The sequence below is a fragment of the Pseudoalteromonas sp. P1-8 genome (assembly GCF_001399985.1).
GTDB lineage: Bacteria > Pseudomonadota > Gammaproteobacteria > Enterobacterales > Alteromonadaceae > Pseudoalteromonas.
Genome location: NZ_LJSO01000009.1, coordinates 1 through 57,671 on the forward strand (window position 1 = coordinate 1; position 57,671 = coordinate 57,671).

Sequence of the window (57,671 nt, forward strand, 5' to 3'; positions counted from 1 at the left end):
TTAGGGCTAAAGGGCGGCTCTGGGTCAGTAAGTACTGTTCGGTTAGCCAAATATCAACAATTTTTGCCTTATGAAAACAGACGTTGATAATATTCCAATAGATGGCTGATGATAGTCTACTAAATGTTAAGTTGAGCAAAACTGAGCAAGTCGTTAGCAGCCCAGTCTTAATTTTCTTATTAAGTAAACATTATATATACCAAGCTAGAACTACTCTCTTAGAGGCCAATTATAGTCATAGTCCCTCTCATGGAAATGTATCTATTTACTTTGATCATTAACTCTAATTTAAAGAGATTTTCAAAATTTAAGATTGTTTCAGTCAAATTGCCCATAGTTCAAGTATTATGAATTAAGGCTCTACAAGCTCTTGAGTAATAAGTTTGGTTATTCTATTACTTCAAATGTATGTAATTGATCTTTTTTAAAGTAATGAACACCAAACAATAAAGCACCTGCTGTTCCTGCGACACTAGGGTCTCCACTATGTCTAAATATGACATAATCTTTGCCTTCTTCAATCAACTGTCCATCAGAAAGGTGCATTACGGATGGAGTAATTAAACCTCCTAAATTACTGCCATAAATATAGTAGCTACCAAAGTCGACGTTTTTCTCAGTAGAGTTAAGCTGCCCCTTTATATCTCGTTCTATTAATCTTGTTAGCTTAGACATGCCTGCTTTCAATTCTGAACTAAGCGTTTCAACTTTTTTAACATCACTGACAGGGATATGAGTTGGGATATGATATAAATATCTGCCCACCCAATTCTCTGAGTCAACTTCTATCGCTAGAGATATTCTGAACACATCATCGAAGCACTCCTGAACATACGCAACAGGAAACAACTTAGTAGCTTGTGGCTCTTCACTATAATATTCACTTCCACTAAAAGCCTCTTCAGCAAATTTTAAAATATCAATACCAACATAGTGCTCTTTATAAGACTCACTTTTACTTGAGTTTATTGCCCCTGTAACAGCCTCACCAACAAAAGGAACTGGAACAAGTAACGTTGCAGCGCTGTCAGCAAATATCACAGAAAAATGAGTGTCTGGGATTAGCCGTGAACCTGAGGGTAAGGTTGGAAATTGCTTACTTATTGAGAATTTTGTTATCGTATTTTTAGGTGGAGGATTGCTTTCCTGCATTGCCACGCAACCTGTTAATAACGCCATAACTAGAACAAAACACAAACGCATATATATTCCTTTTTCCTAATTAATATAAAACTAACAGCTTAAAGCATTCACTGCGGGCGATTAAATTTAAGGAATGAAAAAGCATGTTAATCTTTTCCGAAATGACTCTTACTTCTGCCCAATTAATTATTTAGTTTGATACCTTTGAAGAGCCTCTATTTGCTTCTTATATATGTTTATTGAGCAAGTTAGCTTCGCGCCAATTTCTTTCCAGCACTCATTTCGATTTTTCATCCACGCTATTTGTTTTTGCTTTAAATCTTTAACTGCATCTTCTGGGCCTTTAGTCATTGCTTTGGCCTTTGAAATTGCACCTTGGTAAACAGACCATAACTGATTATCTAATAGAATAAGTTCAGTATTACCACAGATTAATATCTCAATTTCATGGGGGTGGGCCGTATAACAGTTAAAAGAAGGGGTTTCTGATATGCGGTTGCCTTCTGATAAATACTTACTAAGTACCCAACCAGTTTTGCCTTGCACACCTACATTACACCATGCATTATTTTTAGATGCCTCTCTTTCTTGCTCTGTCATTTTTTGCCATGCTTGTAATGTAGCCCCCCCAGTACAACCTAAATTTTTTATGCCATTAGTATCTGGAGGTACTAGTAATACTAATTTACTGTTGGTTTGCATTTTTTCGAACATTTGAATTGAGTTTTCACTCGATACGCGGAAAAAATCAGGTCCATCAGCATTCGCTATTGATACAGACGTATAGAAAGACAAACCTAACAGAAGTAACACTTTTCCCATCACCATTCCTTTTTAATAATAGCTGTGGAGTTAAAACAGTGGTTTTGCGTTAGGGTCAACTTTTTCACACTCACCAGAAAATTCATTTAGCCCGCTTGCAAAAACAATTGTTCCTGTTGTCCGGTCAATCCGAAGGTTTGGTTTATTTAAAAAGTTTATTTTGACCTCACCGGTTACCTCTGTATTAGTAATTTTATAGTCATGAATAGGAAACCAATCTGAGGCTTCATCTTTTTGAAAAGGAGGCAGCATACCAACAGGTATTTTAACTTGGCCTTTATCTGAGTGAATCTCAACAAGCATAACCCCTTCAAAAGGTCGTTTTATCATGGCTTGCTCAGTACCAAACTCTTTCGAATGTTCACTTTTATTGCGACTATTCTTGAATGTTGTCTCCGTATCACTCACCGTGCCAGAGCCTTTACACTTTAAACTTAAGTTTAACTCTTCAGCTTGTGAAGTAGTTGAAAGACAAAGAAGCGATAAACAAAAAAGGAGGGATTCGATTGGTTTTATTGAAGAACGACTATTCATATTAACATCCTAACTGTTAAATAAAATCAGGTAAAATAGTAGCATAGTATNCAGAGCCTTTACACTTTAAACTTAAGTTTAACTCTTCAGCTTGTGAAGAAGTTGAAAGACAAAGAAGCGATAAACAAAAAAGGAGGGATTCGATTGGTTTTATTGAAAAACGACTATTCATAATAACATCCTAACTGTTAAATAAAATCAGGTAAAATAGTAGCATAGTATGATTTTTAATCTAGTTAGGTTTCACAATAAACACTAAAAACCCCACTAGTAAAGGTTCTTTATTGCAAGTATAACTATGATGAAGCAACGCAAATCACTACATATAAATCGGCTCAGGAAAGACTTAATAGAGACACTAACTGTACTGTAAGGTATGCCTTGAAAAACGTAATGGGGCAGAAACGAGTTAATGCTTAAGGCTGACTTTGGTACCGAGCCGCCTTTGACTCCAACTCATTTGATCCAATAATGTGTTGCTAATAAGAACTCAATACACAACAAAAAAGCGCCTAAGGCGCTTTTTCAAATCAACTAAGTTAATTTAGTGTGGGCTGCACATCTAAGCCATAGCCAAACATTACAGCTAATACTAATATAACCGATGCTGCGACCATTAGTTTGATCAGTAGTGGTAAACAGAATCTAAACCAATGGCCGTAAGGCACACCTGCCATCCCTAAAATACCCATAAGTACGGCGTTGGTTGGAATGATCATATTTGAAAAGCCATCACCAAATTGATAAGCAAGCACAGCGACTTGTCTTGGTACACCCACTAAATCACCTAGTGGTGCCATTAGTGGCATAGTGACATAAGCCTGCCCAGAACCTGAAGGGATAAAGGTATTGAGTAGGGTTTGAATAACCAACATGCCAATTGCAGATATTTCAGCTGATACATAAGAAAGCGGTAACGACATGCCATGTACAAGGCTATGCAGGATTTGACCGTCTTCTAAAATAAGGGCAATACCCCGTGCAACACCAATTAACACTGCGGTGGTAACAAGATCAGATACGCCTTCTATAAATTTGTTTGCAGCTTCGTCAGCAGAAAGTTTGCCTAAAATGGCGACAACTACACCCCAAGCAATAAAAACACCGCCTAGCTCGTATAAGTACCAGCCCTTCGTTGCGATGCCCCATACTGCAATTGCAAGGGTAATAATAAAGCTGCCTAAAACTAGTTTATGGCGCAGGGCAAGTGCTGGGTAACTTGTTGCTGTTTGATTTTCAAGTGGGCAAGGCACCCCAATCATCATTGATTTAGACGGATCGTTAGCTACTTTTTTGGTGTATTGCCAAACATGATGAAAACCAATGAGCACAAATGGAATGAATATAGCTAAACGTAACCATAGGCCAGAGTAAACTGGGATACCTGCAATTTGCTGTGCGATTAATACCGTAAATGGGTTAAATGCCGATACCCCATAACCAATACCATAACCAGCGACTATCATACCTACGGCGGTCATTGCGTCTAATCGCATTGCCTTACAAAGCGCGACGAGAATAATAACAAAAGGAATATATTCGCCGGCGGTACCAATACTGCTTGATGCTAAGGCAAAGCAAAACACCACCATAAAGATTAATCGTTGTGGCTTTTTACCATGTCGTTCTAAAAGCCTACCAATGAGAGCATCAACAGTGCCTGTGGCACGTGCAACAGCTAATACGCCGCCAACAATTAACACAAAGAAAATAACATCTTGAGCAGCAGCAAATGCGCGAGGTATGGCTTGTAATAAATCCCATGGGGTTAAGTAATGGCGCTCAGCAACTGTTTGATAGGTGCCCGCAACAACCATTTCACGGCCTGATTCACTTAATGTAGTAGTGAAAAAACCTTGTGGTACTAACCAAGTAGCAATAAGCGCAACAACCATCATGGCCAGCAGCAGTATCAGGGTATGTGGAACTTTAAAACGTAAACCCATTTATTCTCCGTAATTATGTTAGGTTAAATTCTTGAAATCATAACATGATAAAAGCGGATAGGTTGTCTCTAAAATATCCACACTGTTAATGATTGTAATAATTCAGATACAAAAAAGGCCAGAAAACTGGCCTTATAAAGTTTATTTGAATTTTATTTAGCTAAACCAAATGGGTCATCAATGCTATGAGCAGGCTCGGTAAACCAGCGCGGACCTTCGTCTGTCATATAAAAATGATCTTCTAAGCGAATACCAAACTCATCCGGTATTACTAACATGGGTTCGTTACTAAAACACATACCTGTTGCAAGTGGAGTAGGGTTACCACCAACTAGGTATGGCCATTCATGAATATCTAAACCAATGCCATGGCCGGTTCTGTGTGGGCAGCCTGGTGTTTGATACTCTGGTCCCATGCCATTTTCGGCAAGATACTGTCTTGCAGCATCGTCTACTTTGCCACATGCCACACCATTTTTTGCGGCAGCAAAAGCAGCAAGTTGGGCATTTTTCTCGTGCTGCCAAAACATGCGTTGGCGATCGGTTGCTTCACCAAATACATAGGTACGGGTAATGTCAGAGAGGTAATCATGTACTTTACAACCAGTATCAATCAGTACCACATCACCTTTTTTAAGGGTTTGCGGATCTTTAACACCATGTGGGAAAGAAGACGCAACACCAAATAACACAATACAAAAATAGTTACCCGGCGCGCCGACTTTTTGGTGCGCTTTTTTAATAAAGGCTTCAACCTCAGTGGTGGTGATACCTTCATAAAGCATACTTGCCGTTGCTTTGTGTACTTCTAAAGTCATGTCCATAGCACGTTGCATTAAGGCAAGTTCACTGGCTGATTTATGCATGCGGCAGTGAGCTGTTACGCACTGTGCGTTAACAATGTTGTAATTGCCGTTCGCTTTATTAATACCGTCGTAGATAAAAAACTGTGCGCTTTCATCAATACCAAGGGTGCCATTTTTGCTAATGCCCATTTCTGTAAGAACATCTACACACAATTGATAAGGGTTTTCGTGCTCTTGCCAGCCACGAATTGGGCCATCAATCACCATAAAATCGTTTAAGCTGCCGATTTCAAAAAACGGTGCTATGTATTGCACATCACCTTTTGCAGGTAAAATAGCGCCAACTAAACGCTCGCTTGCGTACCAACGCATACCCGTAAAGTAGGCTAGGTTAGTGCCTGCATTTAAGTATATTGCGTCAATATTGTTTGCTTGCATATACGCTTGTGCTTTTGCGATACGCGCATGAAATTCGTCATTTTGAATAGGGGTTAAATCTGTTGTCATATCTGACAAAGAGTCAAGCGCCTGCTCTGGCGTTTGTGTGCCAATACCGTATGTTGTCATTGTGTACTCCTTGGTTTTTTCAGCATTGTGGCTTGAGTAAACAGTTGATGCAAACTCACTGCGACTAATCGCATAATATTCGTATTTATGGACATAACTGTTAGCATGCGCAAAAAATAAGGAGCGACAATGCAAGTTAATTACTTAAAAAGACAAGCTGAATTTAAAGCCTTGCTAGAGCAGCAAGGTTACAGCGCGATGTTAGTACTTGGTCATGAAAATATTCGTTACTTAAGTGGTTTTAGCGGTAATGCTGCTTATGCATTAATTACTCAAAATGCGTGTGTGTTGATCACTGATTACCGATACCATCAACGTGCAATTGCTGAAACAACAGGGTTTGAAGTTGTTTGTCGAGACAGAGACAACGAAACTCTCGGCCATTGTATAAATAGGCACCTTAACCCAAACAGCAATGTCGCATTTGATGCAAGCTATGTCACGGTAGCAATTTGGCAAGGTGTGGCAGATGAGCTAAGCGGCCACACTCTAACAGCGGTAAACGGTTTAATTGAAAAACTAAGACGCGTTAAAGATAGCTGGGAAGTGGCGCAAATAAAGGCTGCCGCAGCCATCGCTGATGAAGCATTAGCACAAACGCTACCTCATTTTAAACCGGGTGTAACTGAGCGAGACCTTGCCTTAGAGCTTGAATTTAGAATGCAAAAGCTTGGTTCAGAAGGAATGTCGTTTGCAACCATTATGCTGTTTGCAGAGCGCTCTGCCTTGCCGCATGGTAATCCATCAGATCAGGTTTTAAAGCAAGGTGACTTTGTAACCCTTGATTTTGGTGCTGTTGTAAATGGCTATCGCTCTGATATGACTCGTAGTTACATTATTGGCGAAGCATCAGAAAAACAAACCCGTATTTATAATACCGTACTCGATGCACAAAATGCGGCACTAGAAATGGTCAAACCGGGTGTTAATTGTTTAGATTTAAATGCTATATCAAACAAGGTAATTGCTGAGGCGGGCTTTGGCGAATACGCGGGTAAAGGCCTTGGCCATGGTTTAGGGCTGTTTTTACATGAAGTGCCATTTATTAACACATTGACAGACTACAATCTTGAAGTTGGTAATGTGATCACCATTGAGCCCGGCATTTATATACCAGGCTATGGTGGTGTGCGCCTAGAAGATGACATAGTTGTCACAGAATCTGGTTTTGAGGTGTTAACCCATGCGCCTAAGCCATATATAATCTAGTGCTTAAATCAAAAGTTACTTTTTAGCATATGCTAAGCGGGCTAAACGTTCAGTTACATGGTAACTATCTAGCCCGCTCACCGCGACTGTACCAATGGCTTCAATATCGACAAAGCCATCTTCTTGCAAACACCCCTCATCTAAGTAGATATCGGTTATTTCACCTATGATCAGCTCAGTGCCATTGATGGCAAGGTGGTGGTGTTCTCTCAGCTCAAGCGCATATTTAAGCTTACTTTCTTTAACAAAAGGCGCTGTAAAGTCATTTAGGTATTCAGTGTTGAGCCCTGTTGCATCAAATTCAGACTCGTCTTTGTCGTAGCGTGCCGATGTTTGATGTGCTTTGTTATAAATGTCTTTGTTTACGTGGTTAATCGTGTACTGCTTAGTGGCTAATAAGTTTTCTAGGGTATGGCGAGGCACTGAATGGGGCCTAATTATCATACCCACTAAAGGGGGATGTGCCCCAAGGTGAAATACTGAACTTACAATCGCTAAATTAGTTTGGCCATTATTATCTTGTGTGCCGACTAAGTTGGCACTTTTAAACCCCGACAAACTATTAATTAAATGAGCGCGGTAGCGGTTTTCTAAATCAGCAATGGCTTGTTTTGTTAAATGCATAAATTTCCTGTTACCAGTCTATGGGTTTTCCTTGCCAGTCAAAGTAGGCAGGGTTGTGTGATTGTTGTAAATAGTCAGCATCACTTATCAATGAATACAATTGCTCGGCTACAAACTCAGGGGTAAATAGCTTTCCTTCGGGCACATTTGCCTGAAAGGGTTTTGATAACGGCGTATCAGTAGTACCTGGGTGAAATAACACGCAGTGGCATTTTTTATAGCGTCTGCTAAGTTCAATAGCTGCAGATTTAAATAACATATTTAATGCCGCCTTCGATGCCCGATAGCTATACCAACCGCCTAACTTGTTGTCACTGATGCTACCAACACGTGCACTAAGGGCACACACCACAGTTGCTACTTGAGGCTTCAAAAGCGTTGAGAATAAAGACACAAAGCGAATTGGTAGTAGAGCATTTGTCATCATGCTATTTATAAAGTGCTGCTCAGATATTTGTTCAAGTTTACGTTCAGGCGCATTATCTGGATCATGCAATAGGCCGTTAAATATCATCAACTGTGCCAAATCATAGTGGCCACTGGCTAGTTCTTTAGCAATGCCACTCAAGCTTTGCTCTGAGTAGTCAGTAGTAAAATGCTGGTGGCTTATCTCATTGCTTGATGACTTATTAAAACTTTCCTTAAATTCACCTCGACTGATGGTTACGATATGACCCCTGTTTATTTGTTTATTTAGAGTGGTGAAATAGGCATTTGCAATTTCACTGCTTGCACCGCACAAAATATAGAGTTGCATTTTTGACCTGTTCTAAAAATATTTGAAAATTTTTTCGCTCAAACTCTCACCAACTAATAAAATGATAGTAGCTCTGTTTGTCTTGATCTAACCCTATAAACACATAAAAAAGGCTGGTAAAAATTTGACCATGCAAACTTTAAGGATGCCTTAAATTACGGGGATTTTACCTTTTAAATTGGTAAGTCCATTTTACCAATTGAGCTAGCTTTAACGCTTTGTAGCTGACTAAGCTGCGTATTTATTACACTTTTATGTTTATAGATTGGTTATTCTTTTTTACGAGTATGTTAGAAAATTCGATCTATTAAATTAACGCTGACAATGATATTAATAAAAGGGATCAGTATTTAGCTGCGTTCGTGCTTGGCTAAATACTGTGCAGTAAGTACTTTCAACTTAGTTAAAGAAAGGAGTATGAGAATGAGTGAACAATACGCTGCACTTCGCGGTAATGTTAGTATGCTTGGACAAATGCTGGGTCAAACCATTAAAGATGCACAAGGACAAGCCATTTTAGATAAGGTAGAAGAGATTCGCGCTTTATCTAAATCGTCACGTAGTGGTAACGAAGCCGACAGACAAGCGCTTATCGAAGTACTACACGCTCTCACAGATGAAGAACTATTACCGGTTGCACGCTCATTTAATCATTTTTTGAATCTTGCTAATGTTGCTGAACAATTCCATACCGTATCGCGCTTTAATGATGTTGGTTTTTGCCAACTAAACCCTCTCACTCAAACATTAAAAGCGCTAGCAACAGCATCAAAGCAAGGTCAAGTTGATCCTAATCACTTGGCGCAAACACTCTCAAAACTCCACATCAATTTAGTTCTGACGGCTCACCCAACTGAGGTGACACGCCGTACAATGATCAATAAACACGTAGAATTAAGTGATTGCCTTGCCTCTTTAGAGCGTAAAGACAACTTACCTAGTGAACGTGCAGATTTATTAAACCGCATTGCCCAGCTTATTAGCCAAGCGTGGCATACTGACGATATCCGTCGCTCACGCCCAACGCCAATTGATGAAGCTAAATGGGGTTTTGCGGTTATTGAAAATAGCTTATGGCACGCTGTTCCGCGTTTTTTACGTGAGTTTGGCGAAGACGTAAAAGCAGAGCTTGATTTAGAGCTACCTATTGATTTCAGTCCAATTGAATTTACTTCTTGGATGGGCGGCGACCGCGATGGTAACCCGTTTGTAACTGCTGAAGTCACACAGCAAGTACTTGATCATGGCCGCTGGATGGCGCTTGATTTGTATTCTCGTGATATCGAAACGCTAAGCAATGAGTTATCTATGTCGGATGCAAGCGATGAGCTTATTGAGCTTGCAGGTCAAGACTTTGAACCTTACCGTGCGGTACTTAAAAAGTTAAAGAATCAGATTGCTGAAACTGTGACGCATTTGGGCGCTAAAATTAAGAAAAAGCGCACTGATTCTGAAGATTTAATTACTGATATCGCGCAAATTAAACACCCAATCGAAGTGTGTTATCGCTCGCTTATTAAAACCAACATGAAAGTAGTTGCCGATGGCTTGCTGCTTGATGTTCTGCGCCGTATTAATAGCTTTGGTCTGCGCCTTGCAAAACTTGATGTACGTCAGGATTCATCGCGTCATGGTGATGTTTTCTCTGAGTTAACACGTTATTTAGGTTTAGGTGATTACCATCAATGGCAAGAAGAAGACAAACAAGCGTTTTTACTTGCTGAGCTAAATTCTCGTCGTCCGTTAATTCCAAAACATTGGCAACCAAGCCCAGAAGTACAAGAGGTGCTAGATACATTCGATGTAATCGCAGCGCAAGATGCACAAACATTTGGTTTGTATATTATTTCGATGGCACGTACTGCATCTGATGTGCTGGCAGTACAGTTACTGCTTAAAGAAAGTGGTTGTAAGTTTAACTTACCAGTTGCGCCATTATTTGAAACGTTAGACGACTTAAATAATGGTAAAGAGGTGATCGAATGTTTACTTGATAACACTTGGTACCGTGGTCACATTCAAAACCAACAAAATGTCATGATCGGCTACTCAGACTCAGCAAAAGATGCAGGCATGATGGCTGCTGGTTGGGCACAATATGAAGCTATGGATAAGCTGGTACAATTAGCCGAAAATCGCGGTATTGAGCTTATTTTATTCCACGGCCGTGGTGGTACGGTTGGTCGCGGTGGCGCGCCAGCTGCCCAAGCACTGCGCTCACAGCCTCCAGGTTCATTAAAAGGTGGCCTACGTGTAACAGAACAAGGTGAAATGATCCGCTTTAAGTTTGGTTTACCTGCTGTTGCTCTGCAAAGCTTAAATATTTATGCCGGTGCAGTTCTAGAAAGTAACTTGTTGCCGCCACCAGAGCCAAAGAGCGAATGGCGTGATGTTATGGAGCTTATTAGTGCAGATTCGTGTGAGCATTACCGTCAAGTTGTGCGCCATGATGAAAACTTTGTTCCTTACTTTAGAATGGCAACGCCAGAACAAGAGCTTTCTAAACTGCCACTTGGTTCTCGACCTGCGAAGCGTAACCCGAACGGTGGGGTAGAAAGCCTTCGTGCTATTCCATGGATCTTTGCATGGAGCCAAAACCGTTTAATGCTGCCAGCTTGGTTAGGTGCATTAACAGGCCTTAAAGCTGCGTTAGATAAGTATGGCATCGAGACACTTCATGAAATGAGCTTAAAATGGCCATTCTTCCGTGCTCGTTTAGAGATGCTAGAGATGGTATTTAGTAAAGCTGATACATGGTTAAGTGCGCATTACGATGATGCACTAGTAACTGAACAATATAAGCCATTAGGCGTGAAGTTACGTCAAGAATTGAGCGAGGCGATTGAGCTTGTTCAGTCGCTTAGCCCACAAAAGAGCCTGCTTGCAGACCAACCTTGGATCAAAGAGTCAATCGCGCTACGTAACCCGTACACAGATCCACTTAACTTATTACAAGTTGAGTTACTGCGTCGTTCACGCGAAGCAGATGAAAGCTCTGCAGGCGATATTGATAATGCCTTGATGATCACTATGACAGGTATTGCTGCAGGTATGCGTAATACCGGTTAATAGCTGGTGTCATCAACCAATCGAGCATCGATTGGTAGGCTAATAACAAATCGTGCGCCGTGTTTACATGACTCGGCGCTTATTTTCCCTCTAAGATTATATTTTACCGCATTAAATACTACGTTTAAGCCAAGCCCTAGATGGTTTCCACCTAGATTTGTTGTATAAAAAGGCGTAAATATTTCATGTAGGATCTCATCATTGATACCGACACCGTTATCTTGGTAGGTAATTTCAACCACATGTGTATAGGCTTTAACTGTTACCTCGACAACACCTTTGTCAGTATTAACAAAGCCATGCTCGCAGGAATTAATAACCAAGGTTTTTAATACATCACTTAAGATAGTTGGATATGACGTAATAACTGCTTCATCGCCATGAATTTTAAACTCAATTTGTTTACCAAGGTGTTTACTCAAAGGGTATAAACGATGACTAATAAAGCTTGGCAGCTGTATTTTGCTCATTGGTTTATCAAGGTGAATAGACACATTGAGCGCTTTGAATTCTTCGACGATGCCGGCAAGTCGATTAATGCTACTGATCACTAGCTCTTTAGCGCTATTGGTATCGGTAATAAACTTATGAAAATGTTTGCTAGAGAGCTCTCGGGCTTTAAATTTTTCTTCTAAACCTTCCATGTAATCATCTATTAATGAACTTGCTGTCACTATAGTGCCAATAGGGGTATTAAGTTGATGCGCCATACCAGATACCAGTGCTGTTAAAGAGGCTATTTTTTCGATTTCAATCAGATGATCTTGTGTATCTTTTAACTGCTCTAATGCTTTAGTTAATTTTTGTTTTTGTTTGTCAATGCTGTTAATGGCGATAAGTGAGCCAAATAAAATAACAACTAAACAGATGCTTACTACAATCGTGAGATCTTTAAATGCATTGGCTTTAGTGGCTTTTATTTGCTCAGCACGAGTTAGGTTAGAAATTCTTACTTCTTTTGCGGCAACATCGGCTTCTGCAAGCGCTTTTGCTAAATTCACTTTGGCTTGTCTGGTTAAAATAGCGGCGTTAATGAACGAATATTGTTTATAAGCGCTAAGTGCATTTACATAATTTTTTTGTTGCTCGTAAAGCTCTGCAGTTAATTTGGCAATCGATAACAGGGCTTCAAAATTAGTATGGCTAACAGTGTGAGTATCAACGGATGCAAGCGTTTTGAGTGCTTTATCAGTATGTCCCTGTGCTTCATACGTTTCTGCTAAACATAAAATAATATTAAGTTGCTCATTCTCAAGCTGTTTATTTTCAATAAGCGTCGAAGCTTCGTTGAGTACCTTTTCTGAGTCTTCTAAAAAACCCTGAAAACGTAATACTTTGGCTTTTAGAACCAGGCTTGAAGCAAGATGAGTGGTGTAGTTGTGTTGGCTTTGCAACCCGATAGCTTCATTGATAATCTTGAGTGCTTCTGGATACTGTTTTAACCCAATTAAAGCTAGCGCTAAATTATTACTTGCAAATGATTCGTTGAGAGTTTGATTTTTACTGTGGGCATAATCTCGATAATATGTGAACGAGTCGGCAGCTTCTTTATAACGGTTTAAACGTAGCTTTACCAAAGCGATATTATTTTCGGTTTGATAAACTAAACGCTCATCTCGAGATTGTGCAAATGGCATGGCATCACGATAGTACGCTAAGGCTTCTTCATATAGACCTAAGCGTGCATAAATCCCACCAGAAATATTGAAATAGCCATACATGAGGTCTTTTTCATCAGATTGAGAAACCATATTCATGTACTTAACAATGGTTTCCATGGCTTGTTCAAGCCTGTCAGTCTCAAGCAAAAACCAAGCTTTATAATTAGTGACTATAATCTTTTGTTCTAGTGTCAGTTCGGTAGTTTCAATCAGCGCATTGACAAACTCAAGCCCTTCTTGAGGTGAACTGGCGTAGCTTTGCCTTATTGAGGTTCTAAGCTTTTCAAACTCTTTAATCGGCATCGCTTTAGGTGTTGTTGAAATTAATAAAATCAACAAGGTAAAGCCAAATAATATAACCAATCGCGCTTTCATGACACACCAATCCATTTAAAAATGAGCATAAAAAACGCTCACCCATTTTGCTGTCTAAATAACGCTAAATATTATAAATTTTAATTAAATATAGGTTTATCTGAAAAAGCTGATTCTATGAAAGGAAAACTCATACTTGTGTCTAAAGTAAATAAGATATGAATTTGCATAACAACTCTTTAAAGTAGATCTAATCCTAAAATCTGAATTTTATGACTGGTCATACCTATTTTATTGCTAGGTATTGACTAGAGAGGCGATATTAATAAAATAGCCCAGCTTTTTGATTCAGCTACCGTTAAGCCAAATTAACCCCCACGCTTTTTTTAGAGTAACTTATGCCAAACGTGTCTACTTGCATCACTTATGATGCATCGACGTCACTCGTGATGATGACGTTAAGAGGGACTGCTAGTGCACAGGATGTGATAAATTTTTACCAAATCGCCCAGCAATACTCAGTATTATATGGGTCAGATAAAATACTCGTTGATGTGTCTGAGTTGACGCACAATTTCGCACCTGCTGATTTATTCACCATTATGCCGGCAGTAGCAAACTCTTTGAAAGAAGCTGTTGTAGCAATTGTCGTAAGTTTTGATGGTTTTATGCATGACTTATTTATGCAAAAAGCAAAGCGCTATAACTTACAAGCTGAAAACTTTGAATGTTTTAACAAAGCAAAAAATTGGCTGGTTCGTCAATAATTGGTCGAGCTAGTCATCGCTATTTTGTTGTGTATATTTGGGCTTACAAATACCGCTAATTTTTAGCTTTTATTGTGCGATTTACCTTGATGTTTACCGCCAAAACCTAGCAATTCATTACGTAACCTTTTAAACTGTTTAGCCAATTAATAATTATAATTTGTTATGACAGCAACTAGGATAGATGCAAGCAAACTAGCTCAAAATTCAGAGCCGTTTAGCTTCAATGATCAACAAAAAAATTCTCTTTTTGCCCAGCTTAAACAGCAACGTGGCATCTTATCTCAATCTGATATTTCTTCTCTTTGTCAGCAGTTTCAAGTTAGCCAACTTGAGTTACTAAAAGCCTGTGTACCCGTCGCAAGTTTATTTTCTGTCGCGCCTATTTCTAAATTCTATGTGGGCGCCATTGCAGTTGGGTTAAACAAGCAAGGCGAAACAAATTTCTATTTTGGCGCAAATGTTGAGTTTTCTCATCAAGCATTGAGTTTGGTCGTTCATGCTGAGCAATCAGCCATTAATAATGCATGGCTTAATGGCGCGCAAGCAGTGTTAAAAATTGCTATTAGCGATGCACCTTGCGGTTACTGCCGTCAATTTATGAATGAATTGAGCACCGCAGACTCACTTGAGATTTTATTGCCAGAACGTGACTTTAATTTACATGAGTTATTACCTTATTCATTTGGCCCGAAAGACCTAGGCAATGAAGCGTGCTTATTTTCTAATAAGCAAAGCGATAAACAGTTTACTGAGCTTTCGATTGATGATGCTAAACTTATTCAATTGGCACTCAATGCATACGTGCCTTACACAGGTAACTTTAGTGCGGTTAAATTAACGACTTTTGATGAAGGTGACTTTTACGGAAGTTATGCTGAAAATGCTGCCTATAGTCCAAGCCTTTCGCCATTACAAAGTGCATTGAGTCAGTTTTATCTTGCGGGCTTAACCTTTGATGATAAAACAGTTAAGTCAATCACCTTGTTAGAAACACAAGGGGCAGAAAATCAATATGAGGTGGCTAAAAGTGTGCTGGCAAGCTTTGCAAACCCACCAGCATTTGAGCACTGTGTTGCTAAACTAGTTGAAGGTTAGTCTAGCAATAGTTTTGCAGCTTCAATGACGACGGCGACTGATTTTTTCTCAATCTCGCCGTGGTCAAAATTCGGAATTTCTTGTTTAGTCCGATTTACTAATACCCCTGCAACACAGGCTGCGCGTAAGCCAAGGGCAGCACACATAGTAAATAGTGTTGCTGATTCCATTTCATAATTCATCACGCCTAGTTTTTGCCACTCTTCACAGCTGCCTTGGAATGAGCGAGGAACATAGCCAGAATAAGTATCGTAACGTTCTTGACCCGGGTAGAACGTATCACTCGATGCAGTTATACCAATGTGGAAATTAATTCCTAGCTTATCACATGCATTTACCATCGCTTGTGTTGCAAAGAAGTCAGACACAGCAGGGTAGCTTAGTGGTGCGAAATGCTGGCTAGCACCATCTAAACGTACTGAGGCTTGGCTAATTAAAATATCGCCTTCGTTAATGTGTGGCTGAATTGCACCGGTTGTGCCGATGCGCAAAAAGGTATCAATACCTAGCTGAGCAAGCTCTTCAACAGCAATTGATGTTGATGGGCCGCCAATACCGGTTGAACAAACTACAACGCTGTGGCCGTTTAGCTCACCTCGGTATACATGAAATTCACGGGTCTTCGCTAAGCATTCTGGGTTATTGAGAAGAGTTGAAATGCGTGCTGAGCGGTCAGGGTCGCCTGGGACAATCGCAAGGGTTGCGCCGTTTAAGTCCTGACGAGTAAGCCCTAAGTGAAATACCTTTTCCATTATTAAACCTTATTTTTGTCTAAAGCGTAATACTTTAATCATATGTGTTTAAAGTACAGGACAGATGTCCTATTAGATCACCAATGTTGCAAGAATTGCACAGATAACCTAAACCTAAAGAAGTAACGATAAAAGAGGATATATTATGCCTGCTTCATCTTCTATGAGTAAACACCATGAGTTTGCACGCTGTTTAGAAAGCTCGAAAATTTCAATTGGTGCGCCTTTTCATTGGTTAGCACTTGCATTTAAAGATATCGCGAATGCGCCCATACTGAGTCTAGTCTACGGATTAGTATTTACCTTGATACCTGCCACTATCATGTATTTTGTTTATCAGTTTGATACACACTTAGTTATATTACCTGCTGTAGTGGGCTTTGCATTAATTGGCCCTGCCTTTGCTGCAGGACTTTACGATGTTGCTTGGGAGCTTGAAAAAGGCCACAAACCCACCTTGATGCACAGCCTTAAATCGATGTTTAGAAACCCAGCAGGTGAATGGGGCTTTGCAGTGTTATTAATGGTAATTATGATCGTTTGGATGCGCTTAGCTGCGCTTATTCATGCATTGTACCCGAACGTTGTAAACCCGAGTTTCGAGCAGTTATCTGCGTTTTTAACTCTCGGTAGTATTGTCGGTGGTATCTTACTGGTCACTGTATTTGCTATCTCAGCGTTTACTCCACAAATTATGATGGAACGCCGTGTTGATATTATGACTGCGGTAATATCTTCAATGAACGCGGTTAAAACAAATTTTGGTGCCATGGTTGTCTGGGCTGGTTTGATACTATGTTTGGTATTTGTCGGCTTTATTACAGGCACTGCTGGGTTTATTGTCATTATGCCTTTATTGAGCTACGCCAGCTGGCATGCATACATTGCCGTTATCAAAACTAAGAAGCCAAGAGGCTACGAATAATGAGTATTCACTTCGTTTGAATATAAATCTATAGCGGCAATCACCTAGGTTGCCGCAAAATTTGACTTTCTTTTCGCGCATGTTATACCTGCCAAAATACAGCGCTCTTATTTGACTAGAGCAGTTTAAATTCATCTGCATTAAAATTATAACCATTTAATATCAGTGAGTTATAGGTTTGGTTGAGCAAGTGATTGTTGAGTCTCAAAAATCCAGACTATACACAAACCTGATTGCGTAAGTTTTTTAATTACGCATGAATATGCAGATAAAGATCAGCGGAGTAGAGATGAGTAACACACAAAAAGCCTTCCACGAAAAACTAAGTCAGTGTCTTTGTCCTCCTGGCGATGGCGTATTTACAGTTAATACAGCAAAAGAACGTAAAGATGCGCTGCGCACTAAATTATACGGCCAAACAGATAATGTTGATGTGCTTTGGAAAGAGTCACTTGAAACATTGGCAGAGTCTGAGCACAAAGCGGTAATTTTAGGTATTAGCTCTGATTGTGGCGGTGGTATTTTACGTGGTGCTAACTGGGGTCCACTATTTTTACGCTCTACCTTGATTGATCAACAACCACAAGCGCGCGCCTTTGATTTAGGTGATGTTCGTGTGATCCCGCATTTATTGCATGATAAATACCTTAACGATGCAACCATTACAAACTGTCAAAAAGCGTTATATGCTGATGAAAACAGTGAATATCATGTATCGCCTTTGTCTATCACTGAAGATGTCTGTGATGGCTTTTATGCAAATTACCCAGATAAGGGTATTTTTGGTATCGGTGGTGACCACTCAATTAGCTACCCGCTGACTAAAGCTTACTTAAAAGCAAAACGTGACGCAGGAAAACGCACTGCAATCATTCACTTTGATGCTCATACAGACTTATTAGTTGAACGTTTAGGTATCGATTTATGCTTTGGTTCGTGGTGTACACATATTCTTGAGTACTTACCAGCTCCACGTAACTTAATTCAATTTGGTATTCGCTCTAGTGGTAAGCCTAAACAACACTGGGAAGACACGTTTGGCGTTAAACAACATTGGGCACACGAAATCATCGAACGTGGCGCTAAAGCTGTTGCTGAAGAAGTTATTGCGCAGCTAAAAGCAGATAATGTTGATGAGCTTTATGTGAGCTTTGATATTGATGCACTTGATGAAAGCTTTGCTTCAGCGACAGGAACACCAGAAGCCGGTGGTTTAACACCTCAGCATGCATTAGACATTCTAGTTGAATTGGCTGACGAGTTCCCAATTACTGGTGCTGACATGATGGAAATTGCACCATTCACAGATAGCTCATTAATCGGTCAGACAAGTTCTGAAACAACTCTAAGAGAAGGCGCTAAAATCTCAGCATTTTTAATAAATGCAATGAATAAGTAATTGACTCTAGAGCGGAAACACCCTGTTTCCGCTCATTCCTTTTTACTAAAAAATATTTCAATATCTGCAACTCCGAGCTATATTATTATAAAAAATAATTATAATTTATTTGGTATCGCTCATTATGCGCTCAATTATCACCTTGTCATTGCTGCTTTTTCTGCAACCTTGTTTTGCAGCAATTACTGTGGTGACCGAAAATTTCCCAAATTTCCAATACCTAGATGAAAATGGCGAATTAACTGGCACTGTAGTTGATAAAGTTAAATCAGGTTTAGATAAAAGTGGCGTGGATTATGAGCTATCAGTAAATTCTTGGTCAATTTCGTATAATGCAGCATTGCGTGATAGCAATACCTGCATCTTTTCTATGGCAAGGCTTCCGGCACGCGAAGATAAGTTTACTTGGGTAGCGAAAATTGGTGGCTTTTCAGCGTCATTCTATTCGTTTAAATCTGAGCAAGTAAAAATAGCGAGCATAGACGAAGCTAAGAAATACCGAATTGCTGTATTAAAAAATAACTATTCACATATTTACTTAAAAGAAAACGGCTTTGATGAACGTAATCAGCTGATCTTACTTGATAGTTTTGACAACATTTATGATGTACTGAAAAGCAGACGCTCAAGTATCGATTTAGTCATCCTTAGTGATGAGCAGTTTAAACATGAACGTAATAATGATAGCACCCTTGAAGATTTAAAACCGATATTTAAACTGCCCGTTGGCACACCTCAGTTATACTTTGCCTGCAATAAAAATATCAACCCTGTGACTCTTGAAAAATTAAATAAAGGCTTTGCTATTAACGATTAAAAATAGCACTTGTTGATTGCTACAAAGTGGCTATAATCAGCTGCTTTTTGTCCATTCTCGCCTAACTCTATGTAGCCTAAACGAGCAAAAAGTTGTTTGCATTCAACACTCTGAATGCGCTTAATTATTAGGAGCTACAATGAGTGATTTACTCATTATCATGATTTTAATTTTGATCAGTGCATTGTTTGCAATGAGCGAAATTGCGATTGCGGCATCTCGTAAGATCAAATTACGAGTGATGGTGGACGAAGGCAACAAAAAAGCCCAAGCAGTGCTTAGCTTGCAAGAGCAACCTGGGGCATTTTTTGCCATGATACAAATTGCCCTGAACGCAATTGCCATTTTAGGTGGTATTGTTGGTGAGCAAGCATTATCTCCTTACATAGAACAAATCTTAGGCATGATTTATCAAGGCCCGTTATTGAGTCAAATCAGCTTTTTGATTTCGTTTTTGAGTATTACCTCTTTGTTTATTTTATTTGCTGACCTATTACCTAAACGGTTAGCCATGATTATGCCAGAGGCGGTTGCGGTAAACGTGGTGTCCATTATGCGCTGGGTGACCTTTGCGCTCACTCCTTTTGTTGTTTTCTTTAATGGTATAACTAATTTGGTTTTACGCGCGTTTAAAGTACCTGCTGAGCGAGAAGATATTGTCACCACAGAAGACATCGTTGCGATGATGGATGCAGGGGCAGAGTACGGCAGCTTACAGCAACAAGAATATGAGCTAATTGGCAATGTATTTGATTTAGAAGCACGTTTTTTATCGAGTGTGATGACTCCTCGCGATCAAATTGTGTATTTTGATGTAAAAGCTGATGCTCAAGAAGTCGCAACCAAAATTATTGAGCACCCTCATAATCACTTTTTAGTGTGTGATGGTAGTTTAGATAAATTAATTGGCTCGGTTGAATCAAAAGATATCCTACGCAAGGTGCTAAAAGGGCAAACCGCTGAAATCGATAATGAATTAATAAGCCAAGATATTTTTTATCTGCCAGAAACATTGAGTCTTTCAGAGGCGCTAAATACTTTCAAAAAAGCGGCAGAGCCGTTTGCCGTAGTGGTTAATGAGTACGCGCTAATGGTAGGTATTGTTACGGTTAAAGATTTAATGAAAGGATTTATGGGCGACTTAATTAGCCACCAGGGTGAAGAGTTAATTATTCAACGTGATAACTCATCTTGGCTGGTCGATGGTTTAACACCTGTGGTTGAGCTTGCAAAGGTCCTTGAAATTGAAGAGTTCCCTGAACAGTCTCATTACGAAACTGTCGCAGGGTTTTTGATCTACACCATGAAACGCCTGCCTAAACGCGCCGAGTTTATAAACTATGCTGGCTATAAGTTTGAGGTTGTTGATGTTGAAGGGGTGAAAGTCGAGCAACTACTCGTTACTCGCATTTCGGAACATGTTTAGCATAGTGTTTAAGGCCGCCGATTGCGGCCTTATTCAAAGGCGCCTTTAACAAGTGCTTTGCCTTTGCTTAGCATATGAACACCCTTTGACCAGCATTCTGTTGGCGCAAGCGTTGTTTTATTAAGTAACACAAGATCGGCATCTGCATTTTGCTTAATTACACCTTTATTGATACCCAGTATCTGTGCAGGGTTTGATGTAATCGCCATTAAAGCGTGTTCAATCGAAACATTGTATTTTTGCACTGCTTCTACAAACGAGCCATGCAATGTGGACTCTTTGCCTACTTCAAGGCCAAGCAGGTTAAAGCTTTTGTCAAAAATAGGAAGGCTTGCATGGCCATCTGAGCTCATGGTTAGTTTTGTTGGGTCGACTTTATTCTCTAGGCAGTAAGCTAGTGCGTGTGCGGCAGAGTATTCACCATGAGCAAGGTCATACTCGGTTGTACTTGTTGTAAAGTCGATAGTGCCACCGGCTTTACAAAACTCTACCCCAGCATTAAGTAAGTCAATATTGCGATTCATGTGAGTTGGGTAAAATTGTGCTAGCGAAATATCGGTTAGCTTATCAACCTCATGCAATAACGATAAATGTGTATCAACAGGGCCAACATGAATGCTGACAGTGCCTTTTTTACCACTTAACATGCCGGCCACTTTTGACTCAGCGGCAAGCTCTGCCAGCTGTTGCACTGTGGGTTGGCTGCTACGATGATCCGATATAGCAACTTCTCCTACGCCAATAAACTCATCTATGTACATTAAATCGCTGGTGATAGAGCCTGTCAGTGTTTTCGCAGGTAAATGATATGAGCCCGAATGACAAAAAACGTTGAGCCCAAGCTCTTTCAGCTCTTTTGCTTTAGCAATCAAATTACTATGAGTTCGGCTACTTGAGTCAGTGCCAAGAGCTGCAATAACGGTTGTTGTACCATGCAGTGTTGCATCAGTAAGGTTCATTTCTGGTGTTCTACTTGCAAAGCCAGCTTCGCCGCCTCCGCCAGTTATATGAACGAGTGAATCTACAAACCCCGGGGCCAAAATACAATGAGTGCCATCAATTGTGGTAATCCCCTGATAAGTATCGATGGTGATTTCAGGCTGTATATCAACTATTTTTGTGCCAGCAATAAGAACATCTTGAATGCCTAAAGGTGAGGGGGCGAAAACGTCTGCGCCTTTGATAAGTGTTAACATAATTAAATCTTTTACTGATAGTTAATAAAGTGTGCGAGAAAAATAAAACCACTGGCAAGGCCGAACAAAGCTAAAGTGAAGCGCCAAATAAAACGTGCCCATTCACTCCAATCTAATTTAACAATACCTAAACAGCCAATAAGGCTAGCAGAAGTCGGAATAAAAATATTCGTTAAACCATCACCTAACTGAAATGCCAACACCACAATTTGACGTGAGATATTTAACAAATCACCAAGCGGCGACATTAGCGGCATTGTTATGGCTGCTTGTCCTGAACCTGACGAAACAAAGAAGTTAAATACACTTTGAAATAATAGCATGCCCCAAGCAGCAATATAATCGGGCACAACTGAGATGCTGGTGGCACTATAGTACAGCAGGGTATTAAGGGTTGAAGGCGACGTTAAATCGCTACCGCCAAGTATTAAAATAACGCCTTTTGCCAGAGCTACTAAAAGCGCTGCTGGTAGGAGCTCTTGGGCACCTTCTTTAAATGCATTTGCGCTTTCATTGGCAGTTTGTTTTTTGAATAGGCTGGCGATTACAGCACAAGCAATACCAAGACAAAAGAATTGCGCTGCTAATTCAGGAATATAATACTGCCGAGCCATCACGCCCCAAATAACCCAAACAATGCCAGCAATAAAAGTAAGTAAGATTAGTTTATCTGCGTTATCTAAATTTATTGCACTGTCTTTGTGTTGGTTAGATTGTTGTTTAGTTGCTCTGATAGAATTGGCATAGCGAATGGTGAATACAAGGCCAAATGAAGTAAAAACAAGCCAAGCAACCATTCTGAACCCTGCGCCAGAAAAAACGGGAATTTCAGCTATAGACTGAGCTATGGCAATGCTAAATGGGTTCATCCATGAGGTGGCAAAGCCAATTTGTGTAGCAACATAGGTTGTTAATACGGTAACTTTTGCGTCATAACCAAGTTGCTTCATAATCGGGAATAACACAATACAAAAGGCGATGGCTTCTTCACCCATGCCGAAAACCGCACCCCCTAAAGAGAAAAGCACAAACAAGAGAGGAATGAATACCCACTCAATATGTTGTGTTTTATTAATGAGTGCCATTATGCCGTTATTTATCGCACCGGTTTTTAAGATAATCCCAAACGCACCGCCAGTGATTAAAATAAACGCCATCACACCAATCGCTGCGCCATACTTATCACCTGACACTAACCCTTCAAATAAAACATTAGCGAGGCCAATTTCACCACCTTCTGCAAAAAATGCTGGCGGGGTATGATCTGAGGCTATTTGATATTGTGATAATTCAACGCTATGGCTATCTTTTTCGGCATTAAACACACCAGGGGTTATAAATAGGCTGGCAAAATAGGCGATAACGGCGACGCACAACAAAATGATGCTCGCATCTGGCATCGCAAACTGTTTGTTTTTCATAAAGTCACTTAAAGGTCATTCGACGTTTATAAGATAAGCAAGGTATTGTAGCCCTTGCTAAGAAAGAATAATACTGAGAGTCGTTAGTTTAAGATAACGTAAGCTCAAAAGTGTGGGCGACTATTAAGTCGCCCATACCTTGCTAAAAGCGATAACTCAAACTTAACGTATAGCGACTACCATAAGCATTATGATTTATAGAATCAAAACCTCGGCTTGAACCATATAGTTTAGGCGGTTCTTTATCGAAGATATTATCGATACGAGCACGGATTGATAATGCATCATTGATAAAATACCCGGCAGATAAATCCCATACTAGCCAGTCATCAACATCGCGTTTTAACTCATCATTAAGCTCGCCAAGTTCTTCTAACTCATCTATTTCACGGCCACGTAGCCCTTCAATATCATCCTCATAACTACTGGTATAATTGGCACCTAGATTTATGTAATAACTCTCGGCATCCCAATCGATAGAGAATCTGCCTACATTTTCAGGGTAGCGATAAGTGCCGATTAACTTTTCGATTGCATCTGAACCGGGTTTGTTTCGCTCAAACTCTAAATAGTGTGTACCATCGAAAGCGAGTGTTAAGTTGCCTGTTGCAAAAAGAAAACGATGATCGAACTTAAAGTCGATACCCGCTAAGGTTTGTGTGCCGGTATTTTCCAGTGGAATAACATGGTCTCTAAATAGCGGCAGGAATAGCTCATCTTCTCGCGGATTAAACTCACTAATATAGTTTGTTAGGATCTCTGAAAGATTAGCGCCATCACTTTCTATATTAAGGCCTGCATTATCGGTTACTTCACACAACTGCTCTTCGTACGAAATACCTTGTTGGCCTTGTGGTACTAAGCCACAGTGACGAAGAGAAGCATCCGTGATTGCTCTATCTAGCACGGCAGTCATATTGGTATCGATGACTTGCTCATGATCAAAATGCCAATAATCGACAGTGAGATTGGTATTTACAGATGGGCTCCATGCAAAGCCAATACTGAGCGCTTCAGACTCTTCGGCTTTGAGTGCTTGATTACCTAGTTCTAGGCTGTTAACACTGACTTCTGTACCATCGCCCATACAGTATAAATCTGCAACAGCCTGATTTGCGCCACAATCAAAGCTTGATTGTGTGGTACGTAATTTTACGCCAGCTTGAGTTAATGAAGGTGCCCTAAAAGACGTTGACCAAGAGCTTCTAATAATTAGAGAATCTGAAGGGCGGTAGCTTAAACCTACTTTAGGGTTAAACGTTCCACCAAAGTCATCGTAATGATCGTAACGCCCAGCAACTTGCAGTTCTAGCTGCTCAGTAACTGGCATATTCAACTCTACAAATGCAGCGTACTGCGTACGGTCTGCTTCTGATAAGCTCGAGCCAAAACCAAAAACATCGACTAAATAACCATTTTCAGCACGCGCTTGTGAGTCTAAAGACGGAATATCTTTTAACTCTTCTCGGCGAGCCTCAATACCAAATGCAGCATAAATGGGTAACTCATTAAATGTAAATAAATCGCCATTAAAGTTTAAGTCCCATCCGTAGACTGTACTCTCACCATTTCTACTTGGGTTTGCTTTTGCAAGCTCAAGCACCGCATCATTATTAGCATCACCCTGTAAAAAAGGGTTGTAGAATGGCATTAACTGACCTTGCGCACAATTGAGCTGTGTTCCATCGTATGTAGCAGTTGAACCGTCGGAGCATAATTCACCAGTGATTGCAGCATGAAATTGGTAGCGGTTGTAAATACCATCAATCGCTTCTTGCTCTGACTTAGAACGAGAAAATGTTATACCTGACTCCCAACTCCAATCACCAATGTAACCAGCTAGGCTACTGACTAAGCGAAAGTTTTTAGTTTCAACTTCAACAGTTCGTGGTGAATTAAAACGTGCATCAAATGCAAAACCATACACATCTCGACCTGCTTGAGTGGTAAATGGATCAATATAAAGTTGGTCCATTAGGTCGTTACTGCCATCAGCGTTATCATAAATGAATAACGCATCTTCTAAGATATACGGACCATCATCGTCATTTATTTGATTGATTGGTGCAGGTGATGAATAGGCTTTTGATTTAGTTTGGCTATAGAAGAAATCGGTATGCCAATCTAAATCACCTAAGGTGCTGTTAAACATAAAGCCAGTTGAAAGGCTTTCAAATGGGGTTTCTAGGTAATCATCTTGGTTTGCATAGTAAGCACAAATTTGCTCACCATACTCAGTCGTGACAAGCTCTGTTTTACAGTTTGGCGCTGGTAGTTCATTGCCATCTCGGCTGCTGTAATAATAAATGTTTGGTGAGTTCTCAAGTTTCGGTAAATATGAGTAACCATTTACTAAATTAGGTGTTGCGGTATAACTTCTGTCTGTCGCTTTAAAGGCATTGCGGTCGTAAATATCAGCAAATACAGTTAAGTTACTTTCACCGATATTGGTCCCGTAGACTAAGTTAAGTTGTTTCTTAGCTTCGTCATGACTGTCAAAACTATTGGTGTAAGAAGTGTTTACTTCAGCTCCTTGATAGTCATCTTTGAGAATATAGTTAATAACACCAGCGACAGCATCAGCCCCATAAATTGCTGATGCGCCAGTGGCTAAAATATCAATGCGCTCGATTGCAGCAAGTGGAATTGAGTTCACATCGACAAAGTTTTCAGTGCCTGCTGCGAACGAGCTTGGTGCAACACGGCGGCCATTAATCAGCGTTAATGTTGCAGAAGGACCCATACCTCTTAAGCTTGCAGCGGATTGACCCGCTGGCGTTGAGGTTGATGTACCACCACTTTCAGATGTTGAAAAGGTACCGGATCCGCCTTTAAAAACGGATAAATCTTTTAATAATTCATGAATAGTGTTCGCTCCTGAGCGCTTGATTGCATCTTGGTCAAGCACTGTAAGCGGGATGGTTCCTTCTAAATCAACCCCTTTAATTCGTGATCCTGTTACTTCTACTCGTTCAATTTTTTCTGATTGTTGGTCGTTTTGAGCATACACAGCTTGTACTGGGCACAGCACAGCACTGATTGCTACAGCAATTGATAACTGACGAAACATATTGATTTACCTTTGTCTTAAAAAACACACGGCAAAACCGTGACGTTTTGAATAATTGTTATAATTTTTTAGACAGGGCAGTGGGTTATAGACACAACTAGCCCCTCACAGGAAGTGAGGTGTGGCTACTCGTCAAACCACTCCGAAAGGTAGTGTGGAGAGTAGAAATATGTGCAAAGCGATAATGCGTTTTTCAACATAATTCCAATCCGTAAGGTCTTTTGACAAAGCTAGCGATACAGTGCTAGCTTACTCGCGTTTTTAAATGTTCCTTTTTTTTATAGCAAGCAACAAAAAGCTGCGCAAGCAATTTTCTAATATTTTTTTACAAGAGTGTAACAATATGAACATCCTTAAGGAGCAAAAGACTAAATATCAAACTTCAGCTTTTTCTTTGGTATTTGGTTTGTTTTTCGCATCATTTGGCAGCAAAGTCTATGCAAATGATCAACAGCAAACGCTGGTCTTAGTCGGCGGATCTTTGACCACCTGCTCAAGTATGAGCCCTAAAAACTGTCTTTCGAGTAAACAGATTAGTGGTAAACAGAATAATCAATTTCGATTAAATAATGATGCTTTATCTGCAATAAAGACAAATTGGCCAACCAGGAATAAAAAAAATCGTCAGCAAACGCTTAAGGTATTAGCACAGATTGCACGTGAAAAGTCAGGTGTGATCACTAAAAGTGATATTTTATGGGCATGGCGTGATTTAGATAACAAGTTACTAAACGAACTCACAGATTCCGAATACAACTTTGTCATAGACTCACTTGAAGTTGCTGTAATAAATACAGATTCTACCCGTCAAAAAGAGCAGGTTAGTACAAGCGATAATAACGAACGTGCAGCCAATGATATTTTAGACTTTGTTGCTGCCTCATTAAAAACAACCACCGAATCACCAACAATTTTAGCGGTTACGGCTTCAAGCAGAGATCCATATGAATCAGCTGACTTTTATGAAGGGCTATTAAACTTTAAGGGTGTAGAATCAAGCTGGTTACCTTTAACACCCGCTTTAGCAAAAGCGATTACCAGTAAGCAATGTGAGAGTTTGGATTCTTTACGTACTGACTCTATGGGCGTTTTTAATCGTGAGACAATTTACCCTGATCGAATTAAGGCCGAAAAAGCGCTTTGTGATAAAGGGGTAGATCATTTAGTTAAACTGATTGAAAACGCGACGGGTATTATGTTTAACGGCGGCGATCAGAGTTTAACCAGAAAAGTACTGTTTGATGATAACGGTAAGCAATATCCTTGGACTCACGCAATTTTACAAAGACCATTACTTGTTGGCACAAGCGCAGGTACAGCGGTGCAAAGTGGTGGTAAAAATGCCTACGGCATAGTGCCGATGATTTCCAATGGTACAAGTTTAGCGGCAATGAGAGAAGGCTCGTTTGCGGTGTCTGCGCCGAGTGAGCGCTGTGAAAATGAATGCGGTGATAAGATTTCGGCTGACAGTCTTACCTATGAAAAACAAGGTGGGCTTGGCAGTTTTACTTATGGTGTCCTTGATACACACTTTAGCGAGCGCAACAGAACAATGCGTTTGGCAAGATTACTGGCAGATACCGGGCAACAGCATGGCTTTGGCATTGATGAGACCACCGCCCTTGTATCAATTCGTGCTGGTGAAACCGCACTAATGACGGTGATTGGTAAAAGCGGTGTCGTGCATGTTAAATCTGACGCTAAAAACAACGGAGCAATCAGTTATTGGCCTGCTGGTGCAGTTATTGATGTAACAAAGGATGGTTTTACTCTAGCTAAACGAACTGTTGATAATGCACTCCCTAGTATTAAAATTCCGCCACTGCCGATGCAGCGTTTTGGCACTATATTTTCAGATGCTAAATTACGTTCGCTTGTACAAGCTATGTGCTTAACACAAGAGCAACAAGCAGTCGCTCAACATGATGAGTTTTTATTGGATTTAAATGCCACTGACAATACTCATTATTACCGTGTAAATACGAGTAGTACAGGCTGTGCGGTAGAAAACCTAGCCTTTAAAGTTAAGACATTTTAACGATGTAAGGTACTGAAAAAGTAGTGGATGATTTGTTCGTTATTAGTTAGCGTAAGGCTAATAATGAACAAACCATGGAATGGGGTTATGAAATATAACGTACTACTTTTATTTATCTTTGGCTGTTTATTTGCCTATTTATCTATACCAGTCATAGGTTATGGCTCGGCTATTGCGATTCCAACCGAAGTACTTTCAGCCCTTTATGACTTGTCACCTAACTTTGCTTTATCAATGGTTGATATCGTGACTTTAGGCCTTCCTTTGTTAGCGTTACTTTTAGTATTTTTACTCATTAGTAAGTCTCTGTACCTTAAAGATAAAGCGTATTCATACTTTATATTGCTGACACCATTTTTAGCGCTGCATTTTTATTTTGCTGTTAACACCTTTTCTGCAAATATTGATAACACCACTTTACTGACTAGTCTGCCTAAGTATGTATTACTAGTGCTATTTGTTGCGCTTTTTTCTACGCATAAAAAACCAAGTTTTAGTTGATGTAAGTCATACGCGAAACTTCAATATATAAGCTAATCTGTAATTAATCAGTGAACGAAGTTGGTAACACAATGAAAAAATTACTGCTATTAACAAGTGGGGGTGATTGCCCTGGGCTCAATGGGGTGATCAGAGCGGTGGTTAAAGCAGCCGAACATGATGGCAATTGGCAGGTGTATGGTAGCCGAAGAGCATATTGTGGTGTGCTTGAAAAGCCAAATGATATTGTACACTTAACTAGTGAAGTTGTGGCGGGTATTCATGTTCGTGGTGGAACAATTCTCGAAACTGTTAATAAAGGGAATCCTACCGCATTTCCTGCAGAAATAGCGGGTGAACAAGTGTTTATTGACCGCTCTGATGAGTTAATCAGTATTATTAAGCAACTTGGTTTTGATGCCGTTATAAATATTGGTGGTGATGGTTCACATAGGGTATCTCAGCATTTATTTGAGCATGGCTTAAATATCGTAGGCGTTCCAAAAACTATTGATAATGATTTATATGGCACTGATTACACAATTGGTTTTCAGACTGCTGTCGACACCGCCACCGAAGCCATTGATCGTTTAATACCAACAGCGCAAAGTCATAACCGAGTGATTGTGACTGAAGTAATGGGGCGCGATGCCGGTTGGATTTGTTTGCATTCAGCCATTGCAGCTGGCGCAGAAGTCGCACTTATTCCAGAAATTCCTTACGATATTGAAGCGATTAAAGCCAAACTAACATCACGTTTTGATAAAGGTCACGGATTTGCCAACATTGTCATTTCAGAAGGAGCAAAACCTGTTGCTGGTGGTGTTGTTAGTAAACAATCAAATGAACTTGGTTACGAAAACCCAATGCTTGGTGGCATTGCTGAGCAGCTTGCTTCACAAATACGTGTGGCGCTTGATCTTGATGTAAGAGTAACCGTATTAGGGCATATTCAACGTGGAGGCACACCTAATGCGTTTGATAGGGTGCTTGCAGCAGAGTTTGGGGTGCAAGCATTCGAGCTAGTAAAGAAAGGCCAGTTTGGTTTTATTCCTGTCAGTAAAGACGGTGAAATTAAACCAATCAGTTTAAAAGAAGCTACTTCTGAATATCGCGTCATCCCTCTAGAACATTCTTTAATAGCAAGTGCCCGCGCAATGGGCATGTGTTTAGGCGAATAATCTGCGAATTGATATAACTTCAATTCGCATAACTAATAGTTTTAAAACAACTTTCTCAGTTACATTCGTAATAATTCAATTAGCAATTTATTTATTGCACAAAATTCATGCGTTAAAGCAAGCATTTTATTTAATGTAAAGTTCTTTAAAGATGGTTGATCTGTGCCTTTTTTAGTTTAGAATGATCGTTCACTCTAAACTAAGGAACTACACATGCAGCGCTCTCGCATTCCATTTTTTGCAGTGTCAGCTTTGGCTGGTGCTGTTTTATTATCAGGCTGCGGCCAATCAGAATCGGCTCAAGGGCAAACGCAGGCAGCTCAAGCTGTTCCTGTTGGCGTTATTGAGATGCAAAGCAAACCACTTACGCTAACTAAAGAATTACCGGGTCGTGTGGCTGCTTCACGTATCGCGCAAATTCGTCCGCAGGTTAACGGTATTATTCAATCTCGTATGTTTGTTGAAGGTGCTGAGGTTGAAAAAGGCCAAGCTTTATATCAGATTGACCCATCTACATTTGAAGCTGAAGTAGCGACTAGTAAAGCCGCTATTACTAAAGCTCAAGCAAGTATTGCAAATGCCAAAGCAAAAGCAGAACGCTATAAAGAGCTATTAAGTATCAAAGCAGTAAGCCAACAAGATTACGACGAAGCTGATGCAGCATACAAAGGTGCAAAAGCAGACTTACTAACGGCTCAAGCACAGCTTAAAACCGCTGAAATCAATTTAAACTACAGCAAAGTGTTAGCGCCAATTAGTGGTCAAATTGGTAAATCAGATGTCACTGCCGGTGCCCTTGTGAGTGCTAATCAAGCAACAGCATTAGCAACCATTACTCAATTAGACCCAATCTATGTTGATTTAACCCAGTCAAGCAGTGAACTAACACGTTTGAAAAAAGCCATTGCTGCGGGTGATCTTGATAAAGATGCCGCTTTACATTCAAAAGTTGAATTAAAGATGGAAGACGGCAGTACTTATCAACATAAAGGTACATTGCAATTCTCTGAAGTGACTGTTGATCCAAGCACAGGCTCAGTAACCTTACGTGCTGAATTTCCTAACCCAGAAAAATTACTACTACCAGGTATGTATGTTCGTGCAGTGATTGTTGAAGGTGTGAAAAGTGATGCGATTTTAGCACCGCAACGTGGCGTAAGCAGAAACACCAAAGGTGAGCCTACTGCCATGGTAGTAAGCAAAGACAATACCGTAGAAGCACGTGTGCTTAAAACTGATCGTACTGTTGGTTCAAACTGGTTAGTGACAGACGGTCTAAACAGTGGCGATAAGTTAATTGTTGAAGGTTTACAGAAAATCCGCCCAGGTGCACCAGTCAATGCAATGCCTGCAGAATCAGCAGCTAACAGCCAGTAACGGAGAAACTTAATGTCACGATTTTTTATTGATCGGCCCATATTTGCATGGGTGCTTGCTATCGTTGTGATGCTGGCAGGTATCTTAGCAATTAGAAGTTTGCCGGTTGCGCAGTATCCATCAATTGCACCACCTGCAATTAGTATTCAAGCCACATACCCTGGTGCGTCGGCCCGTACTCTAGAAGATACGGTTACACAGGTTATTGAACAAAAAATGAAAGGGCTAGATGGCTTGCTCTACATGTCTTCAACCTCTGAGTCTAACGGCTCAGCAACGTTAACCTTAACCTTTAGTGCAGATACAGACCCTGATATCGCACAGGTTCAAGTACAAAACAAATTGTCGCTTGCAACACCGTTATTACCAGAAGAAGTACAACGTCAAGGTGTGTCGGTTGCAAAATCTGCCCGTAACTTCTTAATGGTTGTAGGCTTTGTATCTGAAGACGGCAGTATGAACAATATCGATATCGGTGATTATGTTTCATCAAACGTGCTTGATATTATTTCTCGTGTAAACGGTGTAGGTGAAGTGCAGCTGTTTGGCTCTCAATATGCAATGCGTATTTGGTTAGACCCAGCTAAATTACTAAAATACTCATTAACTCCTGCTGATATTAGTGCTGCAATCAGTGCTCAAAATGCGCAAGTTTCAGCAGGTCAATTAGGTGCGTTGCCAGCAGTAAGTGGCCAACAATTAAATGCAACGGTAACTGCACAAAGCCGCTTACAAACACCTGAGCAATTTAGAAATATCTTTGTAAAAACCAATGCTGATGGTTCAGTTGTTCGTTTAAGTGATGTTGCTGATGTTGAATTAGGTGGTGAAAACTACGGTGTTGTTGCGCGTTTTAACGGCAAACCGGCATCAGGTTTAGGTGTTAAGCTTGCCAGTGGTGCTAATGCACTTGATACAGCTGATGGCGTAAAAGCGGCCCTTGCTGAACTTGAGCCTTTCTTCCCTGAAGGTTTAACAACGGTTGTTCCTTACGATACGACACCATTCGTATCACTTTCGATTGAAAAAGTTGTCAGCACTCTAATCGAAGCTGTTGTGCTGGTGTTCTTGGTAATGTACTTATTCTTACAGAACTTCAGAGCAACACTTATTCCGACTATTGCAGTACCTGTTGTATTGCTAGGTACGTTTGCTATCTTGCAAGTGTTTGGCTTCTCAATTAATACCTTAACCATGTTTGCGATGGTACTTGCCATCGGTCTACTTGTAGATGATGCAATCGTCGTGGTTGAAAACGTTGAACGTGTAATGACCGAAGAGAACTTATCTCCTCTTGAGGCAACACGTAAATCAATGGATGAAATCAAAGGTGCCCTTGTTGGTATTGCGATGGTGCTTTCGGCAGTATTTGTGCCTATGGCGTTCTTCCCAGGCTCAACAGGGGTTATTTATCGCCAGTTCTCAATTACCTTGGTAACTGCGATGAGTTTATCAGTGCTTGTTGCATTGATTTTAACGCCAGCTTTATGTGCGACAATGCTAAAACCAAGTCATGTACATAACGATAAGTCTTTATTTGGTCGTTTCTTCCTTGGCTTTAACCGTGGTTTTGACAGAACGAACTCGGGTACACAAGGTTTTGTTTCTCGCATGATCAAGCACAGTAAACGCTATTTACTTATTTACGGTTTAATCGTGGGTGGCATGGTGTTTATTTTCTCACAATTACCATCGGCATTCTTACCAGATGAAGACCAAGGTATTTTGTTTAACCAAGTAAGCTTACCTGCAGGTGCAACAACAGAGCAAACTTTAAAAGTTGTTGAAAAGATGGAACATCACTTCTTAGAAGAACAATCAGAAGCGGTTAAGTCTATCTTTACGGTAACAGGATTCAGCTTTGCAGGTTCTGGTCAAAACGCGGCAATCGGCTTTGTGGGTTTAAAACACTGGGATGAACGTCAGCGTCCTGATCTAACCGTCGGTGCGGTTGCGGGTAAAGCCATGGGATACTTCTCAACGATTAAAGAAGCGTTCGTATTTGCTTTCCCACCTCCTGCGGTTGTTGAGCTTGGTACTGCAAACGGTTTCACCTTGTTCTTACAAGATAGGGTTGGTCTAGGTCACGAAAAACTACTTGAAGCACGTAACATGTTTTTAGGTATGGCTGCACAAAACCCTGTGTTATCAGGTGTGCGTCCGAATGGTCAAGAAGATAAACCTGAGCTAGAGCTTGATATTGATTTGGCAAAAGCCGAAGCATTAGGTCTTACTCAAGCAGATATCAATAATACGTTATCAACGGCTTGGGGTAGTAGCTATGTAAATGACTTTATTGACCGTGGTCGTGTGAAAAAAGTGTACTTACAAGGTACGCCTGAATCACGCATGGTGCCAGAAGACTTAGATGAGTGGTATGTCCGTAACGCCAATGCTGACATGGTGCCATTTACTGCCTTTGCTCATTCTTATTGGACATATGGCTCACCACGTCTTGAGCGTTATAACGGCTTTTCAGCGATGGAAATCCAAGGTGCGGCTGCACCGGGCTACAGTACTGGTCAAGCGATGGCTGAAGTTGAGAAAATGGTTAAGAAATTACCACCGGGCGTATCGTTCGAATGGACAGGAATTTCATATGAAGAACGTTTAAGTGGTGGTCAAGCGCCATTACTTTATGCACTTTCATTGTTGGTGGTATTCCTATGTTTAGCGGCGTTATATGAAAGCTGGTCAGTTCCTGCTGCAGTTATGCTAATTGTACCGCTTGGTGTATTTGGTGCGTCGATTGCGTCATTTGTATTTAATTTATCAAACGATATTTATCTCCAAGTGGGTCTATTAACCACCATAGGTCTGGCATCAAAAAATGCCATCTTAATTGTAGAGTTTGCTATTCATAAAATGGATGAAGGTATGAAACTTGTCGATGCCGCGGTAGCAGCTATTCGTCTACGTTTACGTCCAATCTTTATGACATCAATGGCATTTGTGTGTGGTGTACTACCACTAGCAATTGCATCAAGTGCAGGCTCAGGTGCACAAAACGCACTAGGTATTGCTGTTATTGGCGGTACTCTTGCGTCATCGACCATTGTAGTAATCTTTGTGCCGCTGTTCTTTGTACTGGTGCGCCGAGTATTCCCAGGCAAAACAAAATCAACTAATGAGGAGCAGGCATAATGAAAGCTAAACTTATCTCAGTGTCTGTTGCTGCACTTATGTTATCTGCCTGTAATATGGCGCCAGATATGGAGCAACGTGAATTACCCGTTGCTCAAAACTATGATATCCAAGGTACAGCGGGCGATATCAATGCGCTCAATTGGCAGTCATTTTTCAGTAATGCGCAACTTCAACAGTTGATTGCGCTAACGCTGGAAAACAACAAAGATATTAAAACTGCTGCACTGAATGTGCAGCAGGTTAGAGCAATGTACCAGATTGAAGATTCAGCGCTTTACCCAAGCATTGATTTCAATGCATCGGGTACTCGTCAGCGTCTTCCGGCAGATTTATCTGGTACTGGTCAAGCAACTATCTCTGAAAACTATTCAGCAACTGTAGGCCTAACCGCTTACGAGATTGATCTTTGGGGCAAAGTACGTAACCAATCAGAGCAAGCATTACAAAACCTATATTCGGCTGAATACAGTTTGACTAGTGTGCGCATTAGTTTGATCTCCGAATTAGTGAATGCATGGCTTAACTATGCGACGGATAAAGAGCTATTGGCTTTAGCAAACGAGACGTTGAAGTCTCAGCAGCAGTCTTTAGAGCTAACCCGTAAAACATTTGCACTAGGTGCTGCTTCTCAGTTAACGCTATCGCAACTTGAAAGTACAGTAGCAACCGCTAAGGTCGATATTGCAAACTATCAGCGTTTACTTAAGCGCGATAAAAATGCCCTCGATTTTCTAGTGGGTAAAACCGTAACTGCAGATTTATTACCAAGTGAAAGTATAGATGATGTACTTAGTTTGCCTGATGTGCCAGTAGGGTTACCGTCTGAGCTCTTGACTCAGCGACCTGATATCAAAGCTGCAGAGCATGATTTATTGGCTGCCAATGCAAATATTGGTGTGGCAAAAGCGGCATTTTATCCAAGCATCAGTTTAACCGCGAATGCGGGGACAGCTTCAGCTGACTTGAGTAATCTTTTTGATTCAGGTTCTGGGACTTGGAGCTTTGTGCCTTCGGTAAACTTGCCTATTTTTAACATGGGTCGTAATCAAGCTAATCTCGATGTTGCAAAAGCTCAGCAAGAAATAGCTATAACCAGTTACGAGCAAACCATTCAACAGGCATTTAAAGAAGTATCTGATGCCCTTGCTGACCGTGAAGGTTATATGCATCAGCTAGATGCCCTGAATGACTTGTATCAAAGTAATGAGCTATCTTTTACTTTATCGGATGCACGTTTTCAAAAAGGCGCCGACAGCTACTTGCAAGTATTGGATGCACAACGAAATTGGTACAGTGCAGGACAACGGTTAATTTTGGGTAAGCAAGCGTATCTGGCGAGCCAAATTAATTTGTATAAAGCACTAGGTGGCGGCTGGAACGCACAAAAAACTGTGCAATAAATCAGCGAAAGCATAATTTATTTAAGGTTTTGCAGGTTCTTAGTTGTTTTGACTCTCCTCAAAGATTAAGATCCTGTAAACCTTGTTTAAATTAAAGTTAACCCTAGTCAGTAAAGCTTGGAGAAACCATGACGCAAAAAACGAAAAGACACAATGACCCTGCGCTTGCTGAGGCAAGACGTAATCAAGTGCTTTGTGCCGCAGCGGATTGTTTTCGACGTAAAGGTTATCATGGCGCGGGAATGGCCGAAATTTCTAAAACCGCGGGTATGAGTGCTGGCCACATCTACAATTACTTCGCCAGTAAAGAAGCGATTATAGAATCGATTGTTGAGCGTGATATGGAAGAAATGTTCTCAATCTTTAAAGAGTTTGCTGATAAACCTGGCGATCGTGTCAATGTATTACTAGATGGTCTAGGTAGAGGCGTTGAGCGCCATACCGATTTGAATCAAGGTGCGCTTGATTTAGAAATGCTCGCCGAAGCTGCACGCAATGAAAAAGTGGCTAACTTATTACGTGAGTCAGATAGCCACGCTCGTGATTCTATGCGTGAATTATTAGTGGGTGAAAGAGGGCCATTACAAGGTACTGCACTTGAAGAAGTGAATGCCCGTATTGAAGTGATGTTTTCAGTAATGGGTGGCTTGTTACTGCGCAAAATGCTCAACCCTGATTTAGATATTCATGAGTTACTTAAAGCGCTACGTCCAACAATGAAAACCTTATTGTTACCCTTTGAATAAAGCGCTTATTAAAAGCGCTCTATAGACCATTGGATTGCCATAATGGCAATGAGCACTGAACCTGCTGGCATAATGGCTTTTTTGTACCAGGGACTATTTCTAAGTAGCATTAGTAGTGGTAAACAAATTGCTAAAATAACCAGTTGACCAATCTCAACCCCTAAATTAAAGGCTAAAATACTCATTAGCTGGTATTCATTTGATAAACCAAGCTCACCTAAAACACTCGCAAACCCCATACCGTGTAATAGACCAAAACAGAATGTGATCCAGCCTAAGCGCACAATCATTGGCCAAATATTATTTATTGCAGCAAATAATACAGAAAGCGCGATACCTAATTCTACCCATCGGGTGTTTGGCGATATGATATTCATAGCAGTCGCTGTTAGGGTAATTGAGTGAGCAAGTGTAAAAGCGGTGATGATCCAAGCTGTATCAATTAGAATTTGTTTTTTAGACTCGACACGTTGCCACTCGCCTTGCTTACGAACTAACACACAGCCCAGTAATAGCGCGATTAAAAACAAAATATGATCGGTGCCCATCCAAATATGTAATATGCCTTGATGTACATATTCAATAAACGTTGTGCTGAAGCTTTGCTCTTTAAAGTTTATAACTTGTTTTGGCGTATTTTGTTCAAATACGCGGCTTGATTTAGCAATGGCAGCAATTGCTTGATGATGCTCATCTATATCAAATAGGGCTGTGTAATTAACTGTTATAGAACTATCAGATGGACAATCAACTTGTAGTGGCACATGGATATACGACTGATTAAAGTGGTTATCTATACTGAGTGCACCATCAATCGTGACCTTGCAGCTTTGATTTTGTTGTAACACATTAAAATGGCTATTTAGATAGTCTAATACTGCTTGCTGCTGTGATGTAATTTCATGCCATGTAATTACATTATCCTGATTTTTATCGAAGTTGAGCGCTTTATCGAGATCATTCACCGAGGCTTGCCAAGAGCCTACTAGCAATAGCTTATTGCTCGTTTGTTGTTCTAAATTAAGATAAGCGGTGCTTTGCTGGTGGGCGTGACAGATAGAGCTAAAAATTAATAGAAATAGCGTAAACAACAACGACTTTTTCATTTTTATTCCTAAGATAATACAAGGAGACGAGTCTAATACTCGAATTACCGCCTATTTTTTAAAGCGGATATAAAAAGGGGCTGTAACTATAGCAAGTACAAAGGTTTATCGAATAGGTCGTTTATCTTAGAAATAATGGCTTTGCTCGTATTTATATTGTTTCTAGTCTGTGTATGATTAGTTCGCATCGAGTACGGCTGTATAAATAATTTCGCTTGGGCTACCTGATTGTGAGCCGCCAATTGGCTCACGGCTTATTGCAAGTAAAGTGATATTCTGTGGTTTAAATAATGCATTTCGGGCAATTTCTTTACTATCTGATTTTGGTAGTAAAGCAATAGGGATGGCGCTCGGGTAGCCTTTTAAACGGATCCACAACTGGTAATCATAATCAGTTTGTAAACTCATGCCGCTAGCTGCTTTAAGTAAAATACTGTGATCGCTTATATCTAAATTCCAAACTGGCTTATTTGCTGAGTCATAAAACGTTACCGAGTGATTGATTTTATCACTAAACGACTCTTGCGGTTGCCAAGTAATTAATACCAACACAATACAAACCGCTGTTGCAATAGCAGCCCAAGCCTTAAATATTCCATATTTAGGTTCTTTTGCTTTCTTCTGTGTTGGTAAAAAAAGTGGGTCAATCCGTTTTGTTATTTTATCCCAAACTTGCTGATCAGGTGGGTTAGATTCAATCGCGTTTTCTAGGTTTTTTATATGTCTTTGCCATAAGGAGGTTGCGTATCGGGCTCGAGGAGAGGTACGCATTAAGCGGCTAAATCTATCTCGGGCATGGCCATGTAAAGTGCCTAAAACATATTCTGCTGCAAGTAAATTAAGTAGCGTTTGGTCATCGTATTTCATAACGAATTAGGCTCGGGTTGATTTAAATTTTTAACGAAAGCTCTACTAAAAACCTGTCATTATTAGGCATGGCTTTTAACTTAGACTAGCAGGGAAAGAGTACTTGGCAAATCTATCAAATTGGTTCTATGTAAATTATTGTAAGTTATTCATAAAATTGTGAAAAAATGTCCTAAACTAAAATGGTAAGCTTTTTTATAAATGCTAAGTTACTGATTTTAAATAGCCAGTAGGGGTAATTGAACGGCTTTTACTGGAGTGAAACTTGCAACGTAGTATGCAATTAGAATAACAAGGAGTGATTATGTGGGCAGCATTTAGTTACTTAGCTTTAGCGATTGTATTTATAATTGCGGCTATTCGGGTAGAAACTGTTTACTTTGCGCTGTTTTTTTATTGGACGGCTTTGTCGTTACTTTTGGTTAGTGGCGCATATTTTTTTAATATTGCACGTATTTTTAGAAAACGTGAAAATGGCGTTATTCCTATCTATATTCGTTGGGCTTTTATTCCATTTTTATTGGGTGCACAACTTTACAATGCTTGGTCGAGAAAACACGATAAAGTGCCACCATTACAACAAATTAATGAGCATTTATTTTTAGCCTGTCGTTTATTTCCTTCAGATATAGACACCATGAAAGAAATGGGTATTACAGCTATTTTAGATGTAACTTGTGAGTTTGATGGCCTTGAATGGTCTTCTACGCAAGAGAATATTCGTTATTTAAATATCCCTGTACTTGATCATAGCGTGCCAACACGCGCGCAATTACACCAAGCGATTAATTGGATTGACCATCAAGTAAAAGCAGATAGACGTGTCGTAGTACATTGCGCTCTAGGGCGTGGCCGTTCAGTATTTGTGATGGCAGCTTACTTGCTTAGCCAAAACAAAGATGCCGATGTGCACCAAGTACTCGCACAAATTAAAGAAACCAGAGAAACTGCAAATTTAAACAAGCGCCAGCTGCGTCATCTTGTGCGTCGCCATCGTAGAGGTGACTTGTTAATCAAAAATAAAGCTGTGCTCATTGCTAATCCTGTTTCTGGCACAAAACTGTGGGAAGCTAAACGTAAGCAAATTACCTCTCGTTTGTCTGAGTATTACGATTTAACTGTTTACACCACGTCAGAACAGGTAAATGGTACTGAGTTGGCCAAAGAAGCACTTGAATTGAACCCTGATGTAGTCATCGCCTGTGGTGGCGATGGTACAGTAACAGAGGTTGCAAGTGTACTTGTTAATACAGAGTGTAAACTGGGGATTATTCCTTTAGGTACTGCAAATGCCCTCGCTCATGTGTTGATGGGGATACAATCGAAGCTTATTCCGGTAGAGCAGGCGTGTGAGCTTATTATTGAAGGGCAGGCGAGTCGAATAGATACCGCTGTGTGTAATGGCAAGCGTATGTTATTACTAGCAGGGATTGGTTTTGAACAAAAGATGATTGAAAAAGCCCATCGTGATGCTAAAAATGAGTCTGGGCAATTAGCTTATTTACAAGGATTTTGGCAGGCATTAGGTGAGCATGAAGCGCAAGACTATGTTGTTACTCTTGATAATAACGATGAGCAAACAATCAATACCACCAGTTTAATCATCGCCAACGCCGCGCCATTTACTACTTTACTTGCTCAATCTGCAGGGCAGCCAGATCACCAAGATGGTTTACTTGATGTTAACTGGCTAACACCTAGTGCCGATTCTAAAGCGAGTACTTTAAGTATTGCGGAGTTAGTGTTCTCGAGTATTACGCAAACTAGTTTTGCTATTAACAGTCACCACACAAATGCTAAACGAGTGACAGTAAGCGCAGAAAAAGGGTTGAGCTATGTTATTGATGGTGAAGTTAAAACTGCAGATAAACTAGAGGTGGAGATATCACCGAAATCGCTTTCGGTGATTGTAGCAGCTGAAGATTAAGTGGTTACTTTTTGATGCTTTTCCATTGGAAAGTGCCATCATCAGCTTGGTCATTATCGATAAAGGTATCAATATATAACTGCTCTACTTTTTCTCGTGCCCAAGGGGTCTTTCGTAAAAATTTAAGACTCGACTTTACACTTGGGTCATTCTGAAAGCAGCGTACATCGACGTGCGCTGCCATACCTTCCCAACCAAGTTTTTCTTCAAGTTTAGTAACGATGTCGGCTAATTTAACGCCATGTAACGGATTATTTGGTTGATTGTCCATGATAAATCTTAGGTTATTTGCAACCGCGCAATAGTACCCTATTTGTGCGTTTTAAGCTAATTGACGTGAATCGTTTTCGCTTGTTTAGGGTAAATAATCTCGCCATTAGCATTTAGTCTGAGCCATGCCAAATCACTGTTTGAAAAATTAGGCTGTTTGGCAGTGCAAATTAACTTAATATCGCCAACGGCAATATAGGCACCTTCGGTATAGCGTTTATTTTCATACCAACACACTTTTTGATTGTTTAATGCCTCTTGACCATCAAGCACGATTAGTGGTTTTTCCTTTGCTAGTGCTTGGTTTAGAAACCCTAAAGTAAACAAAGTACTTAACAGTAAAATTTTCTTTAACAAAATACGCCTCCCGTTGGGCAGATTTGTATAACTACACTAAGCTTATGACAAGGAATAAATAATAAAAAGGTGAACACATGCAATTTGATAAAAATATGATCGACGAACTAACCCTGCTTGCAAAATTTCCTCGCAACTCTCAAATGCAGGGAATTAAAATTCATTCCGATGCCGAAAGCTCAATTAAAGATGCAGCAAAACGTCTTTATGATAAAGGTATTACAGATAGTCCTGATGGGGGCTACTTAACCGACTTAGGGCTCGATTTAATTAACCATGTGAGTGTGATTAATTCAGCGCTTAGATAACAATAAAAAAGGCCCGAAGTGTTCGGGCCTTTTTAACTACAAATCTTAAAGCTTAAATTGCATCTGGCTGATTTTGTGGTGCAGCATCAATAAAGGCATCAAGCTTATTACATTGCTCATATACCGCAGCAATTTTAGGGTACTTGGTCATATCAACTTTAAAGCGCAAGGCATTAAATACTTGCGGCACTAAGCACACATCAGCAAGCGTTGGTTTGTTGCCCACACAAAAAGTGTTCGCTTCATCAAGTAGCTTTTCAATACTCTCAAAGCCAACTTCTACCCAATGCTTATACCAGGTCGTTTTTGCTTCTTCATCAACACCAAGATCGTTAGCCAAGTACTTTAATACACGCAAATTATCGATAGGGTGGATATCGCAAGCTACGGCATAACATAAATTACGGATCTGAGCTTTTTGCCATGCATCACCCGTTAAAAGAGGCGTTTCTGGATGAGTTTCTTCTAACCACTCTAAAATAGCCAGCGATTGCGCAAGTACACCTTGATCAGTTTCAAATGCTGGCAATAACCCTTGTGGGTTTTTAGCTAGGTACTCGTCACTTTGTTGCTCTGATTTTAATAAATTAACCGTTACTAACTCGTGATCAATGTTCTTTAAATTAAGCGCAATGCGAACTCGGTATGCAGCTGATGAACGAAAATAGCTATAAAGTTTCATTATACGTCCTGTTTACCTGTGAAATGTTTTTTAATAGTGCGCCAACAGTCAGTGTAATTAGGCTGACGCTCTTTACCTTCAAGGGCATATTTAGTTGGTGAAATAACGTAACGCGATTCGAACATAAATGCCAAAGTGTTTTCGTAGCGTTGTGGTTCAAGCTCAGCATTTGATGCTTTTTCGAATACATCTGCTTCTGGACCATGTGGCGACATACAGTTATGTAAGCTAGAACCACCTGGTACAAAGCCATGCTCTTTGGCATCGTACACACCTTCGATTAAGCCCATAAACTCACTCATAATATTACGGTGGTAATAAGGTGGGCGGAATGTGTTCTCAGCCACCATCCAACGCGGAGGGAAGATAGCAAAATCGATATTAGCGACACCTTCTGTACCCGATGGTGATGTTAATACAGTAAAGATTGATGGATCTGGGTGATCGTAACTTACTGTATTCATAACATTGAATCGAGCAAGGTCATACTTGTAAGGTGCACTGTTACCCGTCCAAGCAACCACATCCAATGGCGAGTGCCCAATATCACAACGGAACATATTGCCATTGAATTTAGCTACGAGTTCGAAATCACCTTCTACATCTTCAAAAGCCGCTACAGGGTAGTGGAAGTCACGGTCATTGGCATAACCATTGGCACCCACTGGGCCGCGCTCTGGTAAAATATAGGCATGGCCATAGTTTTCACAGATGTAGCCACGGGCTGTATCAGTGAGCAAATCAACTGCGAACTTAATGCCACGAGGAATTACGGCAATTTCTCCTGCACGAACGGTTAGTTGCCCGCACTCAGTTCTAAGTAATAGTTCACCTTGTTGCGGCACAAATAACATTTCACCATCAGCATTATAAAAGTAACGGTGTTGCATTGATTTATTAGCGACATAAATATGAATACCAATACCTGTTTGTGCATTGGCACTGCCGTTGGCAGCCATAGTGACTAAACCATCTATAAAATCAGTTGGCTGTGCTGGAATTTCAATCGGATCCCAACGTAGCATTGTCGGGGGTGTTGGCACTTCTGTAATAGGAGCAGTGCGAATAAGGCCATTATCAATTGGCGTGTAATCACCTTGTATTACTGACGGGCGGATGCGGTAAAACCAAGTACGACGGTTATCAGCACGGGGCGCTGTAAATGCCGTTGTGCTGAACTGCTCAGCATATAAATCGTATTTAACTTTTTGCGGGCTGAATTGACCGATAGGTAATGCACCGGGTAATGCTTCGGTTTCAAATTCATTACCAAAGCCTATCATATATTGTAATTCGTTATTCATCACTAGACTCCTAAAAGGTTTTAGGTAAGATACTCTCATGTGAGACTAAATTCAAACTACATTGAATTTACATGTGTAAATATTCTTTGACAGTAGTGCAGCCATGACGACAGATAAGCAAACAACGCTCGATTTAAAACAGTTCTTACCTTATTCATTAACCAATATTGCAATGCAAATGAGTGAGCAGTTTAGTGAGCTATATCAACAGCAGTTCGATTTAACCGTGCCACAATGGCGGATAATTGCGAATTTGGCCCAATATGGTGAGCGCACTGCGAAAGAATTATGTGATATGGCACAAATGGATAAATCAACGGTGTCTCGTGCAGTAAAGTCGCTATTGGCCAGAAACCTTATAATAGCCAAAGAAAACCCTAAGGATAAACGCGCAAGTTTGTTATCACTATCCATTGAGGGGAACCGTTTGCATGAGCAAATTGTGCCATTAGCAAATGAGTGGCAAGCAAGTTTAGTGAGCGACTTAGATAGCCAAGAACTTAAACAATTTATGAACACTCTTAGTAAGCTTTCCAATCACTTAAATAAAAATGTGTAATTCTGTAATCAAGGCTTTATAGCAATTGATTTAGACAATCGATACGTATATGATAATGGCTATCATTTACAATTAGAAACTTGGATGTCCCCCCTATGAAATTAGCGTTAAACACCGTTAAAACACTAGGTCTTAGCCTAGTATTAGCATCTACTTTTATTGCCCAACCTGTATTGGCAAATGGCCCAATTGGTGAGCACGTTAATCATCTAAAAGAAAATTTAAAAGATTACTCAGAAGACGTTGAGTGGATGATCGGTAAAGTTGACACCATGGTTACCGATTATGAAACAAAAGGCTCAAAAGCAGTTAACAGCGATGATTTAATTGAATACTGGGAATCAGTAAAGTTTCACAGTGCGATTGAAACGAATTATGTGCCGGTTTATGCATCAATCTGGCAAGGCATTTATGGTATCAAAATGGCCATTGATGACAAAAAACCAGCAAGCGAAGTACGTAAGCACCAAAAGGCCTTAAATGCTGCCTTGTGGCAGGGTCTTGGAGCTGTTAAACTTGCTGCCGACTTCCAGCAAAAAGGCTTATTAAAAGCTGTAAAAGCAACTGCTTCTGAAACAATGACGCAAAGCGCTACTATCGATGAGATCAAACATAAATTAGACCGTGTTGTTGCAAAATACGCAGAACGTTTAAGCGATGAAGCAACCCAAATTGTACACGATACTTACCTTCACTTATTCGAAGGTGTTGAAGGTACACTTATCGAAAAAGATGCGAAGTTAGTAGAAGTTCTCGAAAAAGATTTTAACGTAACCCTGCCTAAAGCTATTTCTGACAAAGGGTCTGTTGACCAAGTACGTGCAGTGGTTGTTGATATGCAAGAAAAACTAGATCGCGCTAAGGTGTTACTAGAAGAAGCCGAAAAAGCACGTAAGGATGTATTTTAGTGAAGCGTAGGACCTTTATTCAAGGCCTGGCTGCGTTTGGGGTGGTGGGCGCAATGCCGCTACCTCTTTCTCGTGCCTTTGCAGCCTCTGCTGCAAGCCCAATTTCAGTGAAAGACTTACCCGCCCTAGAGGGTGACTTAACCTTATATTTAGGCCGTGGTGAAGGTGGTTTGTACGAAAACGTACTGCAATCAATCCAAAAGAAAAACCCAAAACTTAATTTATCAATTCGCCGTGGCCCAACTGCTGCGCTTGCCAACATGATTGTGGCTGAAGCGAAAGCGGGTGTTAAACGTGCTGATTTATTTTGGGCCGTTGATTCAGGTGCGATTGGCTTAGTAACAGATGCAGGTTTAGCTAAAGCTTTACCATCTGATTTAGAAGCGCAATTACAACCGCAGTTTCGCTATCCGGGCTGGGCACCAGTGACAGGTCGTATTCGTACATTACCTTACAACACTAAGCGTTTATCAAAAGATCAGATCCCAGATAGCATAATGGCTATTGCCGATAGCGATTTATCAATTGGTTGGGCACCGGCTTATGCTTCTTTCCAATCATTTGTCACGGCAATGCGTATTCTTGAAGGTGAAGATAAAACGGCTAAATGGCTTAAGAAAGTTCAAAAACGTTCGAAAACCTATGCCGGCGAGCTTGGCGTAGTGATGGCCGTTGAACGTGGTGAAGTTGATATTGGTTTTGCAAACCATTATTACACCTTACGTCTTAAATCAGGTAAACCAGATGCAAACCTTGATCTTGCTTTTACCAATCAAGATGCCGGTTGTTTAGTTAATGCATCAGGTGTGTTATCGCTGACAGATAACCCGAACGCAATGAACTTTATGCGCTACTTACTAAGCTCAGAAGTACAAAGCTACTTAGCACGTGAAGCCTACGAAATTCCATTGATCCAAGGTATTGATCAGCCGGCAGGATTACCAGCCTTAGCGGATGTGTCACCGCCGAAAATCGATTTAACTCAATTGGCAGATTTAAGGCCAACACTCGACCTTATGCGCAGTAGCGGTGTTTTATAATGCGCATACCTGCTTCTTATCCCATGGCGCTGCTTGCAGCGCTTTTGGCGTTAGTGCCAGTTTATATTCTGATCACTTTAGCGAGTGATGCGACGGCTGTTTTTGATAGTCACAATTTAAAAATTCTTGGTAACACTTTATCACTTATGGTGTTAACTGTTTTAGGCTCTATTTTAATTGGCGTGCCTCTGGCGTTTATTAGTGCCTATGTTCAACTTCCTTTTAAAAAGCTTTGGCTTGTTTTGTTTGCAGCTCCACTTGCTATTCCAAGTTATATTGGCGCGTTTACTTTATATGCAGCATTTGGCCCCGGTGGTGAGATAAATCAGCTGTTAGGCTTTGAAACCCCGCCTATGTATGGCTTAACGGGTGCTGCCATTGTAATGACGCTATACACGTTTCCATTTGTAATGCTTACAACGCGTTCGTCTTTACTGAGCCTTGATGCCAGCATGGTAAACGCGGCTCGCACTTTAGGTATGTCGATGCCGATGAGTGTGTTTAAAGTCATATTACCGCGTGTAATAAACGGTATAGCAGCGGGCTCATTACTGGTTGCACTTTATACTCTATCAGATTTTGGTACACCGGCGATGATGCGCTTAGATACCTTTACTCGCGTAATCTATGTTGAATATAACGCCTTTGGTCTAAGCCGAGCAGCGATGTTATCGCTACAATTAATGGTGATAGTAGGCTTTTTACTGTTCATCGAATCACAAATTAAAACAGCTTCTGAGCGCCACGGTAGACCGCTGATGTTATTCCCATCTAACGGGCAAAAGTTAGCAATGCTGGTAACTTTTCTACCGGTTTTATTATTGGCTATTTGTTTACCGTTAGCCATTTTCACCCTTTGGCTTGCCCGTGATGGTGTTGCTGATTTTGATTTCAGCATAGCGTGGAATTCTGCTTATGCATCTGGCATTGCGGCTATTGTTGCTGTTGTGGTTGCTGTGCCTGTAGCGCACGCTGCCTTAAGTGGTAAAGTAGGACGCATTATGGAACGGGTTACTTATTTCGGATTTGGTATCCCGGGTATAGTGATGGGTACTGCACTTGTTTATGGTGGCTTGCAATTACCGCTTTTATACCAAACTCTGGCATTACTAGTGATTGCTTACGTGCTACGCTTTTTACCGCTGGCAGTTGGCTCTGTACGTACCAGCACTGAACACTTAGATTCGAGCTTAATCAAATCAGCACGCGTATTAGGCGCAAGCCCTCGTGAAGCATTTATGCGTATTACCTTACCCTTAACACTGCGTGGTATTATCGCAGGTGCTGCTTTGGTATTTTTAGAATCAATGCGAGAGCTTGAAGCGACCTTGTTACTTGGTCCAACAGGGTTTGAAACCCTATCAACTTATTTATGGCGTGTTTATGAAGCCGGTTATTTCGGTCGCGCTGCTATACCTGGCTTATTGTTAGTAGTGATATCAGCATGTGGCTTAGCTATAATGCTCTCAGGCGAAAAGCGCAGTCAATTAGAACATTAAGGATCAGTTTAATGCTATCAGTTAGTAAGCTGTCTATCGATTATGGTAGCAATCGTGTGGTAAGTGAACTTAACTTATCACTTGGGGAAAGTGAGATCCTCATGCTAGTTGGTCCAACTGGCTGTGGTAAAAGTACTATTTTACAAGCGTTAGCTGGGCTTATTCCTATCAGCGAAGGCGAAATTAATTTAGGCTCATGGCGTGCAACACCCAAATTAAAAGTACCACCAGAAAAACGAAAAGTGGGTATGGTCTTTCAAGATTTTGCGTTATTCCCGCACTTAACAGTGCAGCAAAATATTTGCTTTAGATTAACCGATACCTCAAAAGCTGATCATTGGATTAAGTTACTGGGTCTTGAAGCATTTCGTGATAAAAAGCCCGCTACCTTATCAGGTGGTCAAAAGCAGCGTGTAGCACTTGCGCGTACACTAGCTCACGAACCTGACTTCGTATTACTTGACGAGCCTTTATCAAACTTAGATGCAGCTTTAAAAGACACCCTTCGTTGGGATATTCGTAATGCATTAAAAGATGCTGGTGTACCTGCTATTTGGGTAACCCATGACCAAGAAGAAGCCTTATCTGTAGGTGACCGTGTTGGTGTACTTAAAGAAGGCATTATTCAGCAAATCGATACCCCTGAACGCTGTTTTAGCTTACCAAGCAATCGCTTTGTTGCGCGTTTTTTAGGTGAAGCAAGTTTCATTGCAGGTAATTGTGAAGGTGATATTGCCACCACTGATTTAGGTAATGCACCAGCTATTAGGGTTGATCATGATACTGCAAAAGTTGATGTATTACTTCGCCCTGATGATATTCACCTTATTCAAAATGCAGCTACTAGCAATGGTAAAGTGACATGGGTGCGCTACGAAGGTGGCAGTCGTTTATGTGCTGTTAAACTGGCATGCGATACCGTGGTGACAAGCCGTGTAAGCCATGAAGTGATGGTACGCCCAGGTGATGCAGTGCATGTATCTATCAATACTACACACCCACTTGCGGTATACGCAGCTTAAATAAAAATATCTGTGCAGGTCTAAATGGCCTGCATTTTTTAGAAAGCTTTCAGCCCTCAGCTGTCAGCCATCAGATGCAATGAATACGAGTTTTTAGCCCTCAGCCATCTGACGCGATGTGAAATCGCTGATACCTAGCAACTTGCTAACTTTCCTCTTGAAGCTTTACTCTCGTAACTCTTATCTCGTATCTCGTTACTATAACCATTCCCTGCTAAAGCTAGTCATACGAAAAGGTTTATCAGGTCCTAGGCTCTAGGTTTTAGGCACTAGGACGCGATGTAAAACCGCTGCTACCTTGTAACTTTCTAACTTTACTCTTGGAGCTTTACTCTTGCTAACTTTACTCTCGCAACTAGCAACTAGTTAACTTCTCTAAAACGTAAAAAGCCCGCCAGTAGGGGCGGGCTTTTGTTTTATAACAAGGTTAACTCGTTATTAGAATGTGTAACGTACACCTACACGCATTTCCCAAACTGATGCGCTGCTTTGAGTTGCAGTTTTACCATTGTTAGGGTTGAAGTCTGAGTATACGTAACGACCTTGGTCATCAGTTTTTACTGTAACCATGCTGTTACCAACAAAGCTACCTTTCTTAAGTACGCCCCAGTCATCGTTTAACATGTTTGTTAAGTTATCGATAACGAAGAATACTTCACCTTTGTGACCAGGCATGAAACCAGGTAACTCTTGAGTCATCTTGAAGTTAACTTTAGTGAACCAATCAGCATTTTGACGGTTACGACCAGAGATTTCACCACGAGCTAAACCTTGAGCAGAAATCCACTCGTTAAATTCATTAACCTCATCTGCAGTCATGTCGTAAACAACGTTAGGGTCATTCACTTCAGGGATATACATTAGCTGACGGCCGCCGTTTGAGTTGCTATCACCCCAAACGCCGTCTGAATCATCAAATGTATAGCTGTAAGGAAGACCTTTGTATGTTTCACTGAATAGGTTGAAACGTGTGTTGTAACCATCGAACAGCTCAGTTGTGTAACCTAATGTCATGGTAAAGCGATGTGGGATCTCGTAATCAGATGTGTGTGCACCTGGGTTAGTTGGATCGTATGTCGCTAAGTTACCGTAGTTTGAGCTCGCTACCGAGCTAGTCATAGGGTTAACATCTGTTGAATCAGTGTAAGCGTAAGCTAGTTGTACGCTAATGCCGTTATCAAAACGCTTGCTCATAGCAGCAGAGATAACATGAGACTCACCGCTATCGCCACTTACGTTAGTAAGAAGTAAATCGCCACGACGACCTTCTTTAGACTCAAGAATTGGACGACCATCAAACGTAGTTTCACCAGAATCTTGTAACGCGATATCTTCTAGGAAAGCAGCATCTTTACGTTTAGTGAATAAGTAATCAAGTGAGAATACATACTCATCTTCAGTTGTGTATGTTGCACCTACAGAGTATTTCCACTCTGATGGCATGTCGAAGTCTGGGTCAACAGCATTTACAGACGAGTCACCTGAACCAATAACTGTGTTTGCAACTTCATCGTACAAGCTTTGTGGTACTTCGTAACCTGGCGTGCCGCCGTTTACGTTTGGCGTAGCGAATAGGTCAACACCACCTCTGATTGATGTACCAATGTTAGTGATACCATCATTCGAGTATGAGTTAGATAACCATACATTCGGGTTACCACCAGAGAATAAGCCAACACCTGCACGTACTTCTAATGCATCCGTTGCATACCACTCAAAACCAACACGTGGTTGAATTAAATCGATGCCGTCGAATGTTGATTGATTGCTGAAACCGTAACGGTTTGTAAAGTTTTCATTGTAGTTAGGTTTGTCGTCACTTGTGTATTTGTCGTAACGAAGACCAAACGTTAATGTTGCATCTAAATCAGTGAAACTGTACTCATCTTGCACATATAAAGTGTGTTGTGCATAAGAGAAGTTAGCCGCAGCATCTGTTGGATCGTTAGTTCCAGCAGCGTTATTGTAGTAAACTCGATCAGCAAAACCATCTTCAAAATCATCTACAGAATTAAAACGCCACTCACCTTGAGTATGTTGTACGAATTGGTTAAATACGTCTAACTCTTCAAATTCGTAGCCAGCTGTGATCGTGTGTTGATCAAGGTAGTATGTACCTGCAATTTTTGCTGTAACTGTTTCGTAGCTTAGAGCATTTGATTGACGAGAATCATCTGGACCAATATAGATAGTACCGCCGTCTTCTGTACGAATTTGCATTTCACCAAAGCTACTTGCTGCATCTAAAGAGCGAACAGTCTGATCTAACTCTGATTTACCTAAACGAATCTCAGTTGAAAATTCATCTGACCAATCAGAGTAAAGTGAACCAATGATTGATGTAAATTCAGCACTTTGCTTGAAGAAGTGATTATCTAAAGTAACAGTGTTGCTGTAAGCATCTGATTGAGAAAGTGTAAAACCATCGTTGTAGTTATAGATTAAGTTTGCACGGTGGTCATCATTGATGTTCCAGTCTAACTTAACTAAGATTTTTTCATCTTCAACAGGTGCGCTTGATGGCATGCCACCTGCGTCATAACCGTAAACGTCTTGAGCGATTTGTTGCACACGAGAAACATCTGCTGCTGTAACACTACCAGTGTCTAGACCGCCGTAGTTGTATTGCTTTACACCTTCAAGTTTTTCGTAAGATGTGAATAAGAAAAGGCTATCTTTAATCAGTGGTAGACCAACGTTGAAGCCATAACGCTTTTCGGTGTAATCACCAGGATCCGCATCTTTTCCTTCAATTTTATCGCCTTTCATTGAATCATTTGTGTAGTCGAAGAAAACACCACCGTGTACTTCGTTACCACCTGATTTAGTAACAGCGTTGATGTTACACGATGTGAAACCACCGTATTGAACATCAAAAGGTGCTAGCTCAACTGCAACCTGTTCGATTGAATCAAAAGAGAAAGGAGCGCGGATTGTAGGGTAACCGTTTGAGCTTAAGCCAAAGTTATCGTTCATACGAACGCCGTCAAGCGTTAAGCTGTTAAAGCGAGGGTTACCACCACCACAGTTGATTGAACCACGGCTATCATCAATTGTTACACGTGGGTCGATACGAACGATATCTTTTAAGTCACGGTTGATAGCTGGTTGGTTTTCTAAATCTTCAAGTGTGAACGTTGCAGCTGGGCCTGTACCACCAGACATACGGCTGATAGGACGACCAGTAACTACGATTTGTTCTACATCAGATTGTCTCTCTAACGTAACATTAACTGGGTAGTCAGCACCCACTTGTAGGTTGATGTTGTTGAATGTTTGATCTGCGAATACGTCAGAATCTACAACAACGCGGTAAGGACCACCTACACGTAGGCCTTTTGCTGTGAAGTAACCCGCATCGTTCGTTTCAGTTTCTTTAGTTGAACCTGAAGGTAAGTGAACGATAGTAATCTTAGTGCCTGCAGCAGGGTTGCCGCTAGGACCTTTGATTTGACCCTTGATAGCAGATGTTGTTTCATTTGCTAACGCTGCACCACTCACACCAACACATGCTGCAATAGCAAGTGATAGAGCTGTTTTGCGGAGTTGGATTTTCATTATGTTATTTCCCGTGTTAGAGGTTATGTTTCATTTATAGTTTGCTGTCAGTTGGCATCTTAAGTGCCTTTACTAACGGTTTTGCTGATTCATCAAATAGATTATTTAATAAACCTGCCAATCTTATCCCGCCTTGTTGTAGGCGAGTTTTAACAATCGGTAAGTTTTTATAGATATAACTATAACTTACGTTTGTTTCATTTTCTTTATACAGAGAGTTTGCAATGTTATTAGATTCGATTAACCAATCGCTAGGTGAACTGGCAAGATAGTCCGTTATTAACGCTTGATTTGTTGTATTTATAAATTGCGCAAACTCAGTATAGGACAAATTTTCATTTTCAATGAGTTTTGTGTCCCACAAGCTATGTAAATTGGTATCTTGACCGAAGAATGTGACAGAAATATTGTTGCCGCCACGATCTTCACCGCGACCGGCATGAAAAGGTTGATGGCTATCGCCAACGAGGTGAACTAAAAAACGCAGAGCGAACTGTTTTTCACCTAAAGAAGCTTTTTGGTTTTGTAATACTGAGATTGAATATTCCATGCCTTCGAGGATATCTGACACGGTTTCTTTATTATGGTGGGTATTTGAGTCGTAATGAGGTTTGGCTTCACCTTCTTTAAAGTTAATGTAATGCCAGCGCGAAGATTTCTTTTGCCAGAATTTTTCTGGAGCAGAACGCATTTCATCAGCCCACGTTGCTACCTGTGGTAAAGAATCACCATCAAGTAAAGGAACTAATGCTTGCTTGGTGGTGTCTGTAATATGCTTAGATGCAATTTCACCAATAATACGGTGACCATTCTTACCCCATGCATTAGCAGGGTTACTTAACACCGCAGAAATAACTGGTGTCGATAACAGCAACATTTTTATTGTTTTTTGTAACATTGACTCAGTGTCCAAAAATGAATGTGCCCTGAAGCACGATTTCTTGATGCATATTTTCCTGAATTTAAAAGCAAATAGAAAGGACTCAATAAGATTCATAATTTCTTGTTCATATATGTTATTTATCAATAACTTAAAATATTCAGGTAAAATTACCTGTTGTAATAAGTAAGAATAATTGTTCAAATAGAGACAACGGAGCGTTGTTGGCTATTAAAATTGAATTTAAGAACAATACTAATAAAAAAATCGTCGATTGTTACATTTTTGTTTCTAGCAGTTATTTTGTTTTTTTATATCGGAATTTTGCAGGGCAAACCGGCTGTATCTGATATAGATGCATTTATTGAAACGTCTTTTCAATGTGATACTAAGTCAGAGGTTAACCTTAACGAGTTGGTGGTGTATTCATCAGGCAAAGTATTGGCTGAGGATGTAGCTAAAACTTTGTGCGCTGATGACATCATTAGTAAACAATACGGCAAGGTCACCTCTTATTGGGGTTATAAAACTTCAGACACAATTGAGTTTTTAGGTAAAGGGATTGCAGATTTGATCTTGGCTAAAGAAAACTTGATTAATGCCTTTATGGCCGAGTCAACCTATAACTACCAAGCAGTTGTTGGCTTTCCTGACTACACTGCTTATTTAATTTCTAGTAAAGAAAAGCCACGCATTGAAAAAAGCTACTTTTTAGATAAACGTATTGGTTTGCTTGATTACCCAACGAGCCGCTCTGGACACATTCTCCCTAAACAATTATTTAAAAAATTAGATATCAACCTAGAAAACCTAAATATCACTTACGCAAGTTCCCATACTGAATTAAGAGAGCTGCTTGCAAGTGGTAAGGTCGATTTAATTTCTTCTTATTGGCAAGACAGCGACCAGCAACGTTTTTCTAAAAACTACATTACGCCTATACGCGACAATATAAGTGGTAGTCGTTGGTATTTAAAAATGCAGGATGAAAACACCGACCTTTTATGTGCAGTTCAAGCGCAGTTAACCCAATTGGCACACAATCAAAATTCTCATTACTTTAATCATGTTGAGTCTTTTTGGGAATGTGAGTCGACTCAGCAAACAATGAAAGTAGGGGAAAGCAATGCTGCCAATTAGAGTAAAACTTGCTTATGGGGCAGTATTTATTAGCTGTTGCTTGGTTTTATTTGCCAGCTTTATTACAGCAAAAGCTTATAAGACAACAACTAATGATGCCCTGACTCTAGCAAAAGTTGAAAACCGCATTGCCCTTGATTTAAACCATTTAAATTTACCTGATGATTTTTTAAAGCATTCAGGTAGTAAAGATATGGTACTCAATTATATCGCGCGTCTTAATGCACAATTAGCTGACTCAGGCGTGATGGTTTACTCCATTGAGGGGATCTCTGATTATCCTGCCCGTGCAGATTTAATCACTAAGCAATTGCATGCACCACAAAAATCATTAACGGTTAGCTTTGTTGTGGCATCGTCTTTATTTGCTAAAGATGATATCGCAGTGTTTATTTTGGTGTGTTTATTTGCAGCTGCATTTACTTATTTATTATTTATAAGTGAACGCACTAAAATCCAAATAGCTAAACACGAACCAGAAGTTGCTGTTCAGGCAGAAGAAAAGCCTAAATTGATAGTCGATCTTCAAAATAAAACCTTGGCTGCTAGCTGTGCTGTTGATAAAACAGTGGCGCTTGCTAATAAACCGCTCTGCTTTTACCTTGCATTGGTTGAGTTTTGTATTGAACATCCAGATGTAGTGCTTAATCAAAATAAAGATGTACCAGAAGAATTACTGACTTTAGCAAACAAGTATTTTTACCGGTTAGTAGAGCTTGGTCACACAATACGTAAGCGCCCAAACTTTACCAATAGTTTAGAAAAAACATTAAGTGAAATTCGGGCAGCACTTGATGAAGTTTGGCAAGAGCAGCCTGAGATAAAAGAAACCTATTATCCACCTAAGGCCCATGGTGAAGGCTCCCGTTCTCGATTACATCATTACGGATTGAAAGCGATTGAGATTGCCGATATTGAAGTCATTGGGAAGTAATCTAGTTTAAAAGTAAAAAGGGAAGTCACTGGCTTCCCTTTTTCTATTTAAGTAGTCTTTATTTAGGGGCGTAATCAGCCGCTTTAACAGGACTATTTTGCTCAAAGAAACGTTTTAATGCCTGTGCATCTGTATCATCTGTACTCACAAAGCCTTTTTTATTGGTAAGAGTAGGGTAACCATCACCACCAGAGGCATTATAGCTGTTAATGCTCATACGATAAGTTTTAGCCATATCAAGTGGCTTTCCAGCAATTTTAACATCAGATAAAGTTTCATTGTCGCGCTTAAAGCTTAGCTTATAGTATTGTAAGTAAGCACCTGAATCAGGTGGGAAAGAAGTAACAACTTGTAAGTAGTCAAATAGCTCTTGGCCTGTCATATCAATATAGGTGATACGGTTTTTAAAAGGATGAACTTTTAAAATATCTTTATAACTTACATCGCCTGCTTGAATGCTATCGCGAATACCGCCACCGCTTATCAAACCAAAATCAGCACCCACTGACTGCATTTGTGCAGCAATAATAACGCGTGCTAAGTTTACTTGCTCATAGCGTACTTTATTGCGATCACCTTCAAGTTTTGCATCCACGTTACCTATTTTACCAGCAATTTGTGCTGCGCCTTTTTGCTGATAAACCGCAAGGATGTCTTGTAAGTTTTTGTTTGGTTCAATGTACTCAGCCGCTAGCTTTTTATTACCGTTTTCATCATCGATATAAAGATTTACAGGAATAAGTGAGTAATTGAGCAAAGTTAATTCATCGTTTTCTAATTTGAATTCAGCTTTACCAACATATTTACCCCACTCATGGGCTTGCATGATCCAAGTACCATTTTGTTGGTCAGGCTTACACTCTTTACCTGGCATAAAGCTTTTGTCAGCAACATTGGCTTCTTTCATACACACAGGCTCTTGTGAATGACCGCCAACAATAATATCAAGCATCCCTTTTGGTAAATTGCGCGCCATAGTCACATCACCGGGTGCGTTAATACCAAAGTTAGCATCAACATAGTGACCCATGTGAGTAACAGCGATGGTAATATCTGGGTTGTATTGTTTATCAATTTCTGGAGCTAACTTTGCAGTAACGTCTGTAGGGTCTTTAAATTCTAGACCACCGATATATTGCGGGTTACCGATTTTAGCGGTATCTGTGGTAGTTAAGCCGATTACAGCAATTTTAAGTCCGTTCTTTTCAAAGATTTTATAGCCTTGGTAACGAGTTTCACCGGTTGTTTTATCGATGATATTTGCTGATAAAAAAGGGAAGTTTGACCATTTTTGTTGTTGATCAAGTACTGCCAGCGGATTATCAAACTCATGGTTACCAATTGCCATGGCATCATAACCAATTACCGACATACCTTTAAAATCGGGCTCTGCGTGTTGTAAGTCAGACTCTGGAATACCCGTATTGATATCGCCACCAGAAAGCAGTAAAACAGCATGACCTTGTGCTTTGGCTTCGGCTTTTAGTCGATCAATTAAAGTCTTACGAGCAGCCATGCCATATTCACCTTGTTCGTTATGCCAAAAACGACCATGGTTATCATTAGTATGAAGCAGAGTTAAATATTGGGCTGAATCAGTATTATTAGAAGAGGAGCTACATGCGGTTAGGGTAACCAGTAGCGATGTTAGTAAAAAAAAGCGCATAATTGTTTGCCTGAATAGAGCAGTAGGTTAATTATGCGCTTAGTTTAAACGACTTAAGTTTAAATTAAATGTCTTTTATAAACTTTTGTCGCTATTTTCTGTATTTAGTTGTCCTGTTGCGGCAAGTTGTCTGCGTTGTAGTTCTTGTTCTGCGTAATGAGACTTTTGATGATTATTGCCGACCATCCAATTTAAAAAACTAGCGGGTAACTTACTGTAAGGCTCACCTTGGTGTAGGCCAAAATCGCATATTGCGTTCTCTTCATTCGCCATGGTTCATTCCTGTGTGTTCATTGTTGTCGTGCTGATACTAACAAACTGAGCCTATTTGATAAGACGATTTTGATTTATTCTTTAAATTTTTTATAACCATAATGAATACATGGTGTAAATTAATGTAACTGAGATGTAATTGCTTTGGCGCGTTTTGTGTAACTGTTTTGTTTGCTATTTAAGCGTCTTTCTATTTTGTTTAAGCTTCTTGCAGTTATATAATAAAAATTATCAGGAAAGATAAACAATGAAAAAACACCTACTTGCAACTGCTTTATTGGCTAGCTGTTTTACAGCCAATGCTACTATTGTTGAAATGCAGACAGATCTGGGCAGTATTACTGTTCACCTTTATGATCAACACACACCTGTTACCGTTGAAAACTTTTTAAACTATGTTGCAGATGGCAGCTACGACGGTACTGTTATCCATCGCTCAGTTGATAACTTTGTTTTGCAAGGTGGTGGTTTTAAATTTGATACTGATTTTGAGGCGATAGAAACTGCTGACGCTATTACCAATGAGCCAGAGCTGTCGAATGTTAAAGGTACCATTGCAATGGCCAAGCTTGGTGGTAATGCTAATAGTGCGACAAGTCAGTGGTTTTTCAATTTAAAAGATAACAGCGCTAACCTCGACTTACAAAATGGTGGCTTTACTGTTTTTGGTGAAGTAAC

48 protein-coding genes (1 of these 48 running past the window's edge) are annotated in these 57,671 nt (G+C 40.3%); 25 read left to right on the forward strand and 23 right to left on the reverse strand.

Features of this window, described 5'->3' with window-relative positions:
- Nucleotides 1-387: 387 nt before the first annotated feature.
- From AN213_RS13405 to AN213_RS13425, 5 genes are all read right to left on the reverse strand, one after another.
- Entirely contained in the window at nt 388-1,203 is an 816-nt protein-coding gene (locus tag AN213_RS13405; protein ID WP_055198836.1) for a hypothetical protein, read from the reverse strand.
- Between the two features lie 126 nt (nt 1,204-1,329).
- Nucleotides 1,330-1,965 (reverse strand): lysozyme inhibitor LprI family protein, encoded by a 636-nt coding sequence (locus tag AN213_RS13410; protein ID WP_055198837.1) that lies wholly within the window; start codon nt 1,963-1,965, stop codon nt 1,330-1,332.
- Nucleotides 1,966-1,995: 30 nt separating this feature from the next.
- Nucleotides 1,996-2,499, reverse strand: a complete 504-nt coding sequence (locus AN213_RS13415; protein WP_055198838.1) for a hypothetical protein — start codon at nt 2,497-2,499, stop codon at nt 1,996-1,998.
- 539 nt (nt 2,500-3,038) lie between these two features.
- Nucleotides 3,039-4,445 carry a YfcC family protein gene (locus AN213_RS13420; RefSeq protein WP_055198839.1) on the reverse strand — a complete coding sequence of 469 codons (1,407 nt, stop codon included), beginning with the start codon at nt 4,443-4,445 and terminating at the stop codon, nt 3,039-3,041.
- 152 nt (nt 4,446-4,597) lie between these two features.
- Complete coding sequence (locus AN213_RS13425; protein WP_055198840.1) at nt 4,598-5,818, reverse strand: Xaa-Pro peptidase family protein; 1,221 nt, start codon at nt 5,816-5,818, stop codon at nt 4,598-4,600.
- Between the two features lie 129 nt (nt 5,819-5,947).
- Between AN213_RS13425 and AN213_RS13430 the strand changes: the two genes are divergently transcribed.
- Entirely contained in the window at nt 5,948-7,027 is a 1,080-nt protein-coding gene (locus AN213_RS13430; RefSeq protein ID WP_055198841.1) for a Xaa-Pro peptidase family protein, read from the forward strand.
- 15 nt (nt 7,028-7,042) lie between these two features.
- Here the strand turns inward: AN213_RS13430 and AN213_RS13435 are convergent, their stop codons facing one another.
- Nucleotides 7,043-7,651, reverse strand: a complete 609-nt coding sequence (locus AN213_RS13435; protein WP_055198842.1) for a flavin reductase family protein — start codon at nt 7,649-7,651, stop codon at nt 7,043-7,045.
- A 10-nt stretch (nt 7,652-7,661) separates the two neighbouring features.
- On the reverse strand, nt 7,662-8,408 hold the full coding sequence (locus AN213_RS13440; RefSeq protein ID WP_055198843.1) for an SDR family NAD(P)-dependent oxidoreductase: 747 nt from the start codon (nt 8,406-8,408) through the stop codon (nt 7,662-7,664).
- A 423-nt stretch (nt 8,409-8,831) separates the two neighbouring features.
- Between AN213_RS13440 and ppc the strand changes: the two genes are divergently transcribed.
- Nucleotides 8,832-11,477, forward strand: coding sequence for a phosphoenolpyruvate carboxylase (ppc, locus tag AN213_RS13445; RefSeq protein ID WP_054564093.1), 2,646 nt, complete (start codon nt 8,832-8,834; stop codon nt 11,475-11,477).
- Here ppc and AN213_RS13450 read toward each other — a convergent pair.
- Nucleotides 11,474-13,513: an ATP-binding protein gene (locus AN213_RS13450; protein ID WP_055198844.1), complete on the reverse strand. Its 2,040-nt coding sequence runs from the start codon at nt 13,511-13,513 to the stop codon at nt 11,474-11,476. The genes ppc and AN213_RS13450 overlap by 4 nt on opposite strands.
- Before the next feature lie 338 nt (nt 13,514-13,851).
- On the opposite strand from AN213_RS13450, the gene AN213_RS13455 reads away from it, so the two are divergent.
- The gene (locus AN213_RS13455) at nt 13,852-14,220 is read left to right on the forward strand and encodes a hypothetical protein (RefSeq protein WP_054564095.1); all 369 of its coding nucleotides are present in this window, start codon (nt 13,852-13,854) and stop codon (nt 14,218-14,220) included.
- Nucleotides 14,221-14,385: 165 nt separating this feature from the next.
- Nucleotides 14,386-15,318, forward strand: a complete 933-nt coding sequence (cdd, locus tag AN213_RS13460; RefSeq protein ID WP_054564096.1) for a cytidine deaminase — start codon at nt 14,386-14,388, stop codon at nt 15,316-15,318.
- On the opposite strand, the gene udp is transcribed toward cdd, so the two are convergent.
- On the reverse strand, nt 15,315-16,070 hold the full coding sequence (gene udp / locus AN213_RS13465; protein WP_055198845.1) for a uridine phosphorylase: 756 nt from the start codon (nt 16,068-16,070) through the stop codon (nt 15,315-15,317). The two genes, cdd and udp, sit on opposite strands and share 4 nt — an antisense overlap.
- A gap of 145 nt (nt 16,071-16,215) precedes the next feature.
- Between udp and AN213_RS13470 the strand changes: the two genes are divergently transcribed.
- The 4 genes from AN213_RS13470 to AN213_RS13485 all read left to right on the forward strand — a co-directional run bounded on the left by AN213_RS13470 (nt 16,216) and on the right by AN213_RS13485 (nt 20,637).
- The gene (locus tag AN213_RS13470) at nt 16,216-16,995 is read left to right on the forward strand and encodes a DUF2189 domain-containing protein (protein WP_054564098.1); all 780 of its coding nucleotides are present in this window, start codon (nt 16,216-16,218) and stop codon (nt 16,993-16,995) included.
- Between the two features lie 289 nt (nt 16,996-17,284).
- Nucleotides 17,285-18,394 (forward strand): arginase family protein, encoded by a 1,110-nt coding sequence (locus tag AN213_RS13475; RefSeq protein ID WP_055198846.1) that lies wholly within the window; start codon nt 17,285-17,287, stop codon nt 18,392-18,394.
- A 124-nt stretch (nt 18,395-18,518) separates the two neighbouring features.
- Complete coding sequence (locus tag AN213_RS13480; protein WP_055198847.1) at nt 18,519-19,211, forward strand: ABC transporter substrate-binding protein; 693 nt, start codon at nt 18,519-18,521, stop codon at nt 19,209-19,211.
- A 139-nt stretch (nt 19,212-19,350) separates the two neighbouring features.
- Entirely contained in the window at nt 19,351-20,637 is a 1,287-nt protein-coding gene (locus AN213_RS13485) for a hemolysin family protein (protein WP_055021855.1), read from the forward strand.
- Between the two features lie 29 nt (nt 20,638-20,666).
- Here the strand turns inward: AN213_RS13485 and iadA are convergent, their stop codons facing one another.
- The 3 genes from iadA to AN213_RS13500 form a co-directional block, all read right to left on the reverse strand.
- Nucleotides 20,667-21,833, reverse strand: coding sequence for a beta-aspartyl-peptidase (gene iadA / locus AN213_RS13490; RefSeq protein WP_055198848.1), 1,167 nt, complete (start codon nt 21,831-21,833; stop codon nt 20,667-20,669).
- Between the two features lie 11 nt (nt 21,834-21,844).
- A complete protein-coding gene (gene yfcC / locus AN213_RS13495; protein ID WP_055198849.1) occupies nt 21,845-23,254 on the reverse strand; it encodes a putative basic amino acid antiporter YfcC in 1,410 nt (469 codons plus the stop codon).
- 142 nt (nt 23,255-23,396) lie between these two features.
- Nucleotides 23,397-26,324 (reverse strand): TonB-dependent receptor domain-containing protein, encoded by a 2,928-nt coding sequence (locus AN213_RS13500; protein WP_055198850.1) that lies wholly within the window; start codon nt 26,322-26,324, stop codon nt 23,397-23,399.
- 343 nt (nt 26,325-26,667) lie between these two features.
- Between AN213_RS13500 and AN213_RS13505 the strand changes: the two genes are divergently transcribed.
- The 7 genes from AN213_RS13505 to AN213_RS13535 all read left to right on the forward strand — a co-directional run bounded on the left by AN213_RS13505 (nt 26,668) and on the right by AN213_RS13535 (nt 36,693).
- A complete protein-coding gene (locus tag AN213_RS13505) occupies nt 26,668-28,362 on the forward strand; it encodes a cyanophycinase (protein ID WP_095209764.1) in 1,695 nt (564 codons plus the stop codon).
- A gap of 87 nt (nt 28,363-28,449) precedes the next feature.
- The gene (locus AN213_RS13510) at nt 28,450-28,863 is read left to right on the forward strand and encodes a hypothetical protein (RefSeq protein WP_055198852.1); all 414 of its coding nucleotides are present in this window, start codon (nt 28,450-28,452) and stop codon (nt 28,861-28,863) included.
- A gap of 71 nt (nt 28,864-28,934) precedes the next feature.
- Entirely contained in the window at nt 28,935-30,023 is a 1,089-nt protein-coding gene (locus AN213_RS13515; RefSeq protein ID WP_055198853.1) for a 6-phosphofructokinase, read from the forward strand.
- Between the two features lie 213 nt (nt 30,024-30,236).
- Nucleotides 30,237-31,400 (forward strand): efflux RND transporter periplasmic adaptor subunit, encoded by a 1,164-nt coding sequence (locus AN213_RS13520; protein WP_055198854.1) that lies wholly within the window; start codon nt 30,237-30,239, stop codon nt 31,398-31,400.
- Nucleotides 31,401-31,412: 12 nt separating this feature from the next.
- The gene (locus AN213_RS13525; protein WP_055198855.1) at nt 31,413-34,544 is read left to right on the forward strand and encodes an efflux RND transporter permease subunit; all 3,132 of its coding nucleotides are present in this window, start codon (nt 31,413-31,415) and stop codon (nt 34,542-34,544) included.
- A complete protein-coding gene (locus tag AN213_RS13530; protein WP_054563052.1) occupies nt 34,544-35,947 on the forward strand; it encodes an efflux transporter outer membrane subunit in 1,404 nt (467 codons plus the stop codon). Before AN213_RS13525 ends, AN213_RS13530 begins: the two co-directional genes overlap by 1 nt.
- Nucleotides 35,948-36,075: 128 nt before the next feature.
- On the forward strand, nt 36,076-36,693 hold the full coding sequence (locus tag AN213_RS13535) for a TetR/AcrR family transcriptional regulator (protein WP_054563053.1): 618 nt from the start codon (nt 36,076-36,078) through the stop codon (nt 36,691-36,693).
- Between the two features lie 8 nt (nt 36,694-36,701).
- On the opposite strand, the gene AN213_RS13540 is transcribed toward AN213_RS13535, so the two are convergent.
- Both AN213_RS13540 and AN213_RS13545 read right to left on the reverse strand, forming a co-directional pair.
- A complete protein-coding gene (locus AN213_RS13540) occupies nt 36,702-37,799 on the reverse strand; it encodes a HupE/UreJ family protein (RefSeq protein ID WP_055198856.1) in 1,098 nt (365 codons plus the stop codon).
- A gap of 177 nt (nt 37,800-37,976) precedes the next feature.
- On the reverse strand, nt 37,977-38,666 hold the full coding sequence (locus AN213_RS13545; protein ID WP_055198857.1) for an anti-sigma factor domain-containing protein: 690 nt from the start codon (nt 38,664-38,666) through the stop codon (nt 37,977-37,979).
- 304 nt (nt 38,667-38,970) lie between these two features.
- On the opposite strand from AN213_RS13545, the gene AN213_RS13550 reads away from it, so the two are divergent.
- Entirely contained in the window at nt 38,971-40,593 is a 1,623-nt protein-coding gene (locus tag AN213_RS13550) for a diacylglycerol kinase family protein (protein ID WP_055198858.1), read from the forward strand.
- Nucleotides 40,594-40,597: 4 nt separating this feature from the next.
- Here AN213_RS13550 and AN213_RS13555 read toward each other — a convergent pair whose 3' ends face one another.
- Together AN213_RS13555 and AN213_RS13560 are read right to left on the reverse strand one after the other, a co-directional pair.
- Nucleotides 40,598-40,864 (reverse strand): VF530 family DNA-binding protein, encoded by a 267-nt coding sequence (locus AN213_RS13555; RefSeq protein ID WP_055198859.1) that lies wholly within the window; start codon nt 40,862-40,864, stop codon nt 40,598-40,600.
- Nucleotides 40,865-40,920: 56 nt separating this feature from the next.
- Nucleotides 40,921-41,220: a DUF1496 domain-containing protein gene (locus AN213_RS13560; protein ID WP_055198860.1), complete on the reverse strand. Its 300-nt coding sequence runs from the start codon at nt 41,218-41,220 to the stop codon at nt 40,921-40,923.
- A gap of 77 nt (nt 41,221-41,297) precedes the next feature.
- Here AN213_RS13560 and AN213_RS13565 point away from each other — a divergent pair, with 77 nt between their 5' ends.
- Complete coding sequence (locus tag AN213_RS13565; protein WP_054563059.1) at nt 41,298-41,528, forward strand: TIGR02647 family protein; 231 nt, start codon at nt 41,298-41,300, stop codon at nt 41,526-41,528.
- Between the two features lie 52 nt (nt 41,529-41,580).
- On the opposite strand, the gene maiA is transcribed toward AN213_RS13565, so the two are convergent.
- Nucleotides 41,581-42,210, reverse strand: a complete 630-nt coding sequence (gene maiA, locus AN213_RS13570) for a maleylacetoacetate isomerase (protein ID WP_055198861.1) — start codon at nt 42,208-42,210, stop codon at nt 41,581-41,583.
- A complete protein-coding gene (gene hmgA / locus AN213_RS13575) occupies nt 42,210-43,514 on the reverse strand; it encodes a homogentisate 1,2-dioxygenase (protein WP_055198862.1) in 1,305 nt (434 codons plus the stop codon). The genes maiA and hmgA overlap by 1 nt, the downstream gene beginning before the upstream one ends.
- A gap of 103 nt (nt 43,515-43,617) precedes the next feature.
- Here hmgA and AN213_RS13580 point away from each other — a divergent pair, with 103 nt between their 5' ends.
- The 5 genes from AN213_RS13580 to AN213_RS13600 all read left to right on the forward strand — a co-directional run bounded on the left by AN213_RS13580 (nt 43,618) and on the right by AN213_RS13600 (nt 48,542).
- A complete protein-coding gene (locus AN213_RS13580) occupies nt 43,618-44,073 on the forward strand; it encodes a MarR family winged helix-turn-helix transcriptional regulator (RefSeq protein ID WP_055198863.1) in 456 nt (151 codons plus the stop codon).
- Between the two features lie 95 nt (nt 44,074-44,168).
- Nucleotides 44,169-44,981: a hypothetical protein gene (locus tag AN213_RS13585; RefSeq protein ID WP_055198864.1), complete on the forward strand. Its 813-nt coding sequence runs from the start codon at nt 44,169-44,171 to the stop codon at nt 44,979-44,981.
- Nucleotides 44,981-46,021 (forward strand): extracellular solute-binding protein, encoded by a 1,041-nt coding sequence (locus AN213_RS13590; protein ID WP_055198865.1) that lies wholly within the window; start codon nt 44,981-44,983, stop codon nt 46,019-46,021. The genes AN213_RS13585 and AN213_RS13590 overlap by 1 nt, the downstream gene beginning before the upstream one ends.
- Entirely contained in the window at nt 46,021-47,520 is a 1,500-nt protein-coding gene (locus AN213_RS13595; RefSeq protein ID WP_054552193.1) for an iron ABC transporter permease, read from the forward strand. Before AN213_RS13590 ends, AN213_RS13595 begins: the two co-directional genes overlap by 1 nt.
- Before the next feature lie 11 nt (nt 47,521-47,531).
- Nucleotides 47,532-48,542, forward strand: a complete 1,011-nt coding sequence (locus AN213_RS13600; protein ID WP_054563066.1) for an ABC transporter ATP-binding protein — start codon at nt 47,532-47,534, stop codon at nt 48,540-48,542.
- A gap of 438 nt (nt 48,543-48,980) precedes the next feature.
- Here the strand turns inward: AN213_RS13600 and AN213_RS13605 are convergent, their stop codons facing one another.
- Both AN213_RS13605 and AN213_RS13610 read right to left on the reverse strand, forming a co-directional pair.
- Nucleotides 48,981-52,100, reverse strand: coding sequence for a TonB-dependent receptor (locus AN213_RS13605; RefSeq protein ID WP_055198866.1), 3,120 nt, complete (start codon nt 52,098-52,100; stop codon nt 48,981-48,983).
- 34 nt (nt 52,101-52,134) lie between these two features.
- Nucleotides 52,135-52,998, reverse strand: a complete 864-nt coding sequence (locus tag AN213_RS13610; RefSeq protein WP_055198867.1) for a S1/P1 nuclease — start codon at nt 52,996-52,998, stop codon at nt 52,135-52,137.
- Between the two features lie 219 nt (nt 52,999-53,217).
- Here AN213_RS13610 and AN213_RS13615 point away from each other — a divergent pair, with 219 nt between their 5' ends.
- Both AN213_RS13615 and AN213_RS13620 read left to right on the forward strand, forming a co-directional pair.
- Nucleotides 53,218-54,120 (forward strand): hypothetical protein, encoded by a 903-nt coding sequence (locus AN213_RS13615; protein WP_055198868.1) that lies wholly within the window; start codon nt 53,218-53,220, stop codon nt 54,118-54,120.
- Nucleotides 54,107-55,054 carry a hypothetical protein gene (locus AN213_RS13620; RefSeq protein WP_054563070.1) on the forward strand — a complete coding sequence of 316 codons (948 nt, stop codon included), beginning with the start codon at nt 54,107-54,109 and terminating at the stop codon, nt 55,052-55,054. Before AN213_RS13615 ends, AN213_RS13620 begins: the two co-directional genes overlap by 14 nt.
- A gap of 58 nt (nt 55,055-55,112) precedes the next feature.
- Here the strand turns inward: AN213_RS13620 and ushA are convergent, their stop codons facing one another.
- The 3 genes from ushA to AN213_RS20570 form a co-directional block, all read right to left on the reverse strand.
- A complete protein-coding gene (gene ushA, locus AN213_RS13625) occupies nt 55,113-56,720 on the reverse strand; it encodes a bifunctional UDP-sugar hydrolase/5'-nucleotidase UshA (protein ID WP_055198869.1) in 1,608 nt (535 codons plus the stop codon).
- Nucleotides 56,721-56,795: 75 nt separating this feature from the next.
- Nucleotides 56,796-56,993 carry a hypothetical protein gene (locus AN213_RS13630; RefSeq protein WP_054563072.1) on the reverse strand — a complete coding sequence of 66 codons (198 nt, stop codon included), beginning with the start codon at nt 56,991-56,993 and terminating at the stop codon, nt 56,796-56,798.
- A 231-nt stretch (nt 56,994-57,224) separates the two neighbouring features.
- Nucleotides 57,225-57,293: a hypothetical protein gene (locus tag AN213_RS20570; RefSeq protein ID WP_350338400.1), complete on the reverse strand. Its 69-nt coding sequence runs from the start codon at nt 57,291-57,293 to the stop codon at nt 57,225-57,227.
- Between AN213_RS20570 and AN213_RS13635 the strand changes: the two genes are divergently transcribed.
- Nucleotides 57,271-57,671: the 5' portion of a peptidylprolyl isomerase gene (locus tag AN213_RS13635; protein ID WP_374236548.1), read on the forward strand. 307 nt of this gene lie beyond the right edge of the window; 401 of the gene's 708 nt are visible here — the first part of the coding sequence; its start codon is at nt 57,271-57,273; its stop codon lies beyond the right edge, outside the window. The two genes, AN213_RS20570 and AN213_RS13635, sit on opposite strands and share 23 nt — an antisense overlap.

Coding starts and splice junctions, on each gene's coding strand:
- AN213_RS13515 (WP_055198853.1), top strand. CDS start 28,935: ATGAAAAAATTACTGCTATTAACAAGTGGGGGTGATTGCCCTGGGCTC.
- AN213_RS13585 (WP_055198864.1), top strand. CDS start 44,169: ATGAAATTAGCGTTAAACACCGTTAAAACACTAGGTCTTAGCCTAGTA.
- AN213_RS13600 (WP_054563066.1), top strand. CDS start 47,532: ATGCTATCAGTTAGTAAGCTGTCTATCGATTATGGTAGCAATCGTGTG.
- AN213_RS13505 (WP_095209764.1), top strand. CDS start 26,668: ATGAACATCCTTAAGGAGCAAAAGACTAAATATCAAACTTCAGCTTTT.
- AN213_RS13595 (WP_054552193.1), top strand. CDS start 46,021: ATGCGCATACCTGCTTCTTATCCCATGGCGCTGCTTGCAGCGCTTTTG.
- AN213_RS13530 (WP_054563052.1), top strand. CDS start 34,544: ATGAAAGCTAAACTTATCTCAGTGTCTGTTGCTGCACTTATGTTATCT.
- AN213_RS13415 (WP_055198838.1), bottom strand. CDS start 2,499: ATGAATAGTCGTTCTTCAATAAAACCAATCGAATCCCTCCTTTTTTGT.
- AN213_RS13540 (WP_055198856.1), bottom strand. CDS start 37,799: ATGAAAAAGTCGTTGTTGTTTACGCTATTTCTATTAATTTTTAGCTCT.
- AN213_RS13535 (WP_054563053.1), top strand. CDS start 36,076: ATGACGCAAAAAACGAAAAGACACAATGACCCTGCGCTTGCTGAGGCA.
- udp (WP_055198845.1), bottom strand. CDS start 16,070: ATGGAAAAGGTATTTCACTTAGGGCTTACTCGTCAGGACTTAAACGGC.
- iadA (WP_055198848.1), bottom strand. CDS start 21,833: ATGTTAACACTTATCAAAGGCGCAGACGTTTTCGCCCCCTCACCTTTA.
- AN213_RS13425 (WP_055198840.1), bottom strand. CDS start 5,818: ATGACAACATACGGTATTGGCACACAAACGCCAGAGCAGGCGCTTGAC.
- AN213_RS13605 (WP_055198866.1), bottom strand. CDS start 52,100: ATGAAAATCCAACTCCGCAAAACAGCTCTATCACTTGCTATTGCAGCA.
- AN213_RS13545 (WP_055198857.1), bottom strand. CDS start 38,666: ATGAAATACGATGACCAAACGCTACTTAATTTACTTGCAGCAGAATAT.
- AN213_RS13480 (WP_055198847.1), top strand. CDS start 18,519: ATGCGCTCAATTATCACCTTGTCATTGCTGCTTTTTCTGCAACCTTGT.
- AN213_RS13435 (WP_055198842.1), bottom strand. CDS start 7,651: ATGCATTTAACAAAACAAGCCATTGCTGATTTAGAAAACCGCTACCGC.
- cdd (WP_054564096.1), top strand. CDS start 14,386: ATGACAGCAACTAGGATAGATGCAAGCAAACTAGCTCAAAATTCAGAG.
- AN213_RS13475 (WP_055198846.1), top strand. CDS start 17,285: ATGAGTAACACACAAAAAGCCTTCCACGAAAAACTAAGTCAGTGTCTT.
- AN213_RS13525 (WP_055198855.1), top strand. CDS start 31,413: ATGTCACGATTTTTTATTGATCGGCCCATATTTGCATGGGTGCTTGCT.
- ushA (WP_055198869.1), bottom strand. CDS start 56,720: ATGCGCTTTTTTTTACTAACATCGCTACTGGTTACCCTAACCGCATGT.
- yfcC (WP_055198849.1), bottom strand. CDS start 23,254: ATGAAAAACAAACAGTTTGCGATGCCAGATGCGAGCATCATTTTGTTG.
- AN213_RS13555 (WP_055198859.1), bottom strand. CDS start 40,864: ATGGACAATCAACCAAATAATCCGTTACATGGCGTTAAATTAGCCGAC.
- AN213_RS13420 (WP_055198839.1), bottom strand. CDS start 4,445: ATGGGTTTACGTTTTAAAGTTCCACATACCCTGATACTGCTGCTGGCC.
- AN213_RS13410 (WP_055198837.1), bottom strand. CDS start 1,965: ATGGGAAAAGTGTTACTTCTGTTAGGTTTGTCTTTCTATACGTCTGTA.
- AN213_RS13520 (WP_055198854.1), top strand. CDS start 30,237: ATGCAGCGCTCTCGCATTCCATTTTTTGCAGTGTCAGCTTTGGCTGGT.
- AN213_RS13455 (WP_054564095.1), top strand. CDS start 13,852: ATGCCAAACGTGTCTACTTGCATCACTTATGATGCATCGACGTCACTC.
- AN213_RS13485 (WP_055021855.1), top strand. CDS start 19,351: ATGAGTGATTTACTCATTATCATGATTTTAATTTTGATCAGTGCATTG.
- AN213_RS13510 (WP_055198852.1), top strand. CDS start 28,450: ATGAAATATAACGTACTACTTTTATTTATCTTTGGCTGTTTATTTGCC.
- AN213_RS13550 (WP_055198858.1), top strand. CDS start 38,971: ATGTGGGCAGCATTTAGTTACTTAGCTTTAGCGATTGTATTTATAATT.
- ppc (WP_054564093.1), top strand. CDS start 8,832: ATGAGTGAACAATACGCTGCACTTCGCGGTAATGTTAGTATGCTTGGA.
- AN213_RS13610 (WP_055198867.1), bottom strand. CDS start 52,998: ATGTTACAAAAAACAATAAAAATGTTGCTGTTATCGACACCAGTTATT.
- AN213_RS13500 (WP_055198850.1), bottom strand. CDS start 26,324: ATGTTTCGTCAGTTATCAATTGCTGTAGCAATCAGTGCTGTGCTGTGC.
- AN213_RS13405 (WP_055198836.1), bottom strand. CDS start 1,203: ATGCGTTTGTGTTTTGTTCTAGTTATGGCGTTATTAACAGGTTGCGTG.
- maiA (WP_055198861.1), bottom strand. CDS start 42,210: ATGAAACTTTATAGCTATTTTCGTTCATCAGCTGCATACCGAGTTCGC.
- AN213_RS13470 (WP_054564098.1), top strand. CDS start 16,216: ATGCCTGCTTCATCTTCTATGAGTAAACACCATGAGTTTGCACGCTGT.
- hmgA (WP_055198862.1), bottom strand. CDS start 43,514: ATGAATAACGAATTACAATATATGATAGGCTTTGGTAATGAATTTGAA.
- AN213_RS13565 (WP_054563059.1), top strand. CDS start 41,298: ATGCAATTTGATAAAAATATGATCGACGAACTAACCCTGCTTGCAAAA.
- AN213_RS13620 (WP_054563070.1), top strand. CDS start 54,107: ATGCTGCCAATTAGAGTAAAACTTGCTTATGGGGCAGTATTTATTAGC.
- AN213_RS13450 (WP_055198844.1), bottom strand. CDS start 13,513: ATGAAAGCGCGATTGGTTATATTATTTGGCTTTACCTTGTTGATTTTA.
- AN213_RS13440 (WP_055198843.1), bottom strand. CDS start 8,408: ATGCAACTCTATATTTTGTGCGGTGCAAGCAGTGAAATTGCAAATGCC.
- AN213_RS13430 (WP_055198841.1), top strand. CDS start 5,948: ATGCAAGTTAATTACTTAAAAAGACAAGCTGAATTTAAAGCCTTGCTA.
- AN213_RS13630 (WP_054563072.1), bottom strand. CDS start 56,993: ATGGCGAATGAAGAGAACGCAATATGCGATTTTGGCCTACACCAAGGT.
- AN213_RS13580 (WP_055198863.1), top strand. CDS start 43,618: ATGACGACAGATAAGCAAACAACGCTCGATTTAAAACAGTTCTTACCT.